The organism is Massilibacteroides sp., from assembly GCF_028705895.1.
Classification (GTDB): Bacteria; Bacteroidota; Bacteroidia; order Bacteroidales; family Tannerellaceae; genus Massilibacteroides.
On the sequence record NZ_JAQWCQ010000019.1, the window covers coordinates 1 to 57,014 of the forward strand.

A 57,014-nucleotide genomic window follows, 5' to 3' on the forward strand; every position below is an offset into this window, starting at 1 on the left:
ATTTTTTTTATTGGATGTTCAGATAGTCGTATTTCTGTGGAACAACTATTGCAAACTGATATAGGTGATGTATTCGTACATCGTAATATTGCAAACTTAGCACCCAATAATGACTTTAATTTTATTTCTGCCCTCAACTATGCTGTAAGTCACCTAAAGGTAAAACATATCATTGTATGCGGACATTATAACTGCGGAGGAGTTAGCGCATCTATGGAAATTGAAGATTTGGGTTTTTTAAATCCATGGATCAGAAATATTCGAGATGTATTCCGCCTGCATAAAGAGGAATTAGAAAGCATTAAAGACAAAACAGAGCGTGCAAACCGCCTGATTGAATTAAACGTGATAGAGCAATGCGTCAATATAGCTAAAACAGTAGATGTCCAAAAAGCGTACAGGAGCAGGAGGATCAACCTGCATGGTTGGGTATTTGATCTTCATACAGGAACATTAATAGACCTGAAAATAGATATTGATAGAATCATGAGAGAATTAGACAGCATTTATAGATTAGTTTAACGAAATATTCCTAAACTCATACCCTTCGTAAATCCAGAAAGAATGAGTTTAGGAATACGACTATGTTATTGTTATCTATGATTACCTGAACAACAACTGATGCGTACCGGCTTCAAGCTGAAATTCTTTTTCTTCGACAAGTATTGTTGCAGTACAACCAACGGGGATAGTTACAGACAAGCCATAACGTTCACCTTCTCGTTTCCACTCGCTGCGTATTATGCCTTTTACTGAATGATATTCGCCATGCGCCCAGTCAAGTCCCTCTACAAAATGGGGCTCAATATTTATATGGGTAAAGCCCGGCTTATCTTCGTCGTACTGGATACCCGCCAGATAATTCATCATCCAGGCAGAAATATCTCCCATGAACACATGATTCAATGAAGCATCTCTGAACTCAGGGCTCAATGTCCAGGTCTCCGGAAGTGTCGTGTACCCCATTGTTTCCACCCAATACCCCCAGGAAGGAGCATCTGTTTTAGTCACCATTTTCATGACATCTTCTACATATCCATACTTCGTAAGCATGGCAGGAACAGTTTTACTTCCAATCAAACCAAAGTCTAAAAAATAATCATTAGCAGCAACTATTTCATGCAGTTTATCTGCAACCAACTGCCTTTTTCCGGAAGGAGCAAGATGAAGATAGAGAGCAAGTGCTTGTGCTGTTTGCGTTCCATTAGCATATACTCCTGTTTCTTCATTAAAGAAGTTGTCATTAATCAGATTCTTCAATTCTTCGGCTTTCTTCTGATAAGGAGTAGCGTCTTTTCCTAACAACGCAGCAAATTTCGCCATCAGGGTATAGTCTAAATAATAATAAGCAGTTGAGGTGTAATTATTCGGGGTTGTCGCTTTCCAGTAAACCCAGTCACCCAACCCATAAGTCAACATACCATTCTCTTCCTGTGTTTTCAAATAGTCCAGATACTTTTCCATTGTCGGATAAAGCCGTTCGATTGCTTGCGTATCATTATAATATTTGTATAACGCATCGGGAATAATAAACATAGCAGCATCCCATACAGGACCTATCCATTTACCGTACCCCCATCCACTTGACGGTATAATACCTGAAATATCCCCCGCTTCGGTTTGGTTGTCGATAAAGTCATTCATCCACTTTTCATAAAGCGTAATCCCATCAAAACCGAGTAACCCCAAGTCTATGGAAACATGCGCATCGGCAGTCCAACCGTTCTTTTCCCGTTGGGGACAGTCAGTCGGAATACTATGTAGGTTGCTACGATACGCCTGCATGGTAGCATTCCAGATTTTATTCAGCAATGGATTTGAGCAGCTAAAATTTCCGACAGGCGCCACATCCGTATGCATAAATAAAGCCGTCAGATTGCCCTCTCCCATTTGGATAGGACGCGAACTTTCCACTTCTACATATTGAAATCCATGATAAGCAAACGAAGGCATAAAGATTTCTTCTTCTCCACCCTTCAGTGTGTAAACATCCATTTGAAATACCTCTCCGGGTTTTACCGGTTTATAATAAACATTGATATTTCCCTGCTCCAAACGACCATCTTCTTTTAAAAGCTCACCATGCTTGAGAGTAATGCGGGTTCCTGCTTCCCCTTTTACTTTCAGGCGGCATAATCCGGAAATATTTTCAGGGAATGAATACACATATAATGTATCACTAAAAGCTTTAATATTCGTTGGTTGAATTTCGTCAACGATATGTATGCCTGGCATTTGTTGTGCTGCCAAAAGCGGAGCCGGAGAAGAAGTAAGCGTAGCAGAATTCCATTGGCTATCATCAAAGGAAGCCGTTTTCCAGCCTTCTTCTTCCAGACGGGCATCATATTGATCTCCACTATACAAGTTATTGTAGGTATAAGCCCCTGTCGAAGTCTTCCAGGAATCATCGGTCACAATCGTTTCTTCTGAATTATCGGCATACGTAATACGTAATTCGCAGAGCATACGCGGACGGTCACGCCAACGCGCTTCATGAAAGTTCCATACCGCAACTGATTGCTCATTGTACCAACCATTCCCAAGAACGGCAGCCAGAGCATTATCACCTTTTTTCAAATCCGACGTTACATCATGCGTTACGTAAAGAATACGCTTATCAAAATGCGTATATCCGGGATCAAGATAGTTCTCTCCCACCCGATGCCCATTCAGGAACAATTCGTAATAACCTGCAGCGGCCACATAAAGACGTGCATTCTTGATCTCTTTTTCAGCAGTAAACTGCTTGCGAAACAAAGGTGCCGGTTCAAATTCTTTATCATGGCTATCGGTAATCCACTGTCCGTTCCAATCAGATGAAGACAGTTTTGCTGTTTCAAACCAAGTTATCTCCGAAGGACGGGATTTATCTCCATTCTGGTCCCAAACCTCTACTTGCCAATAATAACGAGTATGCGGTTTGAGCTTCATTCCATTTTCGTAGGTTTGAAGATCTTTGGGATTCGTTCCTATTTTTATTTCATAACGATTCGGAGTAAAATGTTCATCATCACCGGAATATTCCCAAGTAAAACGAGGATTCGATGCATCTAATCCCAAAGGTTCGGTTAAATAGTCGGTACGCAGATTCACCGGTACCGTATTATTAACACAGCTATTCAGAATCAATAAGATTCCCGCTGTTGCTATAAAGATTTTCTTTATCATGGCTGCTTTAATTAGTGTTTTAATTAGTAAAGATAAGCACTTGTTTTAAAACTAATGTACGATTTGCACTTCATCCGGGGCATCTATCTTACTTTCGATTTGGCCATTAATCACTTTATGGCTTATTCTAATATCTCCGTAAGGCGTAGGAAAAGTACCTTCTACCCATTTCAGATCGCCGAGATTGGGACGTATCTGAACAACTTTACAGCCTGGTTCAAGCACCTTTACTCCAAGAATATACTCACTCATCCAGGAAGTCGGTCCCGAAGCCCAACCATGACAAAGACTATGTCTAAGTCCTTCATAACAATACGCTCCGTAATCTCCGTGTATATCTTTTTTACCTTCGGGAACAAGTTCGTCAATCCGGCTTGCATTCGGCAACCAGTCAATATTAAAATCTTCCCAGAAAGTAGTCGCACCAAGATCAAGCATGGCTCCCCAGAACTCACGGATTACGTCCATAGCTCCCTGATAATTTCCTGCTTCGGCCATTGCTTTTAGCATATAATAACCATAGAAAGTAGAAAAGCCGCGAGAACCGTTAACCGAAAGGAATTTCTTGTTTGCCTCTTCCGCTTTCATCAATCCGGCTAATGCCATCAGGGCAGCTCCCTGTTTTGAGCCCGGAGCATCCGGAGCAATCTTCAGCTTCTTATAGTTTTTCGCTATTTTTTGTCCCGCTTTTGTCAATTTTGCTGCAGCCTCTTCACACTCTTTAGCCAATTGGTCTTCTCCAAGCACGGAACATAGTTCGCGTCCCGACTGCATAGCCCAAAGCATAAGCGATTGCAATCCGGCATCAATACCCTCTTTATTCTCACTTGAAGGCCAGTCTAAAAAACGATTTCCGTCCAACTGTTCACGGCCGTCTTTGTCAATCTTACTGATCAGTACCTTTAATAATCCGGTCAAGTATTCACGTTGCTCTTTTAAATACGCCAGATCTCCCTGATAATAATACCAGTCACGATGAATGAGCAACCACCAGATAGAATACGAACTGATACCATTCATCCAAGACGGCAATGGCGTTGTATTCCGAATCAGGTCAAGACTTTTAGGAACAACTTCGTTATAACCGAAAACAGAATTTACAGTCATAATTTCCGGATGAAGATCGCCAATCCAAACCAAGCGGTCACGCTTAATGCCATCCCAGAGAAATTCCTGCATGTTCACATGTACGGTATAAGCTCCGGTCATCCAAATCTTATTCAACCGTTCATCATTACTTTTGAACGATCCCCGATACGGGATATCCCGATACGAGAATATGGCAGAAATCTCTTTTATATCTAATTCGGTATCTTCATCTACAAGATCGACGCGCACAAAACGAAAACCGGTTTGTCCCAATTGAATACATCCCAACCAAGGTAAGGTTACCACCTCATCCCGTATCGCATGGTCATTCGTCGCGCCCTTTACCCCCTTGACATCATTCATTACCTCCGAAACAGATTCTCCAAAACGCACACGTACACGAGCCGCCGGATTTTGATTTGCAATCGTGGTAACAATTTCCAGCCCACCTTGTATCTCACAACCGAAATCAAGCACGATGCCACCTTTATGTTCCTTGTCGCTTATCAGTTTTAAACCGTTCTTTGCATTCAGATCGGCCTGTCCGATACCTTGTTTAAGCAAGACGTCTTCATTTCTCACATACTTGCCTGATTCATCCGATTTCCAGATGATCCGCGTCGGAGTCAGAAACGCGCGGGTTAATTCAGTTTTACGAATATGCGTATTTGCGTCTGAAACGACAGACGGAACCTGAGCTTTTATAACTAAAGGCAATAACAAAAAACAAACACCAATAAAAAAACAACTCTGTCTCATATAATAAATATTTATTCCTATTCTAAATCTTTGCCGAAGCTCTTTGACCTGTCTGCCGAAGAGCCTAAAAAACAAAAGCCTGTTTATTTTGCACAAATTATCCTTACCGGGCCCAATAATCCTGATGATTGTAAGGGACTTATAGGTGTATATGGATTAACCAGCGCCCAAGTGGTACGTTCGTTTTCCGGCAAACTACTATCACCGATCAAACGATTCACCCAGTTGTTTACTACTGAAACTTCCACCTCGTTCTTTCCTTCCTTCACAAATTTACTTACATCAACCCGCCATGGAGCCGTCCATACACCACCAACATATTGACTGTTTATTTTCACTTTCGCCATGACAGACACGCGTCCCAAGTCTAAATAAATCGCACCCTTCGGCACAGAAGCCAGTTCAAATGTATTCGTATAAACGGCTTCTCCGGAATAATACTTTATCTGATCATTGGACGACTGCGTCCAATCGATCAATTGATCCATAACAACAGATTCGGCCGGACCTCCTTTTGAAGCATCAAACTGTACACGCCAGGAGTTATTCAATGAGGCCAAGTCCTGCAATTCAGGATAATTTTCTTTTAGACCTCTATCATTTCCTTTTCCTGCCGCTTTTCTGAAAATAATAAAAGCACTTTCTAAGGGTTCGAGTTGCATAGGTACTGTTGTCAATCCATCCTCCACTTTAAAAGCCGGAAGGTTCCGAACACTTGCCTCCAACGGGTTCCAAAGTTCCGGTTGTTTTCCCGTCACCCGAAAACGAGGTGATACGCTTACGGTTTCTTCCGCCTGATTTGAGACGAAGTAAATATCTGCGTCGTCCACTCTGCGGTGAATAAATAATAACGGATCCTCAGGACTTGTTTTCATATCCGGATTAACACCAATGAGTTCAAAGACTTCTTCCATTGTCATGCCGGAACAAATCATACCTTTACCGACCTGCGCATGCTTAACGTTTACGCCGTCCACTTCTCCCCAGAGATCATCGGCAATAGATATCACCTCTTCATCTGCCTCCGGATATCCCTGCATACTTGGCGAACGACTTGGGCGGGGACCTAAGACAATAGCTCCTTGTTCTACAAAACCGGCGATCTTCTCTAACAAATCAGGACGTATGGTTTCCTGTTTAGGTAAAACAAGCACACTGTATTGTAAACCGTCCGGCAGAGTCAGTTTTCCATCCACCACTGAAGCACGCGTCATCAACACTTCGCGGTTTATATAATCGAAAGAATATCCCTTTGGTAAAGCCGGGTCACAAACACCGGTCATTTTCGGAACATCTTCTCCGATAAAATAAGCAACATCTGCGACATAGGTACCTTGTTGAAGCATATAATTGCATCTTTTCAGGTAATCCGTAAAAAGATCCATATGACTGAACCATATATTTTTACGATTGAACTCATTCCCGAACCAGGCATTCATTCCCGGATTTTTATCTTCGTAAGGCTGCTGTATATATACGTGCAACAAAGTATTGTTGATTCCTTCCGTGAAAAATCGGTCGCCTCGTTGTTTCATTGTTTTCGGATAACGGGCGAAATGTGATCCTCCACTGGTAAAAGATTCTGCGGATACTTTTGTCTTCCCATAAATATGTGCAGCCGAAGAGGCGGCACGATTCTCTATATTTCCCAGATCCCCTTCGCTCCAGAATTCTCCGCCGATTTCGTCCGATTGTCCTCCATATTGCAAAAATTCTCCGGGGAATCCCCAATGTCCGTAATTTTCCAACCAGGTAGTCAGACCGTGTTTATTACTCACTTCTTTTAAACCACCGACGTAATCATAAGCCACTTTATCTGCGACTAAACGACGCACGTCCCACAAGAAACGATCGGACTGGTCAGGACTACCCACAGTGTATCCTTTAAAAACAGGAAGGTAAGGCACAGGGTCATAGCCGTACTGTTCTTTAAACTCTTCTAAAAATCCATCCGTAAAGTTCTGTCCTCCGGTTTCATAACTATCTTCCACCACAACACGCCAGGTGCGACGGTCGGCCTCCGGAATACGGCGAATTAGTTCTCCGAGAAATGCATCAAAATGAGATGCCACGTGCAATTTACTCATCTTATCCACTTCCAGGCCGGTTCCTTCAGGATCAGCAGGAGCATTAACCACCCCTGTAGGAGTCATACCTGTACGCATAACAATCCACTCTCCTTCCGGAACATCCCAGTTTAAATTCCCCGCTTCATCCATTTTTTCTGAGATATCCAATACGGCAGACGGTTCAATCAGTAAGGTATTATCTGTAATAGCTGGTTGAGCATCCCACAGATAGTCATGCCAGTATGGTAGTGGGGTCTGAAACATTTTTGCCAATGATTTCTCCGCATAACGTTCAACCACCGGAGTAGAGGTCAGCTTTATTTGACTAAAAACCGATTTATCGCGGGTATTCTTAAAAGAAATACGGCATTCACTCGCCTCTGTTTCCGGCAAAGCAATCGCCACAGGAGCAAAGGGATCAAACCCAACATTCAGGTTAGCATTTGTACGATTTATTGTAAACGTCCGGAGCGTTTTATATGTTCCACCTTCTTTTACCTGAAATTCTCCATCCGCATATGAGATACCTTCCGGATAAAAAATCAGGCTACGAACAGTATTTCCCGGCGACAAACGTATAGTAATAGTCGATTCACCTGCCGGTAAGACATACTGTTCTCCTTTCTTCATATTAGTTTGAGAACAAACGATCGATGTTCCACTTTTTGTCAATAAGTTTTCGCGGTATCCCTTATTTACAGGATAAGCAACTAATTTTACATCTTCAAAATCGCTTGTCGGTTTCTCTAATTTAGCACGAAGCTTCTTTGGGCCTTCAACCCTCATTTCAGAGGAAGCTAAATAACGCATAGCCTCTTCCGGTTTGATCCAAGGACCTCCCGATTGACTCCATCCGGGACAATTAAAGATACCGATCTCTATATCCAATTCCGAAGCCGTCTTTAACGCGGTATGCATGATGTCCCACCATTCATCGGTAAATAGTTTAACTGTACCATGAGGAATACCTTGCTGATCTCCGATATTACCGATAAATGCCCGGTTTATACCGGCGTCTTTCATCGCATGCAGGTCTTTCACGACTCCTTCCTTAGAGATATTACCATTGATCCAATACCAATAGACACTCGTTTGTACTGAAGCCGGTATATCTTTGAAGCTAGCCTCCACGTCATCCATTGAAACAGTAGTCTGCTGCTGTTTACCGCAGGAAATCAGACAGCAGACTACAAAAAATGCAATAATTATCAACTTTATTCTCATGTACATTTATATTTTATTCTTTATTGGTTTGTTAGTGTATAATGACCGGAATTGAACGTATGCAAAGTATAATTCCCGTCCATTTCTTTAGACGGAAAACGTACCGTTGCCGTTGTGTTGGGAGGAACAACTATTTTAAGTGTCGCCTTTCCGTTCTGTATATTCCATTCCGATTTAATCCGGCCTGCAGGCGAATCAAAAGAACATTTTACCCACTTTACCGTAGTTTCCCCAAGCAATGGCGGACAGATAAAGAAGTGCTTATATCCGGGATGGTTTTCATCTGCTCTGATACCAGCTAAAGCATCAATATACCAGGCTCCCGGATAGAGATAGGAACTATGCAATAATGAATGACCGGGAAGATCTTTTTCCCACATTTCCCAGATTGTCGTTGCCCCGTTTGCTTTCATATATCCCCAACCCGGATAGTCTGTTTGTGAAAGCATGGAATAGACTAAATCCGGGCGGTTCTCTTGTCTTAACAAACGAAACAAAACAGCTCCACCGGTTATTCCTACATGAATATGTCCTTTACGTATGTCCAGGATTTCTTTTTCTAAGCGTTTTATTACGCGAACTCTTAAATCTGAAGGAGGCACGTCTGCCAACAAGGCTATCGCCAGATTCCCCATAGATTTATCGCAATAACTATCGTCAGTCGGATCAAAGTAAGCATGATGAATCGCCTGACTATTCTGTATGGCTTTCTCCTGCCAGACTTTTGCATCGTCAGCACGTCCTAATGCGTTGGCTATTTTCTCCATCAACCGGAAATTGTACACCAAGAAACAGCTATTGAAACATTCTGCTTCAGGTTTGTTATTATTCATGCCTTCAGCCGTAGCATTCGGCCAAAGCCAATCAGCTAAGAAGTCCCAATTTCCACCAAAACGACGCATAATCCCGTCAACGGTCTTGGTTTGCAAGAATTGCAACCATTCGTCCATTAACTCATAATTCTTTTCAAGAATCCGTGTGTCTCCGGTCTGTTGATACACCAACCAGGGAAGGGCAACTGTAATACTTCCCCACGAAGGGCCACCGCCTCCTGCATACGTCGGAGCCGTATGAGGGAGAATCCCATTCTTTAAGAAACGTCCACTCATTATGCCTTGTCTTGCCCAGTCAGCACGATTCATATCACCAACAACAGGTTCTGTTCCGCGTACATCCTGCCAGTCTTGCATCCATTTAGTATAAAATGCAGCGGTCTTAAAGTTTAACAAGCCCGTTTCACTGGTTGCATGAGCATCACCACCATACCCCAATCGTTCACGTTGTGGACAATCGACAATATATCCTCCGATGGATAAATTCTGATAAGTCCATAACACCCGGTCGTATATCCAATTCTGTAAAGAATCCGAGCACTCAAAAGTAACCGCAGGTTGATAGGCGGTACGTACCATCCAACCCTTTATATCGGATAATTCCGGTTTTTCTTTTAATCCCTTAATCGTAATCCAACGACCGGAACTATAATTAAATCGATTCCTGAAAGTGCCCTCGCCGGAAGTTCCAACAACATAGGCACTAAAGTTTCTGAACGTCATCTCCGCTTGTTCACGTTCTGAAAAAAGGAAATGAATTGTATCGTGAGGTTGCCCTTTAACCTGTATGTTTGTCCATCCGGCAAAGTTCACCCCCATATCTACGCGATATGAGCCGTCCGGTCTGGTTTCGATCGATATTGGTTTTATTTCATCATAAAGTTTGTTTCCTTCTACTCTTTGGGCAGAAAGTTTCAGATTAAGATTATACAATGTTGCCTTTTCCCAGAACTCATCATTATAGCCGACTTTATTCCAATCCGGAATCGACTTATTGTCATCCCAGATTTCTCCACCGAAGAAATTTTCCGACCATTTGCAGGACAGTTTATTAGGGCTTGGATGTGTCTTCCATGAGTTATCGGTTTTAATACGTAAAACCGGAGTAGAATTATTCGATTCATAAATATCTGCCTGAGCAATAACCATAGGAGTACGTGGTCTGTCGGGCATATTATAAGGAGGGAAAACAGACCAGGAAGTACCTAACCACAACGCTATGACATTCTTACCCGGCTTAAGTTTTTTTGCAATATCGTACGCTATATAGCGAGCACGTTTCGTATGATCGGTAACAGCAGGAGCTAAGACCTCATCTCCCACCCTTTCTCCATTAACATAGAGTTCGTGATAACCCACAGACGCAACAAACAACATTGCTCTTGATGGTTTCTTATTTAAATCAAAGGTTTTACGAAACCAAGGATCATAGATATTGGATTCAGAAAGAGAGGGATCAAAAACAACATCACTACCGATCCACTCGGCAGTCCAGTCTTTCTTTTCAAACAAGCCTGTTGACCAGTCATTAATTTCACTCCAGGCAGATTCTTTACCGGCCTCATCTTTTACCTGAACACACCAGTAATAGGTACGATCCGACAGTAAGTCTTTTCCTTTAAATACAATTTGTTGCGTCTGGTCTGAATGTACCCATTCCGATGCCCAGATATTGCCTTGTTTTTGTTTTATATCTTTTATATTATCGGCTACCAGAATACGATAAGCCGTTTGATAGTTCCCTTTAGCAGAAGTTTTGGTCGAAGTTAACACCCAACTGAATCGGGGCAGTTTTTCATCTAAACCTTTTGGAGATTTCAGGTATTCACATTGCAAGTCGCCTACACGAAGAGAAGCCGACTGTACCGAAAAACAAACAAATAAAGAAATAAACAGGAGGAGCTGCCGTGTTTTGGACATAGTATTTTCAGATATATTCGTTCGCAAAAGAAAATCAAGAGGATGTGTCTTTAGGAACACATCCTCTATAAATTAAACTAATTATAGATTAAACGCGTCCACCAACCCGTCTAACTGCTCATCCGTCATGCCTTCCGGTTCAAATCCGGCCATACGGGCACTGAAATAGATCTGAGCCGATTTACTCAACGTATCTATCGTATCAAAACATTCAATCAGGTCTTCTCCTACAGCTAAGATTCCATGTTTTTCCCAGAATACAACATCATGTTTCTCTAACTGTTTGATTGTAGCACGCGCCAGATCCATCGTTCCCGGAATTTCGTAACGAACGATACCGATCCCTTTGGGAACGATAATGCGACATTCCGGAATCATAGCCCAAAGTGTACGTGTCAGATACTCCGAATTCAAGAATTTAGGTCCGTGCGTCAATCCGATCAGATCAGTAGGATGCGTGTGAAGAACTACCCGGTTATCACGGCCTGTAGAACGAACATAATTATGCATAGAGAGGTGAGAAGGAAGTTCAGATGTGGGCTGAGTAGGCTTCTCAGCAATTATTTCATAGAAAAGGCCGTCTGGACTGATACGAATCAGCGAACCATTTTCGAATGGATTCTGGGCAACATAGCGCATACGCTTACCTGTACCTGTAACGAAAAACACATGCCCTTTTAAAGCATCCATCTCGGCCGGTAATTGTACCCGAGCAGCCAAAGCAGGTAATGCTTTTTCTTCATCAGTCATAAGGTGTGTAACATTTACGGAAATATTTCCGCCGTTACGTTCTGCCCAACCTTTTGTCCACAGATAACCGGCAACTTCAGCTACACGGCCTATCTCAGCCATCAATTCTTTATTATCTCTTATCATTGTTTTTATAATTAATAAAACATTCCAACTATACTTATCATACTAAATTCGGGAAAAGCAAAGAAAATATTAAGATACACATTCCGACAATCAGAACGGTAATCGTTTGTTTTCCGGCTCCTTTCCATTCATTCAGTATTATTCCCCACAGATTGCTGAATATCACATTAAGAGACATCAGTATGCTCCAGGAGAAAGCCAACATAACAGGAGAATCGGCAAAATAGCTCTTACCCATGCCAAGACCAAAGAACTGTGAATACCACAGAACTCCAGCCAAGGCACAAAATAAGACATTATTAATCAACACGCTACCCGGAACAGATAAATATTCTTTCCCGGATTTATTTTTTATATTTTGAAATATACAATAGATAGCATTAGTGGTAAATCCTCCCATAGTAACCAACAGGATTACGGGATTTAACGCGAATAATTCATTCGCTCCTGCAGCCTTAACTTTTTCTACGATTCCGCTTCCGGCCTCTAATCCAAGATTAAAGCATGCACTCATCACACCGGCAAGTAATGCAACCAACAGTCCTTTAGTCAATGCAAAGTCCTTCACAGCCGCTTTCCGTTCTTCTTCTGTCATATTACGGGCACGTAAACTGCCCGCATAACCGATAACCGCAATACCGGCTAAGGTTATTGATACTCCGATAAGCAAGATTAACCCGTTGCCATGCAACAAATCCATTCCTCCAAGAAGTGCAGGAAAAAGCGTTCCAAAAGCAGCACAAGTTCCCAAAGCAATACTTTGTCCCAAAGCAATACCCAGATAGCGCATACTCAGTCCGAATGTCAATCCCCCCACTCCCCAGAGCATTCCATAAATCATAGATTTGAATGCCTCTTCCGTAAAGATCAATTCACTCAGGCTTCCTCCGGAGGGAACAGCTAATAAGGCTCCAAGAAAAGGAAAAACCAACCAGGCAAATATTCCTTGAGTCAACCAGAAGTTTTCCCAACTCCAGTTCTTTACTTTATTTATCGGCACATACGAGCTACTCTGTCCGAAGCTGCCTATGGCTATTATTATCAATCCAATTATTGTATTCATAAATTATCGTACTTATTTATTATTTAGATTGAAGCGTATATTTCCCTGATCCAAGCTCAATCATTATGCTGTCAGCCGTTGTTGAAACCTGATGTACACCTACCTGATTCTTATCTATATCAATATTAAATGAAGCCGGTAACTTAACGGTTGCTGTGGTATTAGCCGGTACTTCTATTTCCCAATAAAGCTGATTACCGTCGCGCTTCCAGGAACTAATAATTTGACCATAAGGAGAATTATAAGACGCATTGACATAAGTAAGTTTTTCCGGGAAAACAGGCTCCATCCATATTTTTTTGAAACCAACCGAAGACGGATCATTCTTTATTCCCGCCAGATCTTCGTAAAACCAAACCAAAAGGTCACCAAGTAACATCACGTGGTTTCTGGAATTCATGGCAGGATCAGCAGTATCACCGTTCCATAGCTCCCAGATAGTTGTTGCTCCGTTCTTGATCATATATCCCCAAGAAGGATAGGTTTCATTCGTCACGATTTTATAAGCTAATTCCAATCCCCCATGTTCGGTTAGACCACGCATCAGATGCTGAATACCGAGAACACCAGCGCTCACATGTCCTTTACAATCCACTTCCGTTTTTTCTACAATATTAGCAAACACCTTGTCTTCGTAGCCTTCAGGAACAAGTCCGAGCTGCAAGGACAACATATTGGCCGTTACTGTATTATTATCGTATTGGGCTGTCTTTTCGTTAAAATACTTCTTATTGTATGCTTCTTTTATCTTTGAAGCAAGAGCAGCGTATTCTTCCGCATCGGCTGGTTGACCGTTCATAACGGCAAACTTCTGCATAAGTTCAAGAATACTATAAAAGACAGTCGTACTAAGCACCTCTCCGTTTGTTTTCCGGGAAGGATCTTTTGAATGAATCAATTCCAATGATTCGGGAGGCATACACCAATCACCGTAAGTATCCTTTGTCAGAATATAATCCTTCATACAAGTTTCAACCTGATGTTGTACCCAGCGCTTCATGGATGGATAACGCTCTTTGATCGAGCGGTCGTCACCAAATTGCCGATATAGCATATCCGCGATATAGAAATAAGCGGAAGGCCAGGTAACATCGTCATTGTATATTGTCCAGTAACGTGGAGAAACGACAGAAATACTTCCGGCATCCGACATAGACTCTTCAATATCGACCAGCCATTTATTATATAGTTTGGCATTACCAAAGATAAAACTCTCGCCATATGCTCCTGTGGAACGGTCACCTAACCAACCCAGACGCTCGTCACGTTGCGGACAGTCCGTCGGCATTCCTCTGTAATTTCCTCGAATACCCCAATAGGCATTACGGTGTATTGCATTAATAACTTTGTTGGATGTTTCGAACGTACCGTTGGTCGGTATTTTATCATAAATCACCTTACCCGTAAAATCATCTGCTGTAGGCTGATAATCCAATCCGGATATTTCCGCAAAACGAAAACCATGATAAACAAATGTAGGTTCCCATGTAAATGCTCCGTCGGCCGCCGGTATATAGCGATCCATAACCTGAGCACTGCGTAAATTAGCAACATATAATTCGGCTTTATTCTCCGGTTTAAGCACTTCGGCGAATCGCATAATGATTGGAGAGTCTTTCTTCCCTTTTAATTTTACTTGCAGCCAACCGATCATATTCTGTCCCATATCAACAATATAACGACCACCTTCCACTGCGGTTACGGAAACCGGTTTAATCTCTTCCATCACTTTCAGACTGGGAGATAATTGTGCCGTTAGTTTCCCTTTGGGAGTATCCATTAATTCGGCTGTTTGCCAGGCAGAATCATCATAGTTAGTTTCCGTCCATTTTCCCAACTCTAAGCGAGCATCGTATTTTTCGCCGTCAAACTCATTATTTTCTGTTATCGGCCCTTTATTGGTTGCTTTCCACGATTCATCGCTGGTTATAACTTCAGAGTTTCCATCTTTATATTCAACACATAACTGAGCAATCAGGCGAGGGAAACCAAATCCGGCCATGCCTCTTTCACGCATGGTCAGAAAGCGACCATTTCCCAATACTACTCCAATGGCATTTTCGCCTTTCTTCAACAAAGAAGTAACATCATAGGTCAGGTAAGATACAGAAGCATCATACCAGGTAGGAAGCGGTCCGAACACATCGTTTCCCACCTGTTTACCATTAATATAGCAAACAGAAGAACCCACACCCGAAACATACAGGACGGCTCGTTCTATCGATGAAGCACTGTTAAATTCTTTACGAAGATAACGTGCAGGAAGAATTGTACGATTATCTTCTACTTTATATCCCGTACTATCATTCAGCCCAATCCATTTAGCCTTCCAGTCGGATGCATTGAGTAAACCCATAGACCAATGTTGCACATCACTCTTATAGCTTTCACCTGTATTTGTCCATACCGTAAGGCGCCAATAATATTTCTTCCCTGATTCAAGCTTATTACCGGCATATGGAATCAACAAAGATTGATCAGAGGTTACTTTTCCCGAACTCCACAGTAAGGCAGAGGCCTTATCGAGTTCTTTCTCGGAGGCAGCTACATCAATCTGATAAGCAGTTTGCATCAGATCAGGCTTGTCGCTTGCTATTTTCCAGGAAAAACGAGGTTGTAACACCCCGATTCCTTCCGGGTTTTCCTGCATTTCTACCCATATATCGGAGAGATCAGGACTTCCTTTCTCGGAAACGGAGGTGCATCCAGCCAACCACAAAAGCGACAATATGAATATAAAACTTCTCTGAATCATAATCGGAAGATTTTAGAATTGTTCTTACCCTCTTTTAGATGTTACATCCTTTTCGTATTGTTCTATATCCTTGATATAGGCTTCACCAACAGGTACATCATTCTGCAGACAATACATATCCCAGACAGCACTCCACGGCAGGCTTTTCAATTCTTCCTGTAAGGCAAGACGTTCGAAATACTGGCCATTCGCTTCGTATTCCTGTAATTTAGAAGAAGGCTCAAGCATTGCCATCAAAAAAGCTTTTTGAGTAGCGCGACAACCAATTACATAAGCTCCGATACGATTGATCGTTGCATCAAAATAATCTAAGCCGATATGTACGCGGTCAAGTGCGTTGCAACGAATGATTTCACGGGCAAGGTCAGTGACATCGTCGTTCAGAATCACTACGTGGTCGCTATCCCAACGAACCGGGCGACTTACGTGAAGCATAATTTCGGGTGTAAACAATAATAAAGACGAAACTTTATCAGCAACACTCTCTGTCAGGTGGAAGTGACCGGTATCCAGTGTAACAATCTTATTTTTCTTCGCACCGTAACCCAAATAGAAGTCATATGAGCCAACCGTATAACTTTCCAAACCGATACCGAATAATTTGGCTTCGATACAGTCTTTCATGTTTTTATATTCAGTTGCAAATATTTCGTCTAATGATTTCTCTAAAGTGGCACGATATTTCAGGCGGTTAGCCGGAACTTCCTTGCTACCGTCGTGAATCCAAAGATTCATAATACAAGGATCGTTCTGAAATTTACCCATCTCTTCACTGATTGCACGGCAACGTTTGGTATGTTCGATCCAGAAATTACGGATTGAATTATCCGGATTAGAAAGCGTAAGATCACCACTTTTCGGGTGTGAAAAAGAAGTACTGTTAAAGTCTAATTTCATCCCGTTTTCTTTTGCCCATTCCATCCAGGATTGGAAATGCACCGGTTCTACTTCGTCACGATCCACTTTCTTTCCTTGGAAATCACCATATATTTCATGTAAGTTTAGACGATGGTTTCCGGCTATTAATGATGCTGCCTTTTTAACATCAGCGCGCAGTTCATCAATCGTACGGGCACGACCGGGATAATTACCGGTTACCTGAATACCTCCGGTCAAGTCACCACCCTGATTCTCAAATCCACTTACATCATCTGCCTGCCAGCAATGCATGGACAAGGAGATTTTCTTCATATTTTCTAATGCAGCGTTCACATCTACACCTACTGCAGCATATCGCTCTTTTGTAATCTCAAAGGCTTTTGTAATGTTGTTTTCTGTTGTCATGATATTCTGATTTTAAAGTTATTTATTCGGAGTAAAAATACGTGGCGGGAAAGCTTCTGCTATAATCTGTCGCATTGCCCAGCGATCTTCAACTAATCCTGCAGCTTTTGCCTGAACTAAACAATTGCCAATAGCTGTTGCTTCAGATGGACCCGCAACAACGGGAATACCAATCTCATCCGCAGTCATCTGATTCAGCAAGTCATTCTTTGAACCTCCACCTATAACGTGTAATTTATCAATTTCGAATGACGCCATGCCTTTCAACAGTTCCAGAATCTCTTTATAGCGGACTGCCAGACTTCTGAATATGCAATAAACAAACTCAGAATCCGAAGAAGGAGGAGTTAGTCCATGCTCTTTGCAATAATCCGTAATGGCCGTGGTCATACTTGCAGGAGCGGCAAAGCACGGATCATCCGGGTTTACGGTTGTCTTAAAACCTTGAGCCGCTTTTGCCAGACTCACTATCTGGGGATAGTCATATTCACGTCCGGCCTTCTCCCATTCCTTACGGCATTGTTCGAGTAGCCACATACCGGTAATATTTTTCAGGAAACGTGTCGTTCCCTCTATCCCACCTTCATTGGTAAAGTTATTCTTATAGGATTCTTCTGTAATAATCGGTTCTTCCGTTTCAATACCCATAAGACTCCAGGTTCCACTGCTCAAATAAGCAAAACGCGGGTTTTCTGCAGGAACAGCAGTAACCGCACTTGCTGTATCGTGACTTGCTACGGCTATAACAGGTATTTTTCCGACACCTGTTTCTTCTGTCAAAGCTTCAGTAAGCTCTCCAATCTTCGTCCCCGGCATCACCAAAGAAGGGACTAATGAAGGCGAAACACCTGCCGCAACTAAAAGCGATGATTCAATTTTTTTTGTTTTAGGATTCAGAAACTGAGAAGTAGAAGCCTCCGTGTATTCACAAACGCAACTACCTGTCAGCAGGTAAGCGAGTAAATCAGGTATAAACAGAATTTGTTCTGCTGCTTCAAGCGGAGCAAATCGTTCTTCATTTGCTCTGAATAGCTGAAAAAGAGAATTGAAATTCATAAATTGGATACCTGTCAGACCGTACACTTCATTAGCCGGTACTTTTTTAAAGAAATCTTCAAGAGCACCAAGCGTATAAGGATCACGATACGCTCTCGGCAAACCAAGTAAAGAGCCATCTTTGGCTATATACCCAAAATCGACTCCCCAGGTATCTATCCCTATCGAATCGATTTTGTAACCCTCCTTTGAGCAGATACACAGCGCCTCTTTTAACGCTTCATATATCTTATAAATATTCCAGTAATATTTTCCATGTAATTCCATGATGGCATTTGGGAAACGATGGACTTCCTTCATTTCAAAATGCTTATTTTCCCAGATTCCGAGTACAGCCCGTCCACTGGTTGCTCCTATATCAAATGCTAAAAAATTGTATTTCTTCATGCTTGCAGACATTAATTAAGATTAACAACAACAAAATTATTGTATTAAATTCTACCTTTGCTTATGAAAATGATATTTAAACTATTAAATCTGACACATGGAGTTTACGCGGAAAGACCAACTACATTACCTTCGCATCAATCCCAATGATGAGGATTGGGGAATAGTTGTGACAACCGTTGGCTATCAGTTTATACCGCAAAAAGGACAGTATCCGTTATCCAAACATCCGGATCAATATAATTTCAAACCACAAAACGGACGTACCTTAAATGAATATCAGTTAGTTTATATTACGAAAGGAAGCGGGTATTTTTCCTCTCAGTCTTGCGAAAAAGAACGAATTCACGCGGGAACTATGATACTCCTTTTTCCCGGAGAATGGCATAGCTATTATCCCGATCCGGACACGGGATGGGACGAATATTGGATTGGATTTAAAGGTCTTCATATTGACAGACGTGTAGAAAAGCAGTTTTTCACTAAAAAGAGGCCATTATATAAAATCGGTATCAGCGCTACTATTATTAATCTATATGAAGATATACTCAAATTAGCGTCAAAAGAAAAGTCAGGATACCAACAAATGGCCTCCAGCATCCTCCTTCATATTTTAGGATCAGTATATTATAAAGATAAGAATAACTCTTTTTCTGATCCGTATATTGTTGACAAGATCAACCAGGCACAGATTTTAATGAAGGAACAGGCTGAAAACCCGATACAACCGGAAGAAGTAGCAGCACAGTTAGGTTTAGGTTATTCCTGGTTCAGACGTATGTTTAAAGAATACACAGGAGTATCTCCCAATCAATATTTGCTACAACAAAAATTACTCCGCGCAAAAGAATTACTGACCACCACGCAATTGAACGTTTCCGAAATTGCCTATCAGCTTAAATTTGATAACACGGGACAATTCTCTACCTTTTTCAAAAAACGTGAAGGTCTGACTCCTTCCGAATTTCGCGAAAGATCGCACTAAAACAATAGAATACGCATTATTGAACATTTTTCAAGTATTTAAGATAAGAGGTAATTATTACACATCATGTATTTTTGAAAAACAATAAATCGTTTTAAGCAATAAGGAAAGTCCTCTATTCAAAAGGACAAAAAGGGCTGTCAACAATGAGTTTCGACAGCCCTTCTCTATTCTTTATTAATACCCTTGATTTTGCTTCAATTTAGATTACTACCAAAAAAATCATTAATTGAGTAAAGACATATTTATCTTTACTCTTCTGTAATTCTCTTTTTAAGCAGTAAAAGGAGAAATAAATTATATAAAAAAAACACACGTCAACTCATGTAAAAGACTATTTAATGTTCAACTGTAGTTTTCCTTCTACTTCATTTTCCGACCTCTTACATTTTATTTAGCAGAATAATATGGCGATTATCGCATACATAAAAAGCTGTTGATTCTTGATTTATACATTCGTTTGTATTCTTTCTTAAGTGCTTCAGACAGAAAAGAATTTTCAATCAGTTCATCAATATGTGGATATACAGTACAAAACTTATCGAGCAATCCACTTACCAAATTAGTAGGTAAATTGATTATTTCTCCAAACACTTGAAATGTTTTTCCTATTACTGCTGATGAAATACCAAAATACTCCGGTTTGGGTTTTGAAAAAAGCCCTTTGCTTAATGCAAAAATACTATCGTCAACATGAATATGCGTGTTAAGCAAGTCATAAGCCGGAGATAGACGAAATTTACCATTCTTGTCTTCCAGCATGGAAAAATTCTTTAAATGGGCATCGCCGTTACAAAATACAAAATTGAATAAAAGCAATTCAAAGAATCGCAATTTATCTACTTGTGGAACAGAACTGTATTTATCAATAAGTCCTGCACATTCTTCATAAGAAAGGTTTGAATATTTATAATTCGATCCGCCATTCTTTCTTGTTAGTCCCGCCAAAGAAGCAAAATCTTCTTTTAATAGCTTCTTTCCATTGAGAATGTCGAACCTGCCTGTAATGTAAGCAGCAGAACCATCTTTGAAGAAACACAGGCCATTAAGAGCCGTTGGAATACCATATACCTGAGCTGCTATTTGCATGCTCAAATGCTCATTCGCCGGACAAAATTCTTTGTTACGAAGATTGTTGGGGATTGGTTTGAGAATATATTCTCCTTGTTCGTCAATCTTTGTCAGATGTAATACCCCTTCATTCGCAATTACCGAATATTTGATCTGAACACCGGATACAGAGATTCGTTTGCTGTTATCCGTAAAAAAGTCTATAGTCTCATTATCATCAAATCGTTCATAAGGTAGTTTTTCAGAAATTTGTTTCCCTTTAAAGAGCATCTTTAATGCTTTTTTTGAATAACCGGATTCTCCTTTGCATTCGAATAAAAGAGAGGGACAAATATGTAATGTTTCTTCTATCATATTTCAATGGGTTTAACGGTTATAGCTCCAATTGTATCAGTATGTCCTGTTGCTGATAAAATTCCGAAATCGTCATTTTCATCGATACGTAGGTTTCTTGCCTGAATAATACGGTTATCCCCCTCGGATGTCATATTAAAAAAAACGGGAAATAGAAAAGATGATAAATACTCCTGCTTATTTTTAGGCATAGTTAATGACACAGGAGGGGCATCACGATCATTATAATAATCGTCGTTATAACGGAAAGAATAGTGCTCATTATCTATTTCCTTTAAGATTCCGGCATATCTACCTTTTATGTAAACTTCAACAGATCTACTCATTACTGTTATCATTTAATGGTTATATCAAGTCCCAAAGTTTTCAAGACACTGTAGAGAACGCTGAATCGTGGGTTTCCTGTACCACGTTCTAAACGAACAAGAGCATTGATGCCTATATTAGCCAAAGCCGCAAGCGTTGTTTGATCTATTTTCAGATCTTTACGTCTTTCTCTAATCAATTTTCCTATTTCTGCCAAATCCATAATTCACTGTTTACGGTGATTTTAGACAAAATTAGAATAATTACTTGACACAAACAAGCAAATTCACCATATATAGTGAATTGGGGTGTTTTTCAAATATTCAATAAGATGAAATAAACTATTTTCACCATATATGGTGAAAATAGACAAGTGGATCAAGCGTAATTCCTATACAAAAAGATTTCTAAATTTATAATTTTTACGACCTCTGTACTAATGTAAGCAGTACAGGCTGAATATGTTATATTCTTGATGTTTGAAAGAGAGATGTCCACCGGGAAAATTCACTGATCCAAAGCGGGTCAATCCGAACCTCCAGTTGTTATAACACTTGGATTATATCGTATTTAATGGGATTATCTCGATAGGTTAGAACAAATCGTGGACAGCAAACATAAGAAGGTAAAAGAAAAAAAACAAAATAATAGCAAATTTTGTCTTTTTCCAGACAAATTGTTATCAACCTTAGCAGAACTGTTTTGACGCATTTTATTAAACAAAAGGACAAAAAATATACCCGAAAAATAAATGCTGAAAAACCATATTTAAAATGCGCGATACGGCATGTCTATTTTCCCGGGTTATCGAAATTGAACAAAAAAAGGCAATAAAAAAAATCTTCCTATTCTTTTTGGAAAAAGATTCTATTATTTTTTTGAAAACAAAGGATATTTTTCAGAAAATAACCTTTTAATTTCGGCAAAAAATGGACAATTTTAGTCAATATCCAATATTTATTGGTCTAAAACGGTATTGAAAAATAAAAAAACAAGAATGGACATTTTTTACGCGTAAGTAAAAGGATGGAAAAAGTAGCTATTTGTCAAAATGAAACACAGAAATATCAAAGGAGAGTAACGGATTCGCATTCGTCTGCAAAAGTTCTAAAAACAAAAAAAACGGACTGTTCCTCAAAAAGGAACAATCCGTTTTTTTAGTATGCTAAGTCAATCAGATACCTAAGGATTGTTTTATCTGATTGATTTTTTCTTTTGCCTTTTCTTCTGCTTCCGGAATATCTTCTAAGCTTTTCACAGGGAAATGAACCTCGCAGTAAAATTTAATCTTAGGCTCGGTTCCGGATGGTCTGATAGACACTTTCGTCCTATCTTCAGTAAAGTATTGCAACACGTTGGACGTTGTAGGCATATCCAACGTAATCGTTTCATTGTCAAGGAAACTATATCCTTTCAATGAAGTATAATCATGCATTAGGGTGACTTTCGATCCGGCAATCTCCGTCAATGGATTTTCACGGTAATGCTTCATCATTGCTTCGATTTCTTCTGCCCCACTCTTTCCTTTCTTTACAACAGAAATACCTTCTTCTTTTGAGTAGCCGTATTTTACATAAATCTGCAATAACAGTTGATACAATGAAAGCCCCTGATCTTTTGCCCAGGCAGTCATTTCAGCCAGAATTGCACAGGCAGAAACAGCATCTTTATCTCTTACAAAGTCTTCACAAAGGAATCCGTAACTTTCTTCACCGCCACCGATATAAGACTTCTTGCCTTCGTTCTTTTTCATCACGTCTGCAATCCACTTAAATCCGGTATATACATCGTACATTTCAACGCCGTTTAGCTCAGCTATTGTACGTATGGTTTCAGTCGAAACAATTGTTTTAACAATATATTCCTGGCCTTTGATCTTTCCCAACTCCTTCCAGCGAGTGATCAGATAGTAAACGAATAACAAAGCTGTCTGGTTGCCATTCAGCAAAATCCATTCGCCGGCTTCATTCTTTACAGCAGCTCCAACGCGGTCGGCATCCGGGTCTGAGGCAAGCACGAGTTCGGCATCTGTTTCTTTTGCCTTAGCAACAGCCAATGCCAATGCAGCAGGTTCTTCCGGGTTTGGAGAAATAACTGTTGGAAAATCACCACTAACAACATCCTGTTCGGGTACATTAATAATATTCGTAAATCCAAAGGCTCTCAATGCGGCCGGAACAAGACGAACACCAGTACCGTGAATTGGCGTATAAACAATCTTCAAATCATGGTGTCTCCGGATAGCTTCTTTTGAAAGAGAGATTGTGGTCAAATCCTTAATATATTGATCGTCTATCTCCTTTCCTATAATTTCAATCAGATCTTTATTGCCTTTAAATTTAATTTCGGAAGCGTTTCTGATCTTATTAACTTCAGCAATCGTATTTTTATCGTGCGGAGTAATCATTTGTGCACCATCATCCCAATAAGCTTTATAGCCATTATATTCTTTGGGATTGTGCGAAGCCGTCAAGATAACACCACTCTGACAACCAAGTTTACGAATGGCATAAGAAACTTCAGGTGTAGGGCGCAAATCATCGAAAAGATAGACTTTAATGCCGTTAGCAGAAAAGATATCAGCAGAAATTTCCGCAAACTTCCGACTATTATTCCGACAGTCATGTCCGATTACGACTTTTATCTGATCTAAGTTTTCAAATTCTTTTTTCAGATAGTTGGAAAGACCTTGCGTAGCAGCACCAACCGTATATTTATTCATCCGGTTCGTTCCAGTTCCCATAATACCTCTCAGCCCTCCGGTACCGAACTCAAGATCCTTGTAAAAGGACTCGATCAGCTCTGTTGAGTCTTCATTGTCAAGCATTGCCTGTACCTGTGCCCGCGTTTCTTCATCATAACTATCTGTCAGCCATACCTGGGCCTTACTTTTTACCGTGTCGATCAAACCGTTACTTCCCATTTCTGTATATAAATTATTAAGATTATTATATGCTTTTTATTTCAGACAAACAAATATACAAATTAATTAAGCGACACCAATTTTCTCCCGACATAATTACCTGCACCGGATATATATAATTTTTTCTTTGAGATGGGGGGTGATTTTTTTCGAAAATCATCCCGATAAAACTCGTTCCTCGTTTATGTCAGCTCTGTAAAGTAATAAATATAGAAAAACAAGATAAATAGATGAATTTGGCGAGTTTTTTTGTTTTTTCGAGAATTCATCTTGGCTTGTTGTTGTTCTCTAATTGTCTTGAAAGGATTATCTGTTTTTATGGTATAAAATTCACTATATTTGTAGACTGTATTTATAGCGCATGGATTTGTGTATTACAGAAAACGTAAACTTATGGAGTTAAATCGAATAAAAGAAGTACTTGATAAAAAGGGGATTAAACAAACTTGGCTTGCTGAAAAGCTCAATAAAAGCTTTAGTATGGTTAATGCCTACGCCTGTAATCGTAAACAGCCGAGTTTAGAGGTACTGAATCAGATTGCTGAAATTCTGCAGGTAGATGTAAAGGATTTGATTATTAGCAAAGTGAAAAGAATGCCATTGATATGACAACAAAAATTGAAATAAAGAATTTCAAGTCGATCAAGCATATCGTACTTGAAGACTGCAAGCGAATAAATCTGCTCATAGGAAAACCCAATGTAGGGAAAAGCAATATTTTGGAAGCTTTAACCTCATTCAGTTTGCCATACGCGAGATATACGAACAATAAATCTCTCCAACAATTTATTCGTTGCGAAAATGAATCCGAATTATTCTATAATGGTGATACAAAACAAACCGTTGAGATTAAGACTGACTCGGATATGTTCGTATATAAAGCAAGTCAAACCAGTTTTGTGTCTCGATTAAATGGATTTCTCAATGATAAGTCAGTGGTTGAATTGACGGGATTGAAAATAAAGCAAACGGGGTCCGAAATGCCAAATAAAGATGTGAGAAGCTATTTCTTCCCTACGTCATTCCAGTTTGAGAACACAGGCGTTAAATTTTTGCAACCGACAACTGGTTGTAATGTATCATCGGTGTTGGACTCCTTAGAAATTGTCAAAAAAGAGATTTCAGAGACTCTTTCCCTATACGGTCTTAAACTCTCTTTTGACAAAGCCAGCCAGCAGATAAAACTATTGAAAGACGTATCCGGAGATAGCATTTACCTTGTTCCGTTTAATTCGATTGCTGATACTTTACAACGAATTATCTTCTACAAAACAGCTATCGCAAGCAATAAGAATGCGATTCTGACATTCGAAGAGCCGGAAGCACATGCTTACCCTCCATATATCTCAAAAATCACGACGGATATCGTCCATTCTGAATCGAATCAGTTTTTTATTACAACGCACAGTCCTTATGTCTTGAATGAATTCTTGGAAAATAAGAAGGACGATTTAGCTATTTATCTTGTTGATTTTAAGGATGGGGAAACGAAAATCAAAGGACTTACGAAAGAAGAACTTGATAGAGTGTCGCAGTTTGGAGTGGATTTATTCTTTAACTCGGAAATATTCTTGGATTGATGGAGGGGCTTAGTATTATACCGGAATGCTATATCGACACGTGTTTAACAGAAACAATCACGTCTTGCTTCAATCAATTTAATCACCAAAAAGGTTGTAATACTGTATGTAAAGTGATGCAAGAAAAATTCGGTGATAGCTTTGCGTTGGGTATTATTGACAAAGACAAAAAAGAGGTTCCCTATCTGCAAGAATTCGACTTGGTAGCATCAAATGATTCTTTGTTTGTATATAAACATAGATTAAAATATCATTACATCATACAAATCACTCCAGCCATCGAGGAATTTTTCATAAAAGCAGCAAGCGAGATGGGTGTTGATTTGGCTTCGTATGGACTTTCTTCTGGTATGAAAGAACTCACAAGGGTTACGAAGCAAGTTTCCGACAAGAATGAAGTTGTTTTCAAAACATTTAAGGGGTTGTTTAGGGAATTGTCGGATGCTACTGAAATGGTTCGATTGGCAAACCTGATTCAATACCTTGGGGAAAATAGATATGAAGTAGAGATTGAAGAGTTGAAGCGGATTATGAAAATTTAAACAACGTTTAATTATTAGATCAAGTGTTTCTGTATTTTTTTAAAGAGTAGATAGAATGAGATTTCTTCTATTTATTAATCAACCATAAAATGATATCTTTGCAAGAGATATAAACACATGAAATAGAGATTTATGAATAAATTAATATACGCAACATTTGCTTTACTCTTGTTATTCTTCTCCTCCTGTGAAAAAGACACCAGTTTAGATAAAAAACCGGTTAATGAATGGATCTATGAAACAATGGAGAAGTATTATTACTGGTATGATAAACTTCCTGCAATAAGTAAGACTGATCTGAATGCGAAACCGGATGTGTTCTTTGAATCATTACTTTATTCTGGTGATGGAAAAGATGGACTACATTATTCCAGAATAGAGGAAGAAGTGGATACGAAAAGCGGAAGCATAAGCACAACTTATGGATTCAATTATGGTTTTGTTATCTTCAGCGAAAATGCGACCAATGTGTATATGCGAGTGAATTATACCATCAGCGGGGCACCGGCAGAAGAGGCTGGACTTCAACATGGAGATTGGATTTCAAGCTATAATGGAATACAGCTTACAAGCGGAAATTACACTGATTTTATTGAGAGTCGTGGAGAAGTAGTTCTTAGTGTAGGGAAAATTGTTAACAGGAAATTTGTTAAAACGCATGATGTAACGATACGTGCAGCCGTTTCTATGGCGGAGAATCCTATTTATATTGACACGACCTACTTAGTCAACAACAAAAAAATAAGTTACCTGATGTATAATAGTTTCGTTTCGGGTCCGGAAGATTATAACGACGAGACATATGATAATCAGCTAAAAACTGTATTTGCGAATTTTGCCGGTCAGAATCCGGATGAGTTTATTTTAGATCTTCGTTATAATCCAGGCGGGCTTCTTTCCAGCGCTCAGGTTCTTGCAACATTATTAGCTCCTCAATCAGCATTAGACAAGCAATTTTGTCGATTGATTTACAATGAAAAACTGAATAAGACAGTAGAGTATAATTTAGACAAAAGCATTCTTGGAAGTGGAAACAGTCTTAATCTCAATCGTCTTTTTATTATCACATCTGAAAGAACAGCGTCTTCTTCCGAACTGATTATAAATGGATTAAGACCATATATAGACATTGTTTTAGTTGGAGGTGTGACCGAAGGAAAGAATGTAGGTTCAAATGAATATTCCGACAAAACAAATCATAATTGGGTATTACATCCAATTACTTGCTTGGTTGAAAATTCCGAAGGTTTTTCTGACTATTCCAACGGATTCAATCCGGATTTCCCTTTAGATGAAATAAGTCAGTTTACCGATATTAAACCTCTCGGTGATACAGAAGAACTGATGTTAGGAGGAGTTTTGGGTATTATTGAAAACGGAACATTGCCAGTCAAATACCTCAAAAGTGCTGAAGCAGAAATTTCCGTTCTCCCCCTTCCACACAAACAGATAGAAGGCATTATTATAAATTAATTCGCTAAATCTGCATTTTTATTCACAAGACCACCCCTAAAAAGCATATTTATTCATTTATTTGAGTTATATTTGCAGCATCATTGTATAAATATACAAAATGAATGCAAAACAAGAACGCCTGAAAGCGATTCGACATATTATTGAAACACAGGATATTGAGAGTCAGGAAGAACTACTTCAACTCTTGAATGAGCAGGGCTATTCCACTACTCAGGCAACATTGTCACGCGATATAAGACAATTAAAGATAGCGAAAATACATGCGAACGGAAGCTATGTTTACCGTTTCCCGGGACATGCGGTTACGCAACAAACGCAAACACAAAACAAGTCAACGCAACCCTATCCGAATATTGAGTTTTCAGGAAATCTGGCTGTTGTAAAAACACCTCCGGGTTATGCCATGGGTATCGCTTATGATATCGATACACATGCGCCGGAGGAAATTGTCGGCACCATTGCAGGCGACGATACAATACTCATAATTCCAAGAGAAGGATATAGCAGAGAAAATGTTGCAAAAGCTTTAGAGCGATTTATTAATAGGTAAAAGGGTAGTTAATTCCGATTTTGGAAAATGGAAAAAGAAGTAGAAATTGATGTAATGGTGGCTGACGAAAGCCACGAAAAGTATGTCGATATCATTTTAGATACGATTGAGTCTGCTGCTAAGGTGCGTGGAACCGGGATTGCAAAACGCACGCACGAATATGTGACGCAAAAGATGAGAGAAGGGAAGGTAATCATTGCGCTCTCCGGCGAAGAGTTTGCAGGTTTTACTTATATTGAATCTTGGGGGAACAAACAATATGTGGCTACCTCGGGATTGATTGTTGCAGATAAATTTCGTAACAGAGGGTTGGCTAAACGCATAAAAAATGCGTCCTTTACATTGGCAAGATTACGATGGCCTAAAGCAAAGCTATTCAGCCTTACTTCCGGCAGTGCTGTAATGAAAATGAATACGGAATTAGGGTACGTACCTGTTACATTCTCTGACCTGACGGATGATGATGCTTTCTGGAAAGGATGTGAAGGATGTGTAAACCATGATGTGTTGACACGTACGAACCGCAAATATTGTATTTGTACGGCAATGATATTTGATCCGAAAGATCCGCGCTGTCTTATTCATGAGGAGATGTATGACACTCTCCGCAAAAAGACATTGATGAAACAACAAGAAATGAAAGCGCAGGAAGACGAGAGTAACGAGAGTAACAAGGCGAAAGAAAACGAATAAAAACATATAAAATAAGAAGCTCAATGGAAAAGAAAAAAGTGGTATTGGCTTTCAGTGGCGGACTCGACACGTCATTTTGTGCCAAATATCTATCAGAAGAGAAAGGATACGAAGTATATACTGCTATCGCCAACACGGGTGGTTTTGACGAAGTGGAATGTAAATTAATCGAGGAAAGAGCGTATAAATTAGGAGCGGTTAAACATGTCACGCTAAACGTAGAGCAGGAGTATTACGAGAAGAGCATCAAATACATGGTATTCGGCAATGTGCTTCGAAATGGGACTTATCCTATTTCTGTAAGCTCTGAACGTATTTTCCAGGCTATTGCAATTATTAATTATGCAAAAGAAATCGGGGCGCATGCGGTTGCTCACGGAAGTACGGGTGCCGGTAATGACCAGGTACGTTTTGATCTTACATTCGAAGTATTGGCTCCTGATATTGAAATCATCACTCCTACCCGAGATATGAACCTGAGTCGCGAATATGAAATCAATTATCTGAAACAACATGGGTATGAGGCTGATTTCACAAAAATGGAATACTCCATCAATAAAGGCTTATGGGGAACGAGTATAGGCGGAAAAGAAACATTACATTCCAACCAGACATTGCCTGATACGGCATATCCTTCTCAATTAGAAGCAGAAGAAGAGGAAGAAGATATGTTTATCGATTTCGTGAACGGCGAAATTAGCGGAGTAAATGGCATAACTTACAAGAACAAAGTGGACGCGATCCGTGCTGTGGAAGAATTAGGGGCACGCTGGGCGATCGGACGTGATATGCATGTGGGTGATACAATCATAGGCATCAAAGGGCGCGTTGGTTTCGAAGCTGCAGGCCCGCTTCTGATTATTAATGCGCACAAAATGTTGGAAAAACATACGCTGACCAAATGGCAACAGTATTGGAAAGATCAGTTAGGCACATGGTATGGCATGTTCCTTCATGAAGCACAATATCTTGAGCCTGTAATGCGGGATATGGAGGCTTTCTTAGAAAGTACGCAAAAGAATGTAACCGGACGCGTGATTATCACATTACGTCCTTACACGTACACATTAGTAGGTATTGAAAGTGATTATGATTTGATGAAGAGCGACTTCGGTGTTTATGGTGAAGAACAAAAGGCTTGGTCGGCAGACGATGTTAAAGGATTTACCCGTATCTTAGGCAATCAAATGAAATTATATTACTCAGTACAAAACAAGAATAAAAAGGCATGATTAAAATTGGTATAATCGGCGGGGCAGGTTATACGGCAGGAGAACTGATTCGTCTGTTAGTTAACCACCCTGACGCAGAGATTGTATTTGTGAACAGTTCCAGTAATGCAGGAAACAAGGTAACAGATGTGCATAGCGGGCTTTTCGGTGAAACAAATCTGGTTTTTACAAGTGAATTACCCTTAGACGATATCGATCTCCTGTTTTTTTGTACGGCGCATGGCGACACGAAGAAATTCTTAGACAGCCATACGGTTCCGGACAATTTGAAAATAATTGACCTCTCCACTGATTATCGTATTAAATCTGAAGATCACGATTTTGTGTACGGATTACCGGAACTAAATCGCCGCAGGATTTGTTCAGCCACGCATGTTGCTAACCCGGGTTGTTTCGCAACCTGTATTCAATTAGGCGTATTACCACTTGCCAAACATTTAATGTTGAACAACGAACTACATGTAAATGCAATTACCGGTTCAACAGGAGCAGGTGTAAAACCATCGGCAACATCACATTTCAGCTGGCGAAATGATAATATTTCTATCTACAAACCCTTTACACACCAACATTTGGCGGAAATTACGCAAAGTTTGAAACAGTTGCAAAATAGTTTCGACACGAATATAAATTTCATCCCGGTAAGGGGTAATTTCGCACGAGGTATTTTTACAACCATCTATATCGATTGTAAAATAGAATTGAATGAGATCAAACGTATTTATGAAGAATTCTACGATGATCATTCTTTTACACATATTATTAACACTAATCCGGATTTGAAACAAGTCGTAAATACAAATAAATGCCTCATCCATTTGGAGAAGCATGGAGATAAGTTGTTGATTATTTCTATAATAGACAATTTATTGAAAGGTGCCAGCGGACAAGCAGTTCATAACATGAATCTAATGTTTGGACTGGAAGAAATTGTAGGATTACACTTGAAACCATCGGGATTTTGATTTTAAAGAAAATGAAACTATTCGACGTATATCCTTTATTCAATATAGAAATTGTCAAAGGTAAAGGAGCCCATGTATGGGACTCTGAAGGAACAGAATATTTAGATCTTTACGGAGGGCATGCTGTTATTTCCGTAGGGCATAGTCATCCGGATTATGTGTCAGCAATCACAGATCAGGTAAACAAACTGGGATTTTACTCTAACTCCGTGATCAACAGCCTGCAGCAACGCTTTGCGGATAAATTAGGAAAAGCATGTGGATATGACGACTATTCTTTGTTTATTGTAAATACAGGAGCCGAAGCAAATGAAAATGCAATGAAATTAGCTTCTTTCCATAATAATAAACGCAGAGTGATTGCCTTCCAACATTCATTTCACGGACGTACTTCTGCTGCCGTACGAGTAACGGACAATCCCAAAATTGTTGCTCCTATCAACGATACGATGCCTGTCACATTCTTACCATTAAACGACATAAATATCGTCAAAGCGGAATTAGAAAAAGGGGATGTTTCATCTGTCATTATTGAAGGGATACTGGGCGTAGGCGGAATCCAATTACCTAAAGATGCGTTTTTACGCGAACTGCGTCAGGTATGTACGGAATACGGAGCCGTTCTGATCTTAGATGAAATCCAATCCGGCTATGGAAGAAGCGGTAAGTTTTTCGCTCATCAGTATGCCGGCATACGCCCCGATATGATTACCGTAGCAAAGGGTATAGCAAATGGATTCCCAATGAGTGCGGTACTGATCAGCCCGGAATTTAAACCGGTTTACGGAATGCTTGGAACCACTTTCGGTGGTAATCATTTAGCCTGTGCCGGAGCAATTGCGGTATTAGAGATTATGGAAAAAGAGAAAATGATCGAAAATGTAGTAAAAGTAAGCGACTACCTTCTAAATGAACTCAAACATTTACCAGGCATAAAAGAAGTACGCGGACGCGGATTAATGATCGGATTAGAGTTCAACGAATCCATAAAAGAAATCCGTACTAAATTATTATTCGAAGAAAAAGTATTTACCGGAGTAGCCGGAACAAACACCATCCGCCTCCTCCCCCCACTCTGCCTTACATTAGACGAAGCAAAAGACTTTATCCGTCGCTTCAGGAAAGTATTGGGGTGTTGAATTAAAACGTACGGTCAAATCTACTGATCGTACGTTTTTATTTCGACACATTATATAAGATAAAAAATAAAGGATAGAATTCTTTCAGCGTTTCTTTCAATTTGGATAATGCGATTCTCACCTGCCCTCGTACTGTACTTGAAGTAATATCATAGAGAATTGCAATTTCCTCATAAGTTTTATGGTTATATAGATATTCAGTAAAAATAAGACGACACTTTTCGGGAAGTGTTTTTATTGCATCTGCTACTAACACTTCAAATTCAGCGTTTTCAAGATGTGACAGAGGTTGCAATCCGAGAGCTATTTGTTCTTCATTTAGAGATAATACATATTCATCTAATTCTGACAAAGGGATTCCATCCGGCTGTTTATCCCGAAGATAGTTTAGACTGCGATTTTGAACAGAACGTACCAAGTATGTTTTAATGGGATATTCGAGTGTTTTTCTTTTATTCCAAATAGTCAAAAAGACATCATTCACAATTTCTTTCGCCACTTCATAATCATAGACATATTTCGTAGAAACTGCACATAGATAAACGTAATAAGTTGTATAAATCAACTTAAAGGCATCAGCATCTCCATTATTCAGTCTGAATATAATATCTCGGTCAATTATAGCCACACTTTAAGCTTTTCATATTTCGTCGCCTGTTGTTTTACAAAAGTAAAGAAAACATCTTAAGGGAGTATAAAAATAGACAGAATACCTTCAGAAGAAATAATATTTTTATTTTTTTTGCTGCACATTAGCTACATCAGAGAGCTTTACACAGACTGTTGCGCCCAATTGTTCTATGTACAAAATAAGGTGATTCTTTTTTATCTTTTTTACCTTACCGGAGACATTCTTCATTACCCCGCAAAGAATCTCAACCTCTTCACCAACACAGAGTTTCTTACAAGCAGCTTCTTCTAAAAATTGTTTTATTGCATCAATTTCCGATTGACGAACCAATGCCGGTTTACCATCGTAATACACGATCTTAACTACACCATATGTATTTAACAATTGTCGTAAATCACATTCCCGGCAATTTACAAAAACATAAGAGTTAAAAAGTGGAACTTCTACTATTTTAACTCGGTCAGACCAGACCCTGGGAGAACGATGCAGTGGTAACCAATTATGTACGCCAGCCGAAGATAATCTTTGGGCTACTTGTTTTTCTGCTCGGGGAGCAGTATATAAAACATACCATTGAGGTTTTATTGTTGTCATACTTTTTATTGTTCGCGTACACAAATATAGGAGTTTTTTTGTATCATTGTGACACAATAGATTTTGTCTTCGTTTTCCGAGAATAGAGTACCAGATAAACACAATAATAGTATGAACAGAAGAAATTTCCTCCAAAAATCGGCTCTAACAGCGGCAGGAGTCGGATTATCTCCTCTTATAGGAGGTTCTTATCAGTCCATTTTTGGACAAACCGCTCCAAGTAATAAAGTTAAAGTGGCGCTCATCGGTTGCAGAAGTATGGGATGGAGTAATCTGAATAAATTTCTGGATTATCCGGAAGTGGAATGTATAGCACTTTGCGATATTGACGATGAATGGTTAAATAAACGTGCAGGTGATGTAGAGAAGAAAAGCGGAAAAAAAGCGCCTAAACTTTACAAAGACTGGAGAAAAGTTATCGACAACAAAGATGTGGATGCTGTAATTATTGGCACTCCTGATCATTGGCATTGTCTTCCTATGATCTATGCCTCTCAGGCCGGCAAAGATGTCTATGTTGAAAAACCGCTTGCTAATACTATTGAAGAATGTGATCTGATGGTAAAAGCTGCGCGAAAATATAATCGCATCGTTCAGGTTGGACAATGGCAACGAAGCGATCCTCACTGGAATGAATCTGCCGAGTACCTACGTGCAGGTAATATCGGTCGGATCCGTACTGTAAAAGTGTGGGCATACCAAGATGGAAAACCAACTCTCCCTGTAATTGCCGACGAGCCTGTACCTGCCGGAGTAGATTACGATATGTGGTTAGGGCCGGCTCCTAAACGTCCGTTCAACAGATATCGCTTCCATTATAATTTTCGTTTTTTCTGGGATTATGCCGGAGGATTAATGTCTGACTGGGGTGTACATCTCCTCGATTATGCTTTGGAAGGAATGGGGGCCCCTCTTCCTTCACACGTTTTCTCAAGCGGAGGTAAATTTGCGTATCCGGATGATGCAATGGAAACTCCCGATACCTTATTGGCTACTTATGCGTACGATGATTATAGTATTATCTGGGATCATGCCTGCGGAATTAACCATGGACTTTTTGATAAAAAAGAGGGATTAGCGTTTTATGGTGAAAATGGGACATTGGTACTTACCAGAGCGGGTTGGGAAGTTATTCCCGTTATTGCCGGAAAAGAAGCTCGAATGGACGCAGTTCCTTTCAAAAAAGGAGAAGGAAAAGGCCTATATAACCATGTAGGGAATTTCCTTAGTTGTATAAAAAGTCGTGACCTGCCCAATGCGGATATTGAAATTGGAGCACGTGTTGCAAAAATGTCTCATTTTGCCAATATTGCCAGCCGATTAAAGCGTGAAGTACGTTGGGATGAAGCAACTCATAGTTTTGTGAATGACAACGAAGCAAATCAATTAGCAAAAGCTCATTATCGGGCACCATGGAGTCTTCCTGTTTTATAAGCTACAGTGAGGGTGCTTTAATGCACCCTTATTCTTTTATCAGAACTTGAATTCGAAGCTAAAGCGGAGGCCGTGTTTATCAATACCCGGATTATCTAAATAAGTCATACGCCAAACATAATCCAACCTGAAGAACTTCAATATATTCTCTACTCCTACTCCGGCTTCTAAGTAAGGTTCTTTGCCCATGATAAAAGATCGTTCAGGGAAAGCAAAAAGTCCTTCTCCTTCTTTCCAGGGATTATTCTTATCAGTCAGATTTCCATAAAGACCACGAAGAGAAAGGACTTCTCTTAACTTCATCTTCTTCAGTAAAGGCATACGGTTTAAAAGCAACCCGTTCATATAATAAGTAATATCCCAAGATACATACTCATCATTAAGAAACTCAAGAACATTCATATTTGTATATGATTCCGGTTGGATAGTATAAGATAAATTCGCATTGGGTAGGATCAAAAGCGGATAGGGTACTTTATTCCATACTTTACCGGCCTTCCCAATAACGTCTAAATAGCCAAAGGCAGAAAACCAAAAACGTTTTTGAATAGCAATATCCGTTCTGTTATACGTATAATCAGAACCAAGTATTCCTTTTCCTGCGATTATATGCGAAAAACTAAACACCGGAGCATCAAACGTAATCGGATAGCGATAATTACGGGTTTGATAAAACTTTTCATTTGGTGCATATCTAAATCGTAGTTCCAATTCACTCATTTTATAATCATTCAAAGCTTTTACTGAGTTATCTGCCATTATGTTGTTGAACTCGGCATACGAAGTTGCATATTCTTTTCTATGCCTTATGGCAACACCATAGGATAAATTATTATGGTATTCACGCGTATAAGTAAGTTCTGCATTTCGTAAATATGTGGCACGATCATCTTTCTGTCTTTTAAAAGCAAGGAACATATTGTCCTTATTTGTGTATAAGTATTGTTGTCCTAATTGATTAATATCATAATTGTATTCAAAACGAAGTGAATGCACCGGAAATTCTTTTCTAAATTCCGTTTTATCAATAAACGAGTATTCTGCTATTAAATCGTATTTCCATTCTTTATCTTTTGTGCCATAAGCAGCAAAACCATCTAAAAAGAAACGTTTACTAAACGCCGTCATCGTGGTTCCGCCTAAACGTAAACGAGTTCCTTCTATGGCATTTCCGCTGATCATCGTATTCATCGGCCCTATTTCAAATTTACTTTGTTTGGGATCAAGATGAGTAGGAATATAACCGGCAACTAATGTAGTGATAACCTTCTCTGTGATATAAAAAGCCGGTATTGCACGTAATCGTTTCATTAAAACGGCTACCCGGTTCAGGTGTTTATCTTGTAATTCCTGTGGGCGCGCCTTAATCCAAAAGTCATCCGTCTTAACAGAAGCATCTTTCATCGTAATGGATCCTCCGAGAACATCAAAAACAGATATATCTGCAGGCTTCTGAAAAGAATAATTATCATAGACATTCAAACGCCTTGCGTATATTCCTTTTTTACCGGATGTGAGATTTAACACCACGTTTATATCATCTGTTTTAATCATACGCGTACCATCTTCTCCCCGTTCAAACCGTTGCTCTATTGTCATATGGTTGACAAAATTCAGGTTAATATCTTTTGGTACATTCAGTATGACAGATTGAACAAAATAAGTCGAATCAAGCGTTATGTACAAATGACCAGTAAACCCGAATGATTCGGAATTGAACGGGACAAAACCAAGATCAACACATTTCTTATTATTAATAGTCAATGTATCTAAAAGATAATACTTATAGAAATTAGGCCCTATGGAAGATAAAGGACTAACAAAACGATTCAGAAAAAGGGGAATATCATTTTGAAATATATCAACTTCACGAAATACTTCATTCAATATCTGTTGCATACCTTCCTGAGTAAACATTTCGTCAACACCATTTGCTTTTAGACCATGCACGACCCTTTTCTCAGACTTAGGATCTTTTTGATAGTAAACGGTCTCAAAGCGTTCTTTTTCCGATAAAGGTAAGATCACATTATCTACACTAACTGTATCCGCAAATTCAGATAAAAAGCCAAACTTACTTTTTGAATTTGTTTTAGAAGGATTATACTGATTTAGACCCAAAACAATATTTTCATATTTATTATATGAAAAATAATCGTAATTCCGGGGATCGGATTTTTCTTTGGATTCTATTGCTTTCCGGACAAAAATTACAGCGGGGTTTTCTTTTTTACGATATTTCTCTTTCTTCGGTTTGACAACAACTTCTTTGAGGCCTATACTGGAAGGGGCAAGTTGAATCTTTAAATTATTCGTTTTGCCGGTATTAATTGTCACACGTTTCTCTTGATAGCCTAAATAGGAGATCAATAACACGGATGCATCTGAGGATGTACTCATGGAAAATCGTCCATTATCAGTTGTTGTAGTGCCAATGGTAGTACCTTCGAGCAGTATAGACACATAAGCCAAATCCTCCCCTGTAATAGAGTCTGTAACAATGCCTTTTATTTGTGTATTTTGCGAAAGGGTAACGCCAATATTAACACATACGAAAAGAATAACCCAAAGAAACCTATTCAACATTTCAACCTTAAATTAAAAGAGCAAATTAACGAAGTCTATTTGGACTATACATGTGCTCAAATATGCTCATATTATTCCATTTAGAAATTAACAAATGGAATGGCTGAAATGTTTCTTAATTAAGATCGACTTATTTGTAGTCCTGTCCGGGATAAATTCATCTCAACAAAACGAGCATTAGATGAATGTTCGGATTCATTGAGTATTTGCTTTATTTTAAGAGCTGCTTCAGGATCTTTTGCCACAATATATAAATAACCACCACCTCCTGCTCCGGGCAATTTATATCCTTGCGCATAATCTTTAATGAGCCTTATCATATGTTCAATGGCCGGAGGATTAGTTCCACTATCTAAAGCTTTATTCAACTCCCAAGTCTGGCGTATCTGGCTACCATATAACTCAAAATCACCATGTTGAATCGTATCGTACATATCTAAGGCATGGCTTTTCATCTCAGTTAGTAAGTTCAGATGTTGAGAGCTATTCAGAAACATGCCACGAACTATTTCCGACAAAATATTCTTTGCTGTCCGAGTAATGCCTGTATAGTATAATAAATGACATGGTTTGTATTCTGCATCCGTAAACAAATATTCCGGAAGCCACCGAACAGTTGGATTCTGGTCAAAGCCTTCCGCTGTTTGTAACAATTTTAGTCCATGAATTATTCCTCCATATTGATCTTGCCATCCTCCACCGGTAGTCAATAGTTGTTCAAGAATTAGCGTACGATTTCCTATTTCATTCTTATCCCATCCTAAACCACAGAAATCAGACAAAGCGCCAAGCACGGTTGCCGAAAGAATTGAACTTGTTCCCAGACCGGATCCGGCGGGAATAGCAGACAATAATGTTATCTCAAGCCCGGCACCAAAATCTTTTAGTTGCTCCGATAATGACGAATATTTCTCTTCCGTAAATTCAGGAAGGAAACCAGATAAAGCCAATGCAGCTTTGGGGATTGAAAAAGGAGATCCGACTTTATTAAACGCACGAAGTTCTTCCCATGTAGTTATCACATCCATAGCTCCTAAGTCTATAGAACGAAGTATTATTTTAAATTCTTTAGCCGGTTTTACATACACTTGTAGAGGAGGTTGCCCATTCAATTCTATAGCTACGTTTACCACATTGCCTCCCACATATAAACAATAAGGAGGTGTATCCGTCCATCCTCCTGCTAAATCAATACGAACAGGACTTCTCGACCATACAATCTGATCATGATATACATTTAATAAAGGTCGTTGCTTTTGTGTTCTCAGTAATTCAGTTAATCCACCTTGCAATAACGCAAACGCATTTCGTTCCTCTTTTCTAAAGTCTTTATCTTGTAATCGTAAGACTTCAGCATGAAACATGCTATCATGAATCCTTTTCATCAAAGGAGCATCCGGTAAAAGAGAAGGTGGTAAGGGTATTTTATTCTTAACAAAAGCAGCTGCAGCATCTTTCAGGTCAAGTTGATAAAATACACTCTTCTCATGATTTGCAGCTAACTGTGGCCAATTATAGGAACTATATTCTACCCGTTGCTTTATTAGCCTCTCCATATTGGCATATCGGAGAATCTGGTTAGCAGAAATTTTCTGTGCATTTTTCCAGATTTGGGCACCTGCTTCCAAAGCAGGTTCATTCAGCATCCAACGAAGAACAATTTCCATATCAGAGTCAGTCTCTAACACAGGAAAAAGAAAAGCGTCCTGAATATCTTCAAAAGAGTCAATTTCAACACCTCGTTTGGCACACCAATCCTTCACTGGTTCACCTAAGAAAGTAGTAGTAAGATCATTCAGTGCACCTCGAAAGGCATCATTAAATCCATAAGGACGCACAGCATATCCATTCTGCCCATAAGGAGTTATATCTATACAGGCACCAACCGGCAATTCTAAAGTCCAATTATTTCGGGGAATACCTGTGAGAATATGTTTATTCTTCAATATCCAATTCGCTCCTACCTGACTATTCTCTATCCACAATTCAGAATTTTCACTTGTAAGCGTTACATCTACTATGGCATTTTGTACAAACATCGCAGGATGAGGCTTCACCTTACGGTGCATAATAGCCCGCTGGTCGCGAACTCTATTTTGAATAGCCAGAGTAGATGAGATTAATTCACGACTTGTACCATAATGATAAAATTCACCTCCAGGCAATGGTAGAATGGCAACCTTCAAACGATTCACTTCTTCATCCTGTAGTTTCGGATGCTCTCCTAAACCCAATCCAAATTCAGAGTATAGATCATACTTAACAAAATCATCTGCATTCTTAGACCGTTTCATCAACACTTCCGTTGCCCGATCACTCAACAACCAAATCCCAATATCCATTAAAAAGAAATGAGTCTGATTAAGTGTTTCTAATTGTTCAAGTGAAGGTTTTTGCAACATAAAGTCGAGTTGGTCGGGCTTGTTTCTATCCGAGACAAAAACACCATGGTTAGTAGCTAATGAAGCATCGACCCAAAGTCCATAACAAACCACATCTACGTCCGGAATAGACTGTAAACTTTCGTTTGCACGAATATAGACATCGCCACTGGCAATCAATGTTCGCAATTGATCCGGAGCTTTTGCCATTATTTTTTCATAAAGAGGTATTTGCAATGAAAGCAAACTTTGATTTAATTTTTGTCCTCTCTCCCAACGAAAAACCGGAATAGGTGTTAATACCTTCCCGCTCGTCGCGTATGAAGGCAAACGCCTGCTTTGTCCACCGGCATGAAGAATTATCCTCTTTTCCTTTTTCAGCCAATCCTTCAGAGACAATTCCTCTCCTTCTGAATCTTTACATGCATTCAGCAACCAGGCAGTCCCTCCACCCGATCCTAATTGCTTATCAACCGGATCAGAGTAACAAAACCATTCTTTTTTATCTAAGTTAAAGACATCATATATGGAATTAACTAAATTAACGGGAAGTGAGATCAGTTTCTTCATTGAACAACAGTCTTAATTGTTGATTATTAATGCAATATAGTATATATAAGTTCCTTAAGCAGTTCTGAATCTGATACAGAAGTATTTCCAACCCCTTTTGATTTTGCATCTGTATCTCTTATAAATCCTATTATACGAAAAGTTTTCATCGCTGAGTAGTGCCGCAATCCTGAAGAATAATCTTTCACAAAAAAAGCACTTCGCATCCCAAGCGCCGCCATTAATCCATTTTCAGATCGGTCTTTGGAATAAAAACAAATAAACAAATTGGTGAAATAATTAAACAAGACGGGTAACACCATTTGGATGGGATTACTTTTCGGATTTTTCTCTAAATATTGAATAATGCGATTTGCCTTTAAAATATCTTTTACAGCCAAAGCCTTAATCAATTCAAAGCTATTATATTCTTTACTTATACCGATATTCTCTTCTATTAATTCTGGAGTGATCCGATTTGATCGTTTTTCAAACAATATAATTGCCAGCTTATCCAACTCTTTCACCAAGCGACCTAAATCATTACCTATATAATCAGACAGCATTTGAGTTGCTTTCTGATCTATGTCCACTTTCCTCTGCTGAAGCAATCCCGAAATAAATCCCGGCAACTTATAATCCGGCACCTTTTTTGATTCGAAAAGGACTCCTACTTTCTCAACTGTTGCTGCAAGTAACTTCCGCCGATCAAGTGTCTTATATTTATAGTTTAAAACAAGAACTGTGGATTGAAGCGGATTCTTTACATAGTTAGTCAACACCTCTATATCCCTTATCATCTGTGCTTCACGAACTACGATTAGCTGATATTTAGACATCATAGGAAAGCGTTTGGCTGCATTTATTATTTTTACAGCATCGGTATCAGCTCCATACATAATAAGTTGATTAAAGTCCCGTTCAGTTTCTCCGACAACAGTCTCAAGTAATAAATCCGTTATCTGATCCATAAAAAACGGTTCCTCTCCCATCAAAACATAGACAGGACTGAATTGTCCGGCTTTAATTTCTCTTATAATGCTCTCATATGTATATTCTTTCTTAGCCATTACCAACTAAAACGGATATGACGGATCGTTTTCTTTCCGTCAATAATTTGATGAAGTGAATTGATTCCTAACAATACGTGTTCCTTCGCAAAACTTTTCGTTACTTCTTTGTCGCTTTCTTCAGTTTTAACACCACTTTCAATCATTGGCTTATCAGAAATCATTAACAAAGCTCCCGTTGGGATTTGATTGGCAAAGCCTGCAGTAAGTAAGGTCGCAGTTTCCATATCAATCCCTGTGGCATGTGTCCTTACAAGATATTCTTTAAAGGTATTATCAAACTCCCATACACGTCTATTCGTAGTATAAACTGTCCCTGTCCAATAGTCTTTTCCCGCATCCCTTATTGCAGAAGAAATAGCACGTAACATGGAGAAAGCCGGAAGCGATGGTACTTCGGGAGGAAGATATTCATTTGATGTTCCTTCACCTCGTATGGCGGCTATCGGGAGCAGGTAATCTCCCAAATTATTCGCTTTTTTCAGTCCTCCGCATTTACCCAAAAACAAAACTGCCTTTGGCATAATGGCTGAAAGCAGATCCATTATTGTTGCAGCGTTAGCGCTTCCCATACCAAAATTAATGATTGTCACTCCTTCTGCTGAAGCATTCGGCATAGAGCTTTTCAAACCTTGAATGGGTACATTAAAATATTCTGAAAACAACTCTACATATTTAGTAAAATTCGTAAGTAAAATATACTTTTCAAAATCTTCCAGTTTACGCTCCGTATAACGCGGAAGCCAATTTTCTACTATTTCTTGTTTTGTCTTCATTTATCGCTACCTTTGAATATGATTATTCAAGGACAAATATAAGTAAATGCTTGCATTAAATCTACCTAAATTCGATGTTAAACTCTCTGTCAAAAATGGTAAGCCGGCCATATTTGACAGGTTAAGGAAAAAGTACGTTATAATAACACCGGAGGAGTGGGTAAGGCAGCATTTCGTAAATTTTCTTCTTTCAGAAAAACACTACCCGGAAAATCTGACAATAAACGAGGTGGGAATAAAATTGAATAATACCTTAAAGAGATGCGATACGGTTGTTTACAATCACCTATTAGAGCCATTAGTAATCGTTGAATACAAAGCACCAACAATAGAAATAACAGGAAATGTTTTTGATCAGATTGTCCGTTACAATATGAGCTTAAAAGCACATTATCTGATCGTCAGTAATGGATTACGACATTTCTGCTGCAAAATAGACTACGAGAAAGAGAATTATTATTTCTTAGAAGATATCCCTCCATACGAAGAGTTATAGTATAGAGAAAAGAATTTTAAAAGATTTGATTTGTACGTTTATCAAAGATTGCTGCAGTCTTGTGGCTTGCATAATATTCAACGGAGTCCACATAGAAAACTTTTTGAGAATTAGTATTATCAATCACTACAGCATCCACGTTCTGAGTAGAGGATGAATCTTTTACTTCTTTCTTATCAAACAAAAAAGAATATCCTAAAATAATACAGAAAAAAGAAAATATCAATGCTTTCATAAATCTCCAAATTACATTCCATTTAAATACAGAGATGATATTTTAACGAGAAACGTTGCATTATATTATATTTTTTATCATTTTTCTTAATAAAAAAGCCCTTACTATCCGCAAAGGCTTTTTTCAAATTACTCGTATAATTACTTAATTATTTAATTTCGCGTCGATATCTTCAAACTCTTTACCCATATCCAGATTATAATAAATACCGCGCAATGCAGTCATATATTCCGTATTTTCGGGTTTTAATTGATGAGCTTTTTCAAAATAAGGTAATGCTTTTTTGAAGAAATCTTTTGCTTTTGCCAGCTCTTCCTGATACAATTTATTATCATTGATCATATTTGCTTCACCTTGTTTATTTACTCCTTGATTATAATATACACGTCCCAGATTTGACAAGAACTCTACATTTTCAGGATCAAGTTCAATTGATTTCAAAAAGTACTTCTCTGCATTGTCATAATCTTTTACACCGGCTTCATATACACGTCCCATAACATCATACAACTGAGCATTGTTTGGTTCCTTAGCAATTGCCGTATTCAAAAATTCAATAGCTTTATCATTTCTGTTTGAATAAATATAGGTATTGATTAAGCTCAATAAATAATATTTTTCTTCAGGGAATTTTGTTAAACCTTCTTCAAGTGTTTTTTCAAAGTTTACTGTATCTTTTGCTTGTTCATACTCATAACAAAGATATTGATAAACATCATTTTGTCTAAATTCCGTATTTTTTGCACGTTCCAAAGCAGCAATCGCAAGTTTTGAATCACCCAATTGAGTAGCAGCTACTGCAGCGTAGAACTGTACGGTCATAAAGTTAGAGTCTCTTTCTGCAACTTTTTCTCCTTTAAACATAGGAAGATCAGAGATTGTAAGATACTGATCAAAGAAACCATAAGCTTTCTTGTAATCTTTTTGATCAAAATAATATGCACCACCATTAATATAATAAACATGATCTGCGCTTAAAATGCTCTTGATATCTTTCGTATATTTAGGTTTGATTTTTCCTTTTTCATTTGGCTGTTGATCTAACTCATACGCCTTAATAAAATAAGGTAGAATTGCTCCTAAAGCTTCATACATTACAGGTTCATTAGGCGTTTGACCTAATATCTGTTTTGTTCTTTCAGCACTGAATTGTTGATCTTCCACATAACCGGCTACAAACCAAGTCTTAGGATCATCTTTTGTTTCTGCATTATCCAAAGCTCCTTTAATAAGAGTTCTAGCCTCTGCGAAATCCTTATTAGATTTAGCCAGGCCTTCGGCTTCCTTCACTGCTTTTTTTTGGGCGAAAGTTGCTGTTGCTGCTATACAAAGAGCAACTGTAAGTAATACTCGTTTCATTACAATTATGGATTTGAAATTAAAAATTCATTATTTAATAATTATTCTTTTGTTTCCGAATTATCTGCAATATCAGCACTCTGGTCATCATTAGTTTCTGAAGTTTCCGGTTCATCCGGTTCCGACAACACCTTACACACAGAAGCTATTTCGTCATTACGTTTTTCAAGATTAATTAAACGAACACCTTGCGTAGCACGTCCGATAACACTCAAGTCAGCAACGCTTACACGGATTGCAATACCCGATTTATTTATGATCATCAAATCATTTTCATCAGTAACATTCTTAAACGCAACTAACTTCCCTGTTTTTTCGGTAACATTAAGCGTCTTCACACCTTTTCCTCCGCGACTTATTATCCGGTAAATAGGATCACCGTTTTCGTCATCCAAAGCTGTACGTTTTCCATAGCCTAACTCTGAAACGACAAGTATGGTGTCCGCTTCTTCTCCTTCCTTCTTTTTAACGCAAACCATACCTACAACTTCATCTGTTGTATCGTTAGATAGCGTCATACCACGTACTCCTGCTGCAGTACGTCCCATTACGCGTACGTCACTCTCATGGAATCGAATTGCACGTCCATTCCTGCTTGCAATCAGAACTTCATTATTTCCATTCGTCATACACACCTCGATCAATCCGTCATCTTCACGCAGAGTAATTGCATTCACTCCATTTTGACGCGGTCTTGAATAGGCTTCAAGCGATGTCTTTTTAATAACTCCTTTTCGTGTACAGAATAATAAATAATGTGAGTTTATAAATTCTTTATCCGTTGTCAATCTCTTTACACGAATAAAAGCATTTACTTTATCATCCGGTTCAATATTCAACAAGTTTTGAATTGCTCTTCCTTTTGCGTTTTTGGCACCTTCCGGAATTTCGTAAACCTTCAACCAATAACATCTACCTTTTGCCGTAAAGATCAACAATGTAGCATGCATAGATGCCGGATAAATATATTCTACAAAATCTTCATCACGGGTTACAGACCCTTTCGCCCCAACTCCACCGCGTCCTTGCGCACGGAATTCACTTAACGGCGTACGTTTTATATAACCTAAGTGAGAGATCGTAATAATCATTTCATCATCTGCATAGAAATCTTCGGGATTCAATTCTTCTGATGCGTAAACAATATCTGTTCTACGTTCATCCCCGAATTTGTCTTTGATTTCCTGCAATTCATCTTTTACCACCTTCATACAAACATCCTCATTTTCGAGAATTTCAGTTAAATAGGCGATAAGTTTTTCTATTTCTTCGTATTCGGCACGTAGTTTACTTTGTTCCAGACCGGTCAACTGACGTAGGCGCATCTCAACAATAGCACGAGCCTGAATTTCGGTAAGATTAAAGGTTGAAATAAGATTTTCAATTGCCTCCTGAGGACTTTTTGACCCTCTGATTATGGCAATTACCTGATCAATATTATCAGAAGCAATAATCAAACCTTGCAGGATATGAGCACGTTCTTCCGCTTTTTTCAGTTCAAAACGAGTTCTTCTAAGCACTACCTCTTGTCTATGATCAATAAAAGCTTTAATCATATCAAAAAGGTTTAACTGACGAGGTCTGCCGTTCACCAATGCAATATTATTCACACTGAACGAAGACTGTAACGCAGTCAGCTTATATAATTTATTAAGAACCACTCCGGAATTAGCATCTCTCTTGACATCAACCACGATACGCATACCATTACGATCGGATTCGTCATTTACATTAGAGATTCCATCTAAACGCTTTTCGTTAACCAATTCTGCGATAGACTTGATCAACTCTGCTTTATTTACTAAGTAAGGAATTTCCGTGATAATGATTTTCTCGTGATTGCTTTCTGTTTCTATTTCAGCCTTTCCGCGCAACACAATACGACCACGCCCTGTTTCAAACGCTTCTTTTACTCCGGCATACCCATAAATAGTTGCACCCGTTGGAAAATCAGGAGCTTTCACATATTCCATCAATTCCTCTACTGAAATATCTCCACGAACATCAATATAGGCCATAGAAGCATCAAGCACCTCACTCATATTATGAGGAGGCATATTCGTTGCCATACCTACAGCAATACCGGACGCTCCATTAATAAGCAAATTCGGAATACGTGTCGGCAATACAGCCGGTTCTTTTAAGGTATCGTCAAAGTTCAGTTGAAAATCGACTGTATCTTTATCAATATCGCGAAGCATTTCTTCAGCCAATTTACTGAGTCGGGCTTCGGTATAACGCATTGCGGCCGGGCTGTCTCCATCAACGGAACCAAAGTTACCCTGACCATCAACTAACGGATAGCGTAACGACCACACCTGAGCCATACGCACCATAGCAAAATACACGGATGAATCTCCGTGTGGGTGATATTTACCTAAAACTTCACCAACAATTCTCGCAGATTTTTTATAAGGTTTATCGGATGTATTACCCAATTCATTCATTCCGAACAATACACGGCGATGAACCGGTTTAAAACCATCCCTCACATCAGGAAGAGCACGAGAAACGATCACAGACATTGAATAATCAATGTAAGCCGACTTCATTTCTTCCTCGATGTTAATCTTTATAATCCTGTCTTGATCAACCATTTAGTTTTTTATTAATTACTATCAATATCCAACCCTCAAAAAAGTGCACTAAGGTAGTGTTTTTCCAACGATTACGAAAAGAATTAAAGCCTTTTTTAGGTTTTATCACTTCTTGCATAACAGTTAAACATTCCTTTGTCTAATACACTATTCTTTGAGCAAACTTAAAGAAAAAACAGACATCATCAAAGAATATATGTCTCCATCAATTTAACAGAAGGCGATGGGATAATTTCCACAGAAGTCGTATCCGCAGGAATCAACACTGTCTGTCCTTGTTTAACGTTTATTTCTTGTCCGTTATTATCCTTAATCACAGCGTTACCAGCCATGCAGATATAAATTAGAAAGGAATCTATTCCTGAAGAATCGCGTTTATACGGCGTATCATATTCCAACAGGTTAGTCGTAAAATACGGACAGCTAACCAGTTCTACTTTTTCATTTTCTTTGCGCGTATAATGTGTGCGATAATCCGGATAAAGCGTATAATCGATTGCATCTTTTGCCAATTCCGTATGCAATTCGCGTCCGTTTCCGTTTGCATCACGGCGATCATAGTCATAAATACGATACGTTATATTACTGGTCTGTTGTATTTCTGCGACAAAGCAACCGGCTCCGATTGCATGAACACGACCTGCCGGTAAAAAGAAAACATCACCTGCATTCACATCATAACGCTGCAAAACATCCATAATCGTATTGTTTTCTACGCGTTTCACATATTCTTCCGCATCTATTTGTTGCGAAAATCCGGAATATAGAGCAGCTTCAGAAGAGGCTTTAATAACATACCACATTTCTGTTTTTCCAAATGAATTATGACGTTTACGCGCCAGTTCATCGTCCGGATGCACCTGAATAGAGAGGTTGTCGCACGCATCAATAAATTTAATCAATAAAGGAAACGTATTTCCGAAACGGGCAACCACCTTTTCTCCCATCAATCTTTTCCCATAAGTCTGAATCAGTTCATCAAGCGATTTACCGGCCAACGATCCGTTTTCCACAACAGACACGTTTCCTTCAACATGAGAAACTTCCCAACTCTCGCCAATACCTTTTTGTACTGGGGTAATCCCTTTAAAAGGGCATATATCAGCTCCTCCCCAAATCACAGATTTAAGGATAGGCCTGAATGTAAATGGATATAACATATGATTTATAATAAATTATAATGTAAAGTGTTCTTAATTAATTTTTCGGAGCACAACTGCACTTCGAGCGGGTAAATATAATTTCAACCATCCTTTATTCTCTTCTTTATATAACGGGTCAAAAGCCGTAAAATGATGAATCGAATCATCTGAGAGCCCATTCCCTCCAAAATGTATGGCATCTGTATTCAAAACAACTTCATATTCACCCGGAGGAGTCAGGAATCCGTAATCCGTAAAAGATTTAGCCGGATTGTAATTAAACACAAAAATTAAATTTTCGCGCATAAAAGCCAACACCTGATCGCCATCATTATCCCAAAGTTTCTGAATCGGAGTTTCCTGAAAATGTTTTACGCTTTTAATAAGACGAAGCATCTCCGTGTCAAAATCACTCAGAAAATGATATTTTAAATCCGGATTATCTGCCAGTCCCCATTGCCGGCGAGCATATTTATGAGACCACCCGTTTCCTTCTCTTGGGAAATCGATCCATTCAGGATGTCCGAATTCATTCCCCATAAAATTCAGATAGCCCCCATTGATAGTAGAAGCTGTTGCAAGACGTATCATTTTATGCAATGCTATACCGCGTTCCACCATCAAATTCCGATCATCTTTATGCATATGCCAATACATCTCTGCATCTATCAGACGGAAAATAATCGTTTTATCGCCTACCAATGCCTGATCATGACTTTCGGCATAACTTATTGTTTTTTCGTCCGCACGACGATTGGTTGTTTCCCACCAGATCGAAGACGGATGCCAGTCTTCGTCTTTCTTTTCTTTGATAGTCTTAATCCAATAATCCGGAATATTCATGGCCATTCTGTAATCAAAACCATATCCTCCATCCTCTGCTTTCACCGCCAGTCCCGGCATACCGCTTACTTCTTCGGCAATTGTTATCGCCTGAGGATTCACTTCATGGATCAATTTATTCGCTAAAGTCAGATAAGCTATCGCATCACCATCCTGATGTCCGTTAAAATAGTCGTCATAACTCATAAACGCCTCGCCCAGTCCGTGACTGTAATACAACATCGATGTTACTCCATCAAAACGATAACCATCGAACCCATATTCCTCGAGCCAAAATTTGCAATTGGACAATAAGAAATGAAGCACTTCATCCTTTCCGTAATCAAAGCAAAGAGAATCCCAGGCAGGGTGTTCTCTTCTACTTCCCGTATGAAAATATTGCCCGTACGAACCATCAAACCGCCCTAATCCTTCTGTTTCATTTTTCACAGCATGGCTATGTACAATATCCATGATAACGGCAATACCCATTTCGTGTGCATCATCGATCAGATGTTTTAATTCTTCAGGTGTACCAAAACGTGACGATGCCGCAAAAAAGCTACTTACATGATATCCGAAAGAGCCATAATAAGGATGCTCCTGTATCGCCATGATCTGAATTGCATTGTATCCGTATTTAGCTACACGGGGAAGTACATTACGCCGGAACTCGTCATAAGTTCCGACCTTCTCTTCCGCTGTTCCCATGCCGATATGACATTCGTAGATTAACAGAGGGTTCGTATCCGGCTTTATTTTTTTATGTTTAAAAGAATAGGGATGCTCCGGACTCCATACCTGAGCACTGAATATTTTTGTTTGATCATCCTGTACAACACGACGTATCCAGGCAGGAATACGCTCTCCTGCTCCTCCTTCCCATTCCATAAGAAGCTTAAACAGATCACCGTGATGTATGCTGTCTAAAGCTAATTCAATCTCCCACACCCCATTTTCGGAGGCAGCCAAACGATAGTTCTCATCTTTTTGCCATCCGTTAAATGAGCCAATCAGATATATTGCTGTGGCATGAGGAGCCCATTCTCTGAAAATCCAGCCTGAATCAGTTCTGTGCAGTCCGAAATACATGTAACCGGAAGCAAATTCAGACAAGGATTGTTTGCCTCCCCGAGTCAGGGATTTTTCTTTATCAACAGCATAATCAAACCGTCCTTGAATTGAATCTGCATATGGCTCCAACCAAGGATCATTCTTAATCAGTTTTAGTTTTTGCATGATTACTTCCGTTTCATTTTGTATTCCAAACAAAGGTATAAATAAAAATGAAAGAAAATCATCAGAATGATCCCGGAAAGCCGCCCTAATCTTTTTTAAGGTTTCGTTTTCTTATTTTTGCATATATTTTTTTGCTTCTGGCAAAAACTTCTGTATTTCTGAAATTCGATTGCCGTCACTGGGGTGCGTGCTCATTATCTCTGGAACATTCGCATTTGATGCTGTTGACATTTTCGTCCAAAACGATACCGCTTTTTCAGGATTATAGCCTGCTATAGCCATAAAAATAAGTCCCATATGATCCGCTTCGTATTCATGTTTACGCGAATAGGGAAGCATTACTCCGTATTGAGCTCCTAATCCGTAAACAGTACCGGCAAGTGTCTGAACGGCTGAGGAACTCCCACTAACTGCCTGGTCAAGTACCGATGCACCATATTGTGTCAGCAATTGTTGACTCATTCTTTCATTTGAATGTTTCGCTACCGCATGAGCGACCTCATGTCCGACAACAACAGCTAACTCATCGTCTGAATCAACTAATTTCAACAAACCTTCATAAACTACGATTTTGCCGCCCGGCATACAGAATGCGTTAACCTGATCTTCATTAACAAGGTTAAACTCCCACGCAAAATTCTGCACTTCCGACTCTAATCCGTTAGCCTTTAAATAGGCCTCTGTCGCGGCAGCAATTTTTTTTCCAACTCTTACTACTTGTGCTGTTTTAGTTTTATTTGTAGAAAGCTTTGCAGTCTTAATGTAATCACTGTACTGTGTAAGACTTGAAGTTAAAACTTCCTGATCAGAAACTAAAAGCATTTGTTTTCTTCCGGTTAAAGGCACACTGCCACAACTACTTAACGTAACAAGAGCAATAATCCAAATTAAAATTTCCTTATTCATAACTATTCATACATTAAATTATGCAAAAATACAAGAATACTTAAATATTCAAAACATTAATCACCTACAAATAACATAAATAAAAAGGGCAGACATCAATCCACCCTTTTACAAATTACTATTTATCAATTTGTTCAATCTGTAGTCAATTTCTTTTCAGCTTTTTTTTTCGCATTAGCTAATTCTTTGCGTAATTGTTCAATCTCTATACCTTGATTACGAATTGTTGTCAACAAGGAATTTAGCTCTTCGTTTTCAATGGAGGTTGGGAAGAGAGCCGTAACGCGGACAATAAAATCAGACAACACATTCATATAGTTATTGAATGCATCATACGCATTCTCATAAGGGCTGAAGCCCACGTGTCCACGCTTTGTATTCATATAATAGAAGTGATCGCTACTTTGCAGATACGTCCAATCCTGCAATATCCTCCTGTTATCACTCAGTCGTACGCGTTCACCTATCTCATTTATTTTACGAAAAGCCTCTTGTTGCAACACATTTCCCAACCAGGAACTACAATCTTTCTCCTCATCAACCCAAGACATCGGATAGGGCACGGAGATAGAATCAACCGGTTTAAGCAATGAGAACACTTCGGACGGCATCGAAAAACCAATTCCTTTTTCTGCTGCAAAACGCGGCAAAGCCTTGAAGAAGTCAAATATTCCGGTTTCAGCCGCATTCAATGTACCCAACACTTCATAATTCATAAACAAACTGATGATTTGTTCTGATTCCGGAGTAGAAGCAATCCAAGACATATATTTATCTGCAGTCAAAGGATATTCGTTCCAACTATAATTACTGAATCTCATAGACAGGTCTTCACTGAAACGGTCATTTTTCAGCAATAGTCTCAATTGTGGCTGGACCGCTGAAGAATACATATAGTTAGGACTTTTCCATCCCAACACATGTTTTGCACCCTCCGTAAGCATCCCACGGAAGCCCATCTGATAAACGGCATCGGAAATATCATCAGAATAAATCAGTTCAGTGTTCCTGAACACCTTCGGTTTCACTCCAAAAAGCGTATAGATTTTATCTTTATGCCTCTTTACCTGTTGTTTGAATTCTTCTTCATCGCCAAGAGAAGCTAATGAATGAGCGTATGTTTCCGCCAAAAATTCCACATTCCCGGTCTGAGCCAATTCCTTAAAGCTATCAATTACTTCCGGCGTATATATTTCCATCTGCTCCAAGGCAGTACCGGAGATCGAAAAGGCAACTTTAAACTTACCACCACTGGTTTTGATCATATCCAGTATCGCTCTATTGGCCGGCAGATAAGTTTTTTCTGCAATCCGACGAATAATTTCTTCATTTTGGAAATCATCATAATAATAATGATCATTTCCTATATCAAAAAAACGATATCTTTTAAGCCGAAACGGTTGGTGTATCTGAAAATAAAAACAAATCGTTTTCATACCTATAATATTTATTCTTTTATTTATTCATTACCTGTTCGTAAATACGACGCACTTTCTGTCCGGCATATTCCCATTTGATATTATCGACTTCCTTTTTCCCTTCTTCCTGCAGGAACTGATGCATTGCCGGATAGGTTATTATCGAATACATGGCATCTGCCATTGCTTCTATATCCCAATAATCCACTTTTACGGCATAGTCAAGTATCTCGGCACATCCGGATTGTTTGGATATAATAGAAGGAACGCCACACTGCATAGCTTCTAAAGGCGAGATTCCAAATGGTTCGGATACAGAAGGCATCACATAAACATCACTGGCTTTCAGAACTTCATACACTTGTTTTCCTTTCATAAATCCGGTAAAGTGGAAACGGTCGGATATTTTCCGGGAAGCGACTAAACGAATCATCTTATCCATCATATCTCCACTTCCTGCCATAACAAAACGGGCATCGGGAGCCTTTGCCAGCACTTTTGCTGCTGCTTCAACAAAGTACTCCGGTCCTTTTTGCATGGTTATACGTCCAAGGAAAGTGATGATCTTATCGTGTACGCCTTTTTTATCCTGAATGGCTAAGATTTCCGGGCTAAGCGGCTCTACGGCATTATGTACCGTTGTTACTTTAGCCGGATCTTGATGATATTTTTCAATCACAGTCATTCGCGTCAGATTACTAACCGTAATAATATGATCGGCATTATCCATTCCGTTTTTTTCAATGGCATAAACGTCCGGATTCACATTACCCCGACTACGATCATAATCGGTAGCGTGCACATGAATAACCAATGGTTTTCCGGAAACATTCTTTGCATGTATGCCGGCCGGATAAGTCAACCAATCATGTGCGTGAATCACATCGTATTGTTCAGTTCTTGCAATAACTCCGGCAACTATCGAGTAGTTATTTATTTCTTCCAATAAATTATCGGGGTAACGTCCTGAGAATTCGATACAACCTAAATCATTGACATGTCTATATGAAAAATCAGCATAAATATGATCGCGATAGTTATAGTAATTCTGGGGGTCCATGTATTTTTCCAATCGCTCTCTGACGTAGTTCATATCCACATCACGCCAGACAATGGGAACATTGCATACCCCTACTATTTTGAGAAAACTCTGGTCTTCATCTCCCCAGGGTTTGGGTATGCAAAATGTTATCTCCATATCAGGTTGCATAGCCATCCCTCTCGTTAATCCGTAGCTGGCCGTGCCTAACCCTCCTAATATATGCGGTGGAAACTCCCACCCAAACATCAAAGCTTTCATATCAGTACAGCTTTATTCATCGTTATACTTCTTCAATAAATCAACCACCCGAAGAATAGAGGCTACATTCATCGCAAATGAAATAGCTCCTCTACTTGTAAACGGAGGATTTCCATCAAACAATTCAGAAATTGTTCCTGCGCAATGCAATGACATTTCTTCCTCCATACTAATCAACATACGTTCGGCAAAGGAAACACCACTCATTCCGAACACTTTCAAATAGGCCTCCAAGTATGCCCCAAGCAACCAGGGCCAGGCTGTTCCCTGATGGTACGCCAGGTCTCGTTGATCTTGCGGACCGGTGCAGTAAGGAATATATCCTTCACTTTTCGGACTCAATGAACGTAATCCTTTCGGTGTCAGCAATTCTTTGGTCACATAATCCAAGACTGCCCTTTTTTGAAGACGGGTTAATGGAGAATACGGCAAAGCAACAGCAAAAACCATATTCGGACGAACACTCCAATCTACAGCAGTTCCGGTTACCGAATCAAACAAATAATTATATCCGTTCAGAAAAACCTCTGTAAATGACAGTTCTATTGATTGTATCGTTTTTTCAATTTTATCACTGACGGCACTGTTCTGCATTTCTTTATAGAAACAAAGCATATTATACCACAAGGCATTGAATTCAACAATATACCCCGTGCGTTTTACCACCGGTTTACCTCTGAATGTCGAGTTCATCCATGTGATAGCCTTATCTCTTCCATTGGCATAAAGCAATCCGTTTTCCATCAATTTCATATCCGGATGCTTTTGTCCTATAATATATTCTATACTTTCTTCCAGAAAATCGCCATATAATTCTTTCGCCTTTTCTACTCCCTGAACACGAGCATATTGCTGTATTGCCCAAACTGCCCATAACAGAATATCCGGATGTTCTATTTCTTTAATAACCTTATCCGTTTCTTCTTTCTGCATAAAATTGCGCAAAGCAGGAATAGCGGTATGCATTATTTTTTCAAAACGAACCGGATCATCAATCGAAAGCGTACATCCTGGTAAAGCGATGAACAAGTCTCTCGCCCGAACACCGAACCAGGGATAGCCTGCTAATAAATACGCGTCATTTTCGGTTGGACGATAATAAAACTGTTGAGCGGAATTTTTCAGGCAATTATAGAAACTCGTACGAGGAGTACGAAGATTCACTTCCAGTTCAAATAGGAATTTTAATTTTGTCGTAGCCACCTGTAAATCTCCGGCACTGAAATAAATAGACTCACCCTTTTTAATCGGCACTTCGAAATAACCGGGTACGTACAAATCCTCTTGATACGGATAGCCTCTCTCCTGTTCTTTAGAATATTCTATACCGTTATACCAGTAGGGTTCAAATACAAACTTAGCCTTCTTACTGAACTGCATATGCAGTTCTGGATAACCAGGGTACATACATGTTTTAATCCCGTTTGGAATTTCCGTATAATTCTGATTCACATACCCATTCTGGTGAGTTAGTTCCTTCACGCTGCGAAAAGCTAAAAACGGGCGGAATCTCAACGTCGTAGGTGAATGAGCATCTTCTAATGTATATTTAATCATGATACGGTTTTCATACATAGAAAAGACCTTTTCTTTTGAAAAGATGACCCCTCCTACCCGGTACAACGTGCGAGGAACTGTTTCTGATGAAAACTCTCGAATATATTTATGTCCCTTAGGACTAAAATTATCTCCGGAATATTTATGAATGCCCAAGTTAAACTCTGCTCCATGCTGAATAACTGTCTCATCAAACGATGAAAGTAGAACATGATTATCCTCTCCCAGTGCAGGCACAGGCATAACCAGTAGTCCATGGTATTTACGTGTATTGCAATCCACAAATGTGGTACAATGATAAGCACCTAATCGATTCGTTCGGAGAATCTCTCTTGTTAAGGATTCTTCCAGATTTATCATTATGGTCTTATCAAATTTAAGATAACTCATAAAGTCACTATATATTTTTAAAATTCAGCTATTATTTCCCTATAGATGTAACAATGTATCAAAAGTATCATTAAAAAAACAGAAAAGCAAACCCATATTAATACAGATTTGCTTTTCGTAATTTAGTATCTTTTTAAGAATTTGAAAAACAACATGTTGATGATTTATATATTCACCGGTTGTGTTTTCAAACACATTATATATAAAAGAAAGCCGCACTGAGGATATGAACAAACTCCGTATGACAGGATTTGAGTGCTTTGCCACCTTTGTAATCCGCTGTGCTAAGCATACCTCGAAAGGCGCGGCCCGCCATTAGCGACAAGAGCTATGTCTCGGAATTAAAAAAACTGATGAGTTTCCCAATCAATCAGCGCGGCTTAACTCTTCACTTTCTTTAAGACAAAGGAAAATAAAAATCTCGACATAACCAAACAAACCCGCATCAAACCTACGTTTCAAAGAAAGTTATATAACATATGATATTAAAAGGAATTTCTCATCATAAATTGTTATATAATTATGTGGTTTTATATTTATTGTACCGCGTATTTTGAATTACATAATATACTATTGGTTTTTATTTTTATTTTTGCGAAAACAAATTAAATCAATGAAGATGAAAAATTTAAGAATCGTATTTTTCTTAATTACAGCTTTTACTTTTGCTAATTCTTTTCTACGTGCCCAAACTGAGGAAGAAACGGGGAAAGTGATTGTTTTGGATAAAGCAACATTCCTAAATAAAATATACAACTACGAAAAGAATCAGGATGAATGGATATACGAGGGTACGAAACCGTGTATAGTTGATTTTTACGCAGATTGGTGCGGTCCATGTAGGCAGGTTTCTCCTATCCTCAAACAGCTTGCGAAGGAATACAAGGATCAGATAATTGTATATAAGGTAAATGTTGATAATGAAAAAGAGTTAGCGAGCGCTTTCGGAATACAAAGTATCCCGACTATTCTTTTTATTCCGAAATCGGGACAACCGCAATTGGCTATGGGGGCATTTCCTAAAGAAACATTTGAAAAACAGATTAAGGAATTTCTGTTAAAACAAGATGGAAAATCCAGTCCAGATTGACCCCGTAAACCAAATAAAATTGCCCCCTTGCTCTAAAATAAGGTTGCCCCCTCTATCCAAAATAAAAATGACCCCATTGAAATGTAAACCAACATAGATTTTATACTTTCAAGAAAGTACAGCTTGTAGGAAAGGAAAATAAA

Annotated in this window: 42 protein-coding genes; 14 read left to right on the forward strand and 28 right to left on the reverse strand. The window is 39.1% G+C overall.

The window, feature by feature from the left end; genetic code table 11:
* On the forward strand, positions 1 to 522 hold a 522-nt coding region (locus PHT93_RS06630; RefSeq protein WP_300240945.1), incomplete at its 5' end, for a carbonic anhydrase.
* 81 nt (positions 523 to 603) lie between these two features.
* On the opposite strand, the gene PHT93_RS06635 is transcribed toward PHT93_RS06630, so the two are convergent.
* The 9 genes from PHT93_RS06635 to PHT93_RS06675 all read right to left on the reverse strand — a co-directional run bounded on the left by PHT93_RS06635 (position 604) and on the right by PHT93_RS06675 (position 18,483).
* Entirely contained in the window at positions 604 to 3,168 is a 2,565-nt protein-coding gene (locus tag PHT93_RS06635; RefSeq protein WP_300240948.1) for a family 78 glycoside hydrolase catalytic domain, read from the reverse strand.
* A 51-nt stretch (positions 3,169 to 3,219) separates the two neighbouring features.
* Entirely contained in the window at positions 3,220 to 5,016 is a 1,797-nt protein-coding gene (locus PHT93_RS06640) for an alpha-L-rhamnosidase C-terminal domain-containing protein (protein ID WP_300240950.1), read from the reverse strand.
* 83 nt (positions 5,017 to 5,099) lie between these two features.
* Entirely contained in the window at positions 5,100 to 8,309 is a 3,210-nt protein-coding gene (locus PHT93_RS06645) for a glycosyl hydrolase (protein ID WP_300240952.1), read from the reverse strand.
* A gap of 20 nt (positions 8,310 to 8,329) precedes the next feature.
* A complete protein-coding gene (locus PHT93_RS06650) occupies positions 8,330 to 11,062 on the reverse strand; it encodes a family 78 glycoside hydrolase catalytic domain (RefSeq protein ID WP_300240954.1) in 2,733 nt (910 codons plus the stop codon).
* 81 nt (positions 11,063 to 11,143) lie between these two features.
* Entirely contained in the window at positions 11,144 to 11,938 is a 795-nt protein-coding gene (gene rhaD / locus PHT93_RS06655) for a rhamnulose-1-phosphate aldolase (protein ID WP_300240956.1), read from the reverse strand.
* Positions 11,939 to 11,975: 37 nt separating this feature from the next.
* A complete protein-coding gene (rhaT, locus tag PHT93_RS06660; RefSeq protein WP_300240958.1) occupies positions 11,976 to 13,001 on the reverse strand; it encodes an L-rhamnose/proton symporter RhaT in 1,026 nt (341 codons plus the stop codon).
* A 19-nt stretch (positions 13,002 to 13,020) separates the two neighbouring features.
* The gene (locus PHT93_RS06665; RefSeq protein ID WP_300240960.1) at positions 13,021 to 15,756 is read right to left on the reverse strand and encodes an alpha-L-rhamnosidase; all 2,736 of its coding nucleotides are present in this window, start codon (positions 15,754 to 15,756) and stop codon (positions 13,021 to 13,023) included.
* 24 nt (positions 15,757 to 15,780) lie between these two features.
* Positions 15,781 to 17,040: an L-rhamnose isomerase gene (locus PHT93_RS06670; RefSeq protein WP_300240962.1), complete on the reverse strand. Its 1,260-nt coding sequence runs from the start codon at positions 17,038 to 17,040 to the stop codon at positions 15,781 to 15,783.
* An 18-nt stretch (positions 17,041 to 17,058) separates the two neighbouring features.
* Entirely contained in the window at positions 17,059 to 18,483 is a 1,425-nt protein-coding gene (locus tag PHT93_RS06675; protein WP_300240964.1) for a rhamnulokinase family protein, read from the reverse strand.
* 97 nt (positions 18,484 to 18,580) lie between these two features.
* Here PHT93_RS06675 and PHT93_RS06680 point away from each other — a divergent pair, with 97 nt between their 5' ends.
* Positions 18,581 to 19,468 (forward strand): AraC family transcriptional regulator, encoded by an 888-nt coding sequence (locus tag PHT93_RS06680; protein ID WP_300240966.1) that lies wholly within the window; start codon positions 18,581 to 18,583, stop codon positions 19,466 to 19,468.
* Positions 19,469 to 19,882: 414 nt separating this feature from the next.
* Here the strand turns inward: PHT93_RS06680 and PHT93_RS06685 are convergent, their stop codons facing one another.
* The 4 genes from PHT93_RS06685 to PHT93_RS06700 all read right to left on the reverse strand — a co-directional run bounded on the left by PHT93_RS06685 (position 19,883) and on the right by PHT93_RS06700 (position 24,122).
* Positions 19,883 to 20,890 (reverse strand): HipA domain-containing protein, encoded by a 1,008-nt coding sequence (locus tag PHT93_RS06685; RefSeq protein WP_300241031.1) that lies wholly within the window; start codon positions 20,888 to 20,890, stop codon positions 19,883 to 19,885.
* Complete coding sequence (locus tag PHT93_RS06690; protein WP_300240968.1) at positions 20,890 to 21,219, reverse strand: HipA N-terminal domain-containing protein; 330 nt, start codon at positions 21,217 to 21,219, stop codon at positions 20,890 to 20,892. The genes PHT93_RS06685 and PHT93_RS06690 overlap by 1 nt, the downstream gene beginning before the upstream one ends.
* Before the next feature lie 8 nt (positions 21,220 to 21,227).
* The gene (locus PHT93_RS06695) at positions 21,228 to 21,422 is read right to left on the reverse strand and encodes a helix-turn-helix transcriptional regulator (RefSeq protein WP_300240970.1); all 195 of its coding nucleotides are present in this window, start codon (positions 21,420 to 21,422) and stop codon (positions 21,228 to 21,230) included.
* Between the two features lie 951 nt (positions 21,423 to 22,373).
* Positions 22,374 to 24,122: a phospho-sugar mutase gene (locus tag PHT93_RS06700; RefSeq protein ID WP_300240972.1), complete on the reverse strand. Its 1,749-nt coding sequence runs from the start codon at positions 24,120 to 24,122 to the stop codon at positions 22,374 to 22,376.
* Positions 24,123 to 24,515: 393 nt separating this feature from the next.
* Here PHT93_RS06700 and PHT93_RS06705 point away from each other — a divergent pair, with 393 nt between their 5' ends.
* From PHT93_RS06705 to PHT93_RS06745, 9 genes are all read left to right on the forward strand, one after another.
* Positions 24,516 to 24,731 (forward strand): helix-turn-helix transcriptional regulator, encoded by a 216-nt coding sequence (locus PHT93_RS06705; protein ID WP_300240974.1) that lies wholly within the window; start codon positions 24,516 to 24,518, stop codon positions 24,729 to 24,731.
* On the forward strand, positions 24,728 to 25,702 hold the full coding sequence (locus PHT93_RS06710) for an AAA family ATPase (RefSeq protein ID WP_300240976.1): 975 nt from the start codon (positions 24,728 to 24,730) through the stop codon (positions 25,700 to 25,702). The genes PHT93_RS06705 and PHT93_RS06710 overlap by 4 nt, the downstream gene beginning before the upstream one ends.
* Before the next feature lie 116 nt (positions 25,703 to 25,818).
* On the forward strand, positions 25,819 to 26,244 hold the full coding sequence (locus PHT93_RS06715; protein ID WP_300240978.1) for a hypothetical protein: 426 nt from the start codon (positions 25,819 to 25,821) through the stop codon (positions 26,242 to 26,244).
* A 132-nt stretch (positions 26,245 to 26,376) separates the two neighbouring features.
* Positions 26,377 to 27,717 carry a S41 family peptidase gene (locus PHT93_RS06720; RefSeq protein WP_300240980.1) on the forward strand — a complete coding sequence of 447 codons (1,341 nt, stop codon included), beginning with the start codon at positions 26,377 to 26,379 and terminating at the stop codon, positions 27,715 to 27,717.
* A 100-nt stretch (positions 27,718 to 27,817) separates the two neighbouring features.
* Positions 27,818 to 28,270 (forward strand): arginine repressor, encoded by a 453-nt coding sequence (gene argR / locus PHT93_RS06725; RefSeq protein ID WP_300240982.1) that lies wholly within the window; start codon positions 27,818 to 27,820, stop codon positions 28,268 to 28,270.
* A 27-nt stretch (positions 28,271 to 28,297) separates the two neighbouring features.
* Positions 28,298 to 28,963 (forward strand): GNAT family N-acetyltransferase, encoded by a 666-nt coding sequence (locus PHT93_RS06730; RefSeq protein WP_300240984.1) that lies wholly within the window; start codon positions 28,298 to 28,300, stop codon positions 28,961 to 28,963.
* Positions 28,964 to 28,986: 23 nt separating this feature from the next.
* Positions 28,987 to 30,195: an argininosuccinate synthase domain-containing protein gene (locus PHT93_RS06735; RefSeq protein WP_300240986.1), complete on the forward strand. Its 1,209-nt coding sequence runs from the start codon at positions 28,987 to 28,989 to the stop codon at positions 30,193 to 30,195.
* Positions 30,192 to 31,160, forward strand: a complete 969-nt coding sequence (gene argC, locus PHT93_RS06740) for an N-acetyl-gamma-glutamyl-phosphate reductase (protein ID WP_300240988.1) — start codon at positions 30,192 to 30,194, stop codon at positions 31,158 to 31,160. Before PHT93_RS06735 ends, argC begins: the two co-directional genes overlap by 4 nt.
* An 11-nt stretch (positions 31,161 to 31,171) precedes the next feature.
* Positions 31,172 to 32,299, forward strand: a complete 1,128-nt coding sequence (locus PHT93_RS06745) for an aminotransferase class III-fold pyridoxal phosphate-dependent enzyme (RefSeq protein ID WP_300240990.1) — start codon at positions 31,172 to 31,174, stop codon at positions 32,297 to 32,299.
* 37 nt (positions 32,300 to 32,336) lie between these two features.
* Here the strand turns inward: PHT93_RS06745 and PHT93_RS06750 are convergent, their stop codons facing one another.
* Together PHT93_RS06750 and PHT93_RS06755 are read right to left on the reverse strand one after the other, a co-directional pair.
* Positions 32,337 to 32,927, reverse strand: coding sequence for an RNA polymerase sigma-70 factor (locus PHT93_RS06750; protein WP_300240992.1), 591 nt, complete (start codon positions 32,925 to 32,927; stop codon positions 32,337 to 32,339).
* A gap of 105 nt (positions 32,928 to 33,032) precedes the next feature.
* A complete protein-coding gene (locus PHT93_RS06755; protein WP_300240996.1) occupies positions 33,033 to 33,524 on the reverse strand; it encodes a UpxY family transcription antiterminator in 492 nt (163 codons plus the stop codon).
* A 111-nt stretch (positions 33,525 to 33,635) separates the two neighbouring features.
* On the opposite strand from PHT93_RS06755, the gene PHT93_RS06760 reads away from it, so the two are divergent.
* Positions 33,636 to 34,958: a Gfo/Idh/MocA family oxidoreductase gene (locus tag PHT93_RS06760; protein WP_300240998.1), complete on the forward strand. Its 1,323-nt coding sequence runs from the start codon at positions 33,636 to 33,638 to the stop codon at positions 34,956 to 34,958.
* A 39-nt stretch (positions 34,959 to 34,997) separates the two neighbouring features.
* Here the strand turns inward: PHT93_RS06760 and PHT93_RS06765 are convergent, their stop codons facing one another.
* From PHT93_RS06765 to PHT93_RS06780, 4 genes are all read right to left on the reverse strand, one after another.
* Positions 34,998 to 37,544 carry a DUF5686 family protein gene (locus PHT93_RS06765; protein ID WP_300241000.1) on the reverse strand — a complete coding sequence of 849 codons (2,547 nt, stop codon included), beginning with the start codon at positions 37,542 to 37,544 and terminating at the stop codon, positions 34,998 to 35,000.
* 119 nt (positions 37,545 to 37,663) lie between these two features.
* A complete protein-coding gene (locus tag PHT93_RS06770; protein WP_300241002.1) occupies positions 37,664 to 40,495 on the reverse strand; it encodes a bifunctional fucokinase/fucose-1-phosphate guanylyltransferase in 2,832 nt (943 codons plus the stop codon).
* A gap of 26 nt (positions 40,496 to 40,521) precedes the next feature.
* Positions 40,522 to 41,544: a DNA polymerase III subunit delta gene (gene holA / locus PHT93_RS06775; RefSeq protein WP_300241004.1), complete on the reverse strand. Its 1,023-nt coding sequence runs from the start codon at positions 41,542 to 41,544 to the stop codon at positions 40,522 to 40,524.
* Positions 41,544 to 42,320 (reverse strand): AMP nucleosidase, encoded by a 777-nt coding sequence (locus PHT93_RS06780; RefSeq protein ID WP_300241006.1) that lies wholly within the window; start codon positions 42,318 to 42,320, stop codon positions 41,544 to 41,546. The genes holA and PHT93_RS06780 overlap by 1 nt, the downstream gene beginning before the upstream one ends.
* A 46-nt stretch (positions 42,321 to 42,366) precedes the next feature.
* Here PHT93_RS06780 and PHT93_RS06785 point away from each other — a divergent pair, with 46 nt between their 5' ends.
* Positions 42,367 to 42,816 carry a type I restriction enzyme HsdR N-terminal domain-containing protein gene (locus tag PHT93_RS06785; RefSeq protein WP_300241008.1) on the forward strand — a complete coding sequence of 150 codons (450 nt, stop codon included), beginning with the start codon at positions 42,367 to 42,369 and terminating at the stop codon, positions 42,814 to 42,816.
* Between the two features lie 16 nt (positions 42,817 to 42,832).
* Here the strand turns inward: PHT93_RS06785 and PHT93_RS06790 are convergent, their stop codons facing one another.
* The 9 genes from PHT93_RS06790 to PHT93_RS06830 all read right to left on the reverse strand — a co-directional run bounded on the left by PHT93_RS06790 (position 42,833) and on the right by PHT93_RS06830 (position 55,781).
* Complete coding sequence (locus PHT93_RS06790; RefSeq protein ID WP_300241010.1) at positions 42,833 to 43,051, reverse strand: hypothetical protein; 219 nt, start codon at positions 43,049 to 43,051, stop codon at positions 42,833 to 42,835.
* Between the two features lie 144 nt (positions 43,052 to 43,195).
* A complete protein-coding gene (locus PHT93_RS06795) occupies positions 43,196 to 44,410 on the reverse strand; it encodes a tetratricopeptide repeat protein (RefSeq protein WP_300241012.1) in 1,215 nt (404 codons plus the stop codon).
* 41 nt (positions 44,411 to 44,451) lie between these two features.
* Positions 44,452 to 47,007 carry a DNA gyrase subunit A gene (gene gyrA / locus PHT93_RS06800; protein WP_300241014.1) on the reverse strand — a complete coding sequence of 852 codons (2,556 nt, stop codon included), beginning with the start codon at positions 47,005 to 47,007 and terminating at the stop codon, positions 44,452 to 44,454.
* 185 nt (positions 47,008 to 47,192) lie between these two features.
* Positions 47,193 to 48,167, reverse strand: a complete 975-nt coding sequence (locus PHT93_RS06805; protein WP_300241016.1) for a type I phosphomannose isomerase catalytic subunit — start codon at positions 48,165 to 48,167, stop codon at positions 47,193 to 47,195.
* Between the two features lie 33 nt (positions 48,168 to 48,200).
* Positions 48,201 to 50,210, reverse strand: coding sequence for an alpha amylase C-terminal domain-containing protein (locus tag PHT93_RS06810; RefSeq protein ID WP_300241018.1), 2,010 nt, complete (start codon positions 50,208 to 50,210; stop codon positions 48,201 to 48,203).
* Positions 50,211 to 50,321: 111 nt separating this feature from the next.
* Positions 50,322 to 51,116: a M48 family metallopeptidase gene (locus PHT93_RS06815; protein WP_300241020.1), complete on the reverse strand. Its 795-nt coding sequence runs from the start codon at positions 51,114 to 51,116 to the stop codon at positions 50,322 to 50,324.
* A gap of 134 nt (positions 51,117 to 51,250) precedes the next feature.
* Complete coding sequence (locus tag PHT93_RS06820) at positions 51,251 to 52,552, reverse strand: glycoside hydrolase family 57 protein (RefSeq protein WP_300241022.1); 1,302 nt, start codon at positions 52,550 to 52,552, stop codon at positions 51,251 to 51,253.
* Between the two features lie 19 nt (positions 52,553 to 52,571).
* Positions 52,572 to 53,834: a glycosyltransferase gene (locus PHT93_RS06825; protein ID WP_300241024.1), complete on the reverse strand. Its 1,263-nt coding sequence runs from the start codon at positions 53,832 to 53,834 to the stop codon at positions 52,572 to 52,574.
* A gap of 12 nt (positions 53,835 to 53,846) precedes the next feature.
* On the reverse strand, positions 53,847 to 55,781 hold the full coding sequence (locus tag PHT93_RS06830) for a glycogen debranching enzyme N-terminal domain-containing protein (protein ID WP_300241026.1): 1,935 nt from the start codon (positions 55,779 to 55,781) through the stop codon (positions 53,847 to 53,849).
* Positions 55,782 to 56,400: 619 nt separating this feature from the next.
* On the opposite strand from PHT93_RS06830, the gene trxA reads away from it, so the two are divergent.
* The gene (gene trxA, locus PHT93_RS06835) at positions 56,401 to 56,871 is read left to right on the forward strand and encodes a thioredoxin (protein WP_300241028.1); all 471 of its coding nucleotides are present in this window, start codon (positions 56,401 to 56,403) and stop codon (positions 56,869 to 56,871) included.
* Positions 56,872 to 57,014 lie beyond the last annotated feature (143 nt).

Excerpts from the sequence above, each read along its gene's own strand:
- PHT93_RS06670 (WP_300240962.1), bottom strand. The coding sequence starts at position 17,040 with ATGACAACAGAAAACAACATTACAAAAGCCTTTGAGATTACAAAAGAG.
- PHT93_RS06700 (WP_300240972.1), bottom strand. The coding sequence starts at position 24,122 with ATGGGAAGTAACGGTTTGATCGACACGGTAAAAAGTAAGGCCCAGGTA.
- PHT93_RS06715 (WP_300240978.1), top strand. The coding sequence starts at position 25,819 with ATGCAAGAAAAATTCGGTGATAGCTTTGCGTTGGGTATTATTGACAAA.
- rhaT (WP_300240958.1), bottom strand. The coding sequence starts at position 13,001 with ATGAATACAATAATTGGATTGATAATAATAGCCATAGGCAGCTTCGGA.
- PHT93_RS06665 (WP_300240960.1), bottom strand. The coding sequence starts at position 15,756 with ATGATTCAGAGAAGTTTTATATTCATATTGTCGCTTTTGTGGTTGGCT.
- PHT93_RS06645 (WP_300240952.1), bottom strand. The coding sequence starts at position 8,309 with ATGAGAATAAAGTTGATAATTATTGCATTTTTTGTAGTCTGCTGTCTG.
- PHT93_RS06735 (WP_300240986.1), top strand. The coding sequence starts at position 28,987 with ATGGAAAAGAAAAAAGTGGTATTGGCTTTCAGTGGCGGACTCGACACG.
- PHT93_RS06635 (WP_300240948.1), bottom strand. The coding sequence starts at position 3,168 with ATGATAAAGAAAATCTTTATAGCAACAGCGGGAATCTTATTGATTCTG.
- gyrA (WP_300241014.1), bottom strand. The coding sequence starts at position 47,007 with ATGGTTGATCAAGACAGGATTATAAAGATTAACATCGAGGAAGAAATG.
- PHT93_RS06745 (WP_300240990.1), top strand. The coding sequence starts at position 31,172 with ATGAAACTATTCGACGTATATCCTTTATTCAATATAGAAATTGTCAAA.
- PHT93_RS06820 (WP_300241022.1), bottom strand. The coding sequence starts at position 52,552 with ATGAAAACGATTTGTTTTTATTTTCAGATACACCAACCGTTTCGGCTT.
- PHT93_RS06830 (WP_300241026.1), bottom strand. The coding sequence starts at position 55,781 with ATGAGTTATCTTAAATTTGATAAGACCATAATGATAAATCTGGAAGAA.
- PHT93_RS06780 (WP_300241006.1), bottom strand. The coding sequence starts at position 42,320 with ATGAAGACAAAACAAGAAATAGTAGAAAATTGGCTTCCGCGTTATACG.
- PHT93_RS06730 (WP_300240984.1), top strand. The coding sequence starts at position 28,298 with ATGGAAAAAGAAGTAGAAATTGATGTAATGGTGGCTGACGAAAGCCAC.
- rhaD (WP_300240956.1), bottom strand. The coding sequence starts at position 11,938 with ATGATAAGAGATAATAAAGAATTGATGGCTGAGATAGGCCGTGTAGCT.
- PHT93_RS06810 (WP_300241018.1), bottom strand. The coding sequence starts at position 50,210 with ATGCAAAAACTAAAACTGATTAAGAATGATCCTTGGTTGGAGCCATAT.
- trxA (WP_300241028.1), top strand. The coding sequence starts at position 56,401 with ATGAAAAATTTAAGAATCGTATTTTTCTTAATTACAGCTTTTACTTTT.
- PHT93_RS06805 (WP_300241016.1), bottom strand. The coding sequence starts at position 48,167 with ATGTTATATCCATTTACATTCAGGCCTATCCTTAAATCTGTGATTTGG.
- PHT93_RS06710 (WP_300240976.1), top strand. The coding sequence starts at position 24,728 with ATGACAACAAAAATTGAAATAAAGAATTTCAAGTCGATCAAGCATATC.
- PHT93_RS06720 (WP_300240980.1), top strand. The coding sequence starts at position 26,377 with ATGAATAAATTAATATACGCAACATTTGCTTTACTCTTGTTATTCTTC.
- PHT93_RS06825 (WP_300241024.1), bottom strand. The coding sequence starts at position 53,834 with ATGAAAGCTTTGATGTTTGGGTGGGAGTTTCCACCGCATATATTAGGA.
- PHT93_RS06815 (WP_300241020.1), bottom strand. The coding sequence starts at position 51,116 with ATGAATAAGGAAATTTTAATTTGGATTATTGCTCTTGTTACGTTAAGT.
- PHT93_RS06690 (WP_300240968.1), bottom strand. The coding sequence starts at position 21,219 with ATGAGTAGATCTGTTGAAGTTTACATAAAAGGTAGATATGCCGGAATC.
- holA (WP_300241004.1), bottom strand. The coding sequence starts at position 41,544 with ATGGCTAAGAAAGAATATACATATGAGAGCATTATAAGAGAAATTAAA.
- PHT93_RS06785 (WP_300241008.1), top strand. The coding sequence starts at position 42,367 with ATGCTTGCATTAAATCTACCTAAATTCGATGTTAAACTCTCTGTCAAA.
- PHT93_RS06795 (WP_300241012.1), bottom strand. The coding sequence starts at position 44,410 with ATGAAACGAGTATTACTTACAGTTGCTCTTTGTATAGCAGCAACAGCA.
- PHT93_RS06650 (WP_300240954.1), bottom strand. The coding sequence starts at position 11,062 with ATGTCCAAAACACGGCAGCTCCTCCTGTTTATTTCTTTATTTGTTTGT.
- argC (WP_300240988.1), top strand. The coding sequence starts at position 30,192 with ATGATTAAAATTGGTATAATCGGCGGGGCAGGTTATACGGCAGGAGAA.
- PHT93_RS06760 (WP_300240998.1), top strand. The coding sequence starts at position 33,636 with ATGAACAGAAGAAATTTCCTCCAAAAATCGGCTCTAACAGCGGCAGGA.
- PHT93_RS06765 (WP_300241000.1), bottom strand. The coding sequence starts at position 37,544 with ATGTTGAATAGGTTTCTTTGGGTTATTCTTTTCGTATGTGTTAATATT.
- PHT93_RS06680 (WP_300240966.1), top strand. The coding sequence starts at position 18,581 with ATGGAGTTTACGCGGAAAGACCAACTACATTACCTTCGCATCAATCCC.
- PHT93_RS06755 (WP_300240996.1), bottom strand. The coding sequence starts at position 33,524 with ATGACAACAATAAAACCTCAATGGTATGTTTTATATACTGCTCCCCGA.
- PHT93_RS06705 (WP_300240974.1), top strand. The coding sequence starts at position 24,516 with ATGGAGTTAAATCGAATAAAAGAAGTACTTGATAAAAAGGGGATTAAA.
- PHT93_RS06770 (WP_300241002.1), bottom strand. The coding sequence starts at position 40,495 with ATGAAGAAACTGATCTCACTTCCCGTTAATTTAGTTAATTCCATATAT.
- PHT93_RS06790 (WP_300241010.1), bottom strand. The coding sequence starts at position 43,051 with ATGAAAGCATTGATATTTTCTTTTTTCTGTATTATTTTAGGATATTCT.
- PHT93_RS06675 (WP_300240964.1), bottom strand. The coding sequence starts at position 18,483 with ATGAAGAAATACAATTTTTTAGCATTTGATATAGGAGCAACCAGTGGA.
- PHT93_RS06695 (WP_300240970.1), bottom strand. The coding sequence starts at position 21,422 with ATGGATTTGGCAGAAATAGGAAAATTGATTAGAGAAAGACGTAAAGAT.
- PHT93_RS06640 (WP_300240950.1), bottom strand. The coding sequence starts at position 5,016 with ATGAGACAGAGTTGTTTTTTTATTGGTGTTTGTTTTTTGTTATTGCCT.
- argR (WP_300240982.1), top strand. The coding sequence starts at position 27,818 with ATGAATGCAAAACAAGAACGCCTGAAAGCGATTCGACATATTATTGAA.